Consider the following 57671-nt stretch of genomic DNA (forward strand, 5'->3'; position numbering starts at 1 on the left):
CATTTTCAATCAGGATTGGAGCATCATCACTGTTTGATATACCCAGTAGCCAAAAAGAGAATAGCCAAGGATTAAACCGATATAACTTAATATCTTAGGAATTTGATTTGTGCTTGAAGCCAAACAAATGTGGGCCAGTACAATCGTAAAGAAGGCTAAGGGGGCAATCACATAGCTCAGAGCTAAGATGAATAATGCCCCTAGGCTGATGATCCAATCAGCATTGCGATTGGTGGGTTTATCGATTTGGCAAAGCTGTAGTGGCAATAAAATCAGTCCAATACCGACACAGATAATGCCTAAGTTAAGGGCGAAATCACTCCAACCTCTATGATCATAAATGGCTAACGCAATGGCAATTAATGGCACTATTAGTGCGCTTAATACATGGCGTTTGGCAAAAGTGGCGCTACGATACTGACCCGCAAAAAAGAATAAGCCCTGTAGAAACAGATTGATTAAGGTAAAACCACCGAGGCCTAAAATGATAAATAGGCTCGCTGTGCCACCCGAAGGGTCGAACGCCATGGCGGGTAAGGGTAATAGGCTTAGCCCCAATAGTGCTTGAATTGATAACAGCCACTGAGATTGGGAGATTGAAGAATAAATACGCATTGGCTCAGAGGATTAACTAAAAGATTGAATTAAGATCCGCTAAAGTGAGCCAAAACTCAAGGATTAAGCTTTTTATGGGCGGACTTTCGCGCCAGAGTCTGATCTTATTCAAGATTTTTACGTTTATCTGCCATGATGTTATCGCTTTAAAAGATCATGTTGCACTTAAACAAAAGCCCGCAAAATGCGGGCTTTTCGTGTTATGAACAGTATCGATTAGAGTTTATAACTCATGCTCAGCATGATCATTTGCGCTGTGTAGTCATGGCTATTGCTGCCAAAGCCTACGACGTTCCAGATCCCATCGACGGCGATATCATTGGCGGCATCATTGTCTTTATAATTCTCAATTTTATAATCCAAGCGCAGCGCCATTTTCTCGGTGGCTTGATATTGAGCATATAAGTTAATGTTGTGCACTTTGGCAAAATAATCGCCATAGTCGCCTGTGATACCTTGTCTGACTTGAGTGTTACTGTCGGAGTTTGAATAAGTGTAATCCAATCCCATGCGTAACTTGTTCTCAAGCAAGTTGTTGTAGCTCAGGCCTGCTCCGACCACATCTACATTATCTTCAATGAATCCTGTCCACGTTGGGGTGCTGTAATTACTGCTTCCCGCTTGTTCAGACTCAATGATTTGGTAGTTGTAGAAGGCTGTCGCCAGTAAATCATCGGTGATCATGTAGCTGATGTTGGCATCATAACTGGTGTCTTTTGACTCAGTTAAGCCAATAACTGTGTCAGAGTAGTCATCTAATGCGTAACGGGCACCGAAATCTATGGTCAAGCTGTCGATTGGCGAGTGGGTGACTCGAGCTTCAATCTGGGTTCTGTCGCGGTTAGCCAGATTGTACTTACGTAACAGGCTGTTGGTTTCAGAAGATGTCCATTCAGAAGCTTGATATTGCGAGCCATCACGCTGACCGTAACTGCCCTTAACCCACATATCCCAAGTTTCAAAGCTGTTAACGCGCAAACGTGCCCAAACAGTATTTTCATCCGTGGTTTCACGGTCTTGATAATTACGGTCGTCACGTTTGAAGTCATAGCCGCCATCAAGCTTCAGTCCATGGGTAATACGATAATCCGCCGCCACTTTGAAGCGTTGGCTAGTGTTATCGTAAGGGGTGTTATAGGCCACCTTACCATTGACATTGTTGATGCTGACTTGGGTCCACTCTTCAATTTGAGTATTGTTATCACGGTCGCTATAGTCGTAGCTACCACTTAAGCGCAGTGAGTTAGTCACTTTACTGACGACTTTTAAGTTTAACCCTGTGAGGTCAACTTTGGCATCAACGGCCTCTGTCGGCACTTGATAGCCATAGCCTGAAGTGACTAATGCTTGGTCTTGACTCATTTGTCCCGCAAGCACACGACCTGTTAACACATTGGTATTGTCGTTGTATTGGCCCATGAGCGAGACTGTGTGTGACTGGTTGTCAGGGTCAAGGGCTAGTGTGCCAGAGGTTTGAGCACCAAAGGTCGGATTGAAGGCACTGTCGAAGTTTAACTGGTTGTACTCGTTCTTAAAAATTGAGCCATTGTAGTTAAGTGCAGTGAACCAACGATCGCCTTTTAGTTTAATGCCGGCTTCAATGGAGTCAGTGGTGTAATCAACTGGCTCAGCTAACATCATGGATTGGTTAAAGAATCCACCTGATGTTTTTTTCAAGCCGGTTTTTTCTTCACGCATGTAGCTCACATGCGTACTCCACAGCGATTCACCTTGATAGTCAAAACCTAACCCTGTGCGCTCACGTTTGAGCGACAGTTCTAAGGCATTTAGGCTATCCATCAGTAACGGCATCTGGCTGCTTGAACCCGCAGTTACCCAGTTGTCTGGCAAGGTTAAATTATCGCTGCCGACACCAGAGTAGGGCGTTAAGGCGCTATTACTGTTGTAAGTGGCGATTTGGCGATAGTTTACATTGACATTATACTGGCCTTGTTTGCCCGCATTGACATCTAAACGGCCACCATCCATGCCCAGTTGATAAGCTTCAACGCTGGCTTGATAGCCTTTCTCACCACGGAAGGTGACATCGGCATCAAATTTACCTGCAACTTCGTTTGAAGTCCCAAAGGCATTCGCCGAGCGAATATCCTCTTCGCTGTTGTAACCCACGCCAACACCCACAGTGCCAGACGTACCCGTTTCAACAACGCAGCCTTTACAGCTCCAAGCGGACATTTTGACTTTTTCTGTATTGGCATTGGCTAAGCCATACCCGTCGGCCGCTATTGCAAAACCTGTGTTTGCTAGTAACGCCAGAGTGATCAAATTGAGTTTAAATTTCATTTTCTCGTCTCCTTAGCGCTGTAATAGCTTGCCAGATGGATGGTTTGAACCATGGACCTGACTGTGGCAATTTAAACAGCTTCTTCCACCCGTAAAGGCATTGTCGCCGACGTTTGAACCTAAACCAGTGTTACCTAAGTAAGCATTGCTGGCGTGGCCATCGCTAGCGTGACATTGTTGACACAGCTGCGGTGCGCGGGTTTTCAACATGGCATCATTCACACTGCCGTGAGGATTGTGGCAAGTCACACAGTTCTCAGTGACGGGTGCATGTTCCCACAGTTTTGGGCCGCGTTTCTCGGCGTGGCAGGAGTAACAGGTTTCGTTAATGCTAGGCTTGTTTAGATCGGAATCTGTCATGCTCCCATGGGGATTATGACAATCGCTACAGGTCATTTGAGCCCATTTTAGTGGGTGACTCGAGCGTTTATTCATATCTGCTTTTTGCTTAGTGTGGCAGCTAGTACAGACTTCCATTTCGGTGTTTTTTGATAACACAGGATCTTTTGCGACATGCACTTGGTGACATGAGGCACAAGCGACATCGGCATTGTCATGGTGACTACCGTTCCAAGATACGCGTTTATCATCTTGGTGACAGCTCATACAGACACTGTTTTGTTTTTCTGCACTTAAGGTCGATTGCTTACCAAAAGTGATCATCGGCTCGTTGCCGCCTTTATTGTGTTGACCCATAGGACCATGACAGGCTTCACATTGCAGGCCAGCCATTGGGCTCTTTGATGAATCAATGGCGCCATGGACACCTTTGAAAAGGTCCATCACTTTTTCAGATTTTTTGTGGCACATCAAACAAGAATCGGCACCTTTAGGGGAGTAGCTGCCTTCGGCAAACTTCTTATCTAAGGTGGCTTCGACTTGTTCTGGAGTCATTTTGTCATCCCACTTTGAGGCGTGTGCACTCGGTGTGATGCATAAAGACATCACTGCAGACATTGCCATGGAGATGACAAGTGCCGGCAGTAGGTTTTTCATTTTTAGGCTGTTCTTCATAATAGGCTTCCCAATTTGTCCCAACAAAATTCAAGAAAGGGGGAGCGAACTCCCCCTGCTTGGGCAAATTACATCTTCACCTGAGTGTGATCTGTTGGTGTGGGTTTGTGACAGTAGAAACAGGTTTCTGACTGCGCCGCTTGATTGGCTTGAACATAATCACCGTTCACAATCGCGCCCATATTTTCTAAGCCGTGGCCAATAGATTCTGGCGCGTGGCATGAAGTACAAGTGGCAGTGATTGGTGTGGTGTATTTACCCGCAGTTGTTGCCAGAGCGCCTTTGACCTTGAATGCATCTAGGTTGAAGTCGTTATGACATTGGGTACATTCTTTGATGACACCTTGTTTACCATGAACAACGTGTAATTTCATCTCCAACGCACCTTTGTTAGCACCATTTGCATAGGTACCATCTGGGGTATGACAAGCGACACACGCATCCACACCGACGATTGGCTTACCGCTGGCATCTTTTGCATGTGATAGCTGTTCTGTCATCACAAAACCCGCATGGTGGCCTTTGTGAATTTCGAAGCTATCACCGTGACAACCTTGACAGGTACCAAACTCAACTGAGTTAACATGACGCATGCTCGGTGCTTTACCAGACTTAGTGCCAAAAGCTAGTTCGGCTTTCATGCTCGTTGTTGCGCTGTCTGCGGTACATGCGGTTAAGCTTGTACCAGTGCTACACACTTCTAAACCGATAATGGTAAAGGCGGTATCAGTATCGCCTGCACCGAAAGGTAGAGCGGGTGTTGTAAAGACCAATTTACCGTCAACTAAGGTTACACCTTCTTGCAGTGCACCATCTTTGACTAAGTCTTTCGCTATTTTCGCTTTACCGCTACCTGGACTTGGGTTGTAGCCCATGATCGGGAAGTTAGGGCCAACGTTGGTAACGGACTCTAAACGTTTAATCTTATCTTGAACGGTTGCCGCATCAATTGCGTTACCATCTTTGTCTAAGATAGACACGGTTAATACTGCTGTATCATCAGCTTGACCAGCAAGTACTGCTGACATACCTAACTGAGCGATAACGGCTTTTTTGTCTGCAGTCTTACCTGTGTGCAGTTCTGCAGTCCAATCGCTGTTATGACAGGCTATACAGTTGGAGTTATCTAGCTGTTGTGAGTGGCCTTTACCTGCAGCAAAGTCCACTGCGCTATGGCAGCTTCCACATGAGGCGGCAGTTGGGATACGTGACCAATTACTCCAATCAGGCGTAGCTTCATTTGCTGCGTGACAGCTTTGACAGCTTTCTAATGAGCCTAAGCTGAGGTCTTTGTGTTTAGCGTGAACGAGAACATTGAACTCTTTACCTACGCCAACTTTTCCGGCTGTGTGGCAAGTTGCACAGTAATTAACGTCAGAATACGCGCCGCCATGTTTAACATTGGCTAAATCTTGGTGACAAGTATTACAGCTTTCTGTGGCGACAATTTTGCGACTGTATGTTGGCAGTGCGCCAGTATCGGCAGTGAAGTCGACAAAGGCGTTACTGTTTGGTACTTGAGTACCATCGGGAAGCGGAGTGTTATAAGCGCGGATTAATACTCGTTGAGCTAACTGTTCGTTATAGGTGACTTTAGTGTTAGCGGTCAGGTTCATGCTAAAAGTATAACTGTAGTGACCGTTTTTCTTGTCAACGAAAGTCCCTGGGCATGTTGCAGCGACATCACAGGTTTCATCACCAAAGTATTGCCATTGTGACGCATTACCTGCACCAGTTGCGCCTTGTGGGATTAATTGTGCTGCGGCAAAACGCATTTTTTGTAGGCCAACAACGGGTAAATCATTTTCGTTAGTGACGGTAAACTCAACACTCGGAATACCGTTAGTGACGACAGATTTGTCAAAGGCGAAATTAAGTGTTTGAATCGCTGGAGCAGGTTCGCCACCAGGTTCACCGGGATTACCATCATTACCATCGCTGCCACCACAGCCAGCTAAGGCCATAGTGACTGCACTTGCTGCTAACAGCAGTGCGATTTTAGTTGTTTGTGCGTTCATCATTTTTTTCCCTGCATAGGTTTGGCATTGCTTAAACGCTATGTTCTAGAGCCAACAGATTCTATGTCTGTGTTTTTGGTCATTAGAAGCGACTTAAGTGGATGCTGGAAATAGAATTCCCCAAGGAAAGGCTAACCTAACATGACCTTAAAATCTCCAAGGCCTTTGCTAATGTGTGACTTGGATCTTTCTATTTCTAAAGAGGTATTTAAAGCGAGAGGTAAAAATGATTTTAGAACAAAAAAACAGCGGGGTTTTGAAAGGGAAGAATATAAAGAGAGAGGTAACAACCTCTCTCTTTAATAACGATAAAAACATTGCTCTGAATGAGAGCGTTAAATCTGTTTAGTTACCGTGGACTTCACTCAATTGAGCTGGAGTATGACAAGTTGCACAGCTTTCAGATGCACGAGTTTGTACATCTTTTGCGTCTTTACCGTCTAAGATACCACCATTAGTCTCAATGTGCGATTTAGCCGCATCAGAGAGATATTTCTGGTGACAGCTTAAACATGCGCCTGCATCAGAAGATACCCAAATATCGGCACCTTTATTGTTGATGTCACCAAAACGCCATGCACGTTCAGGTGCACGGCCTAAGGTAATACCTGTAATGACGTTTGATTTATCTACGGTATGGCATGTAGCACAATCGGTTTTAAGTACAGTGCCTGATTGTACGCCTGCATATTTTAGATAATGGCCTTCACGTTCGTGAGCTTTCCAAGCAAAGCTAGTTGGGATTTTGCCACCTGGATAGCTTGAATCGGTTTTAAGGGTTTTGTCAGATGTATGACAGGCTTGGCAGTTTACACCATTGTCATAATGATGGATTTGTTGATTGTGACAGCCTTGGCATTTAGCTGTGTCAATAATTCCACGACGCACACCTGGTTTGGTACTTTGATCTGCAGCTGTGCCGTTCCAAACAAAATTGAATGGCGCTTCTTTTATCATAATTTTGCGCACATTTTCTGTCGTACAATCTGTCATTACAACATCAGCAACGCCGTAACCACCATTGTTGAAACAAGCTTCAAGAGTTGACCATAGTTCGAAAGTTTTTCCTACTGCGTCTGCAGGAAATACCATTTTACTAGCAGTTAACGAATAAATTTTGCTAGCAGGATCAAATGTACCTTCCGACAATGCAACTCGACGAGAAGAGGCTGAAGCATATTCGGGGTAGTTCTTATCACTATCCCATGCAATAAGCACTCTACTGGACTGATTTATTAAGGTTTTATCTACAGCACTACCAGAGCCATCTAATATTTGAACTTTGAATGTTAGTTTGCCATTGATATCAGCAGTAATGTCAGTGAATTTCACGCTCATTGCTTCTGCGTCTTTATATGCTTTCAACACATCGCCATGACGTTTAGCCGCACTGCCTGTTCCACCGTAGGGTTGAGTTGCATTATGACAGGCAACACAGTCATTGCTGCTGTGGTGAGCAGATGGTTTTTCAGTGTGACAACCAATACAGGCTTGATTACTTAAATCAGCCTTAAATAGATCGGCATTAGCTGGCGCGCTCGTTCCTTCTACGTGACAGGCTGCACAATCTGCGGCAGGTTTTAATGGGAAACCAACCTTGCCATAGTCAATGACTTTACCGCCATAACCCACAATTTTATATGGTGCAGGAACTTCCGCTCCAGTTTCATCATAGGTATGACGTTCGCCACCTTTATGGATAGCATGAATCATGTAAGTAAATTCAATGCTATTGCCAGATTCAGGGTCACCAGATGTTGCCGTATGGCAAGATGCACAGTTCTCAATATCAACTCTGCGGCCGCCGTGTAACTCTAAACTTTCTGGTTGGTGACAGGTGTAACAGGCTGTTATTGAAACAACGTTCCGTGTTTGGATTCCTTCTGTTTTACCTGTTGAAGGTTGCCAGTCAAAATGTGCGTTTGCTGAAAGTTGTGGTAACTCAAGCTCTAAGGTTGCACGTTGAGTCGCTTCAGCGCTGTAAGTGATGGCTAAGGGCTCAGTGACATTGGCGATATTGGCTTGATAGGTATAACTGTAGTTGCCATCACCATGATCGACTAAACATGTATCACACTTGGCTGCAGCTTCAACGTTGGCTTGATATTGAGCGGATGGATTGAGGTTATCCACGCCAGAAGGCACTGTGCCAGGTTCTTTTTTCGTATTGATATAGGCTTGCCATTGGTAACCGCGGTCAGCGGGTTTTGCTGGATCTTCTTTTGCTACTGTTACGTGGCTAAGTTGCGCAATACCAAAGCGAATGTCGTGATCTTTATTTAAGCCAAGTACAGCCACACCATTCGCATTTTCTAATGTGAAATTAACAGTCACTTTACCTGCATCGACTGTGGCGTTAGTGAAACTTGCTTTCAGTGTAGGAGTTGAATCGATATTAACACCGACAACGCCAGGTTTTCCGTCTTCACCATCTTTACCGTCACTACCACCGCAACCGGCGAGTAGTAGAGAGAGTAAACCGGCACCCAACATCGCTTTTGTTGCGGTATTGAAATTGAACCGTTTCATCATGATATTTCCCTGCAATAGTTGTAATCATCATCAAACGCTTAGCAAATAAGAATAAATCTCATTACCCGCATAAGATGTGTGGAATTAGTTTTCCATCTGTAAGGCTAACTAAGTCACTGGTATTTATCAGTCACTTTAGGCGGGTAATGTGACTGAGATCTGACTATTTCTTTAGGAGTAGATGGCTGCATCGTATGAGTTCCTTTTATATCTGCAGTTGCTGGCCTTTTTAGGCCAGCATCATAGGGTTAGTCTATTGGATGCACTTTCAACACGTCCGCGACTCCGCCCTGCCCATGACAGAAAGCACAGGTTTCAGTTCCTGCGGTTGCATCGGATTTTGTACCTGCAAAAACAGCACCTTGCTGCGCCATGTGGTTATGAGTGCTGGTATCTGAATGGCAGTTGCTACACACAGCGGCAATTGGGCTGGTAAAAGTGCCGTTATTGAGGGCAAGGGGTTGCACCGCTGAATTTAAGGGGAGGGCGACGGTAGAAATTCCCGCAGTATCGTTAACATGGCATTGGGCACAGTTACCGATTTTTCCTGGGTAGTTTAGGCTTTCAAACCCTGTGAATTGACTGGTGTGAATACCGTGGATCAGCTGCTTAAAGTCAAATGACGTGATTGAAGGATTGGCTGCCGTCGCATCGGCCAGCATATTGGCGTTATGGCATAGCTGGCATTGACCATCGAGATCGTTACGTGAGCCGTGAATATTCAGTTTTTGATCACCATGGCAATTACCGCAGCTTGCATTACTCACAACGCTACGGCGACCTTCATTGCTCAATGCTGCCATATCAAAATAACTGTGGCTGGATTTAATCACTAACACTTCCGCCAGTTCAGTCGTGCAATCAACCAGTACTTTATCTTTGGCACAGACTCTGCCTTGAATCGCAAGTCCACCATGATCCGTTTCAGTGCCTGCTGGCACGGTAAGGCCCGCTATCGTATAGGTATAAATGCCATTAGAGCCTGATATGGGTGTGGATTCCGGCAGTTTAATCGAGCGAGCTGAACGGGTCGCATAATCAAAACTGGTTCCCCAGTTGGCATATATCCTTAAATCATTGATAAATTTTAGCTTATTGGCACTTTCGCTATACACAGTTCCTGTGGCTGGATTCATTAGTTTAACCGCAACAGTGACCGTGCCATTGGCATCCATACTGGCGCTGGTGATACTTGGGCTAAATTGCATCAATGCCGCGTTTTTAGCTTCATCACTGTGTACGCTTGCGGTCCAGTCGGCATTATGACACGCCACGCAGTTACTGTTATCTGTTTGCACTGGGTGTCCTTCGCCTGCGGGGAAATTGATCTGTGTATGACAGGCACCACAGGCTTGTATGGTCGGGATTCTGCGCCAGTTTTGCTGTTCGGTTAACTCAGCCTTATCGACGTGACAGGTTTGGCAGTCACTAATGGGTTGCGGGAAGCCGGTTAAATGTTTGCTGTGGATCATTTGTGGGAAAATATCCGCAGGGTTACTGACTTTTTTGCTGTTATGGCAGGTGACGCAGGTTTCGATTTGATTATATCTACTGCCATGGAAAGCTAGATTACTGTGGCAACCATTACAGGTCTCTATTGTGACTAAGTTGCGGGTGTAAGCGACATTACTACCTGAAGATTGCCAGTCATAATGCTGATTGGTTATAGGTAAGGGCGTGTTATCGGCAAGTTTATCGCCGCCAATTTTGACCACCATTCTTTGGGTCGCTTCGGGCATAAACGTCACTCCATTCATGCCATTAAATGCGGCGCTGAAGGTATAACTGTAGTGACCGTTTTTATGATCTGTGAGACTGCCTGGGCAAGTTGCCGCGCAGGTTTCAGCGGTAAAGTGCTGCCATTCACTGCTATTCCCCGCGCCTGTATAACCTTGGGGGAGAAGCTGCGCAGCAATAAATGTCGCCGATGGGATACCAATCACGGCTTCATCATCTTGATTGCTCACTTGAAAATCCACTTGAGCAATGCCATCTGTCATCGCGACTTTATCGACCATGATGTTAAGGTTAGTTATCGTTAATGCAGGCGGTTTCGCAGGCTCACCGGGATTACCATCTTGGCCGTTATCACCGCCACAGGCGCTTAATAGGGAGACTAAGGCCAGCATAAGACTGAATTGAGTGCGAATTTTTGCAAACTTGTTCATATTTCTATCCTTGGAATGCGCTGTCAGTGCCTAAGTTACATTTGGTAGCTTAAGGTCAAGCCTAAGTAGTGAGCGTTGTAGTCGTGGCCCATATCACCAAAACTGAGTACGTTGGGAATCGTGTCCCAGCTTGTGCCTTGGTTTTGCCAGTTAGCATCTTGATATTTTTCAAATAACCAATCGACGCGCAGAGACATACTGTCGGCAAACTTATATTTGGCGTAGGCATTAATATTGTGTTTGCGGGCGTAAAAATCGCCATAGGGACTGGTGATGCCGTAGGTCACTTCTGTATCACTCTGTCCATCGGAATAGCTGTAATCCAAACCAATATCGAGGTGATGATCGAACAGGTTTTGATAACTAAGCCCTGCACCAATCAAGGTCGATTTTTCCTCGGCAGTGCTGTACCAATCTGGTGTCGAGAAGGAATTACTGCCCGCTTGGTCTGAATCGCGCCAATCTTGGTTAACAAAGGCGGTTAAATTGAGGTCACTGTTCAGCGCATATTGGGCTGACAAGTCGTAACCGAGATAGGACACCTTTGTTAGACCTACTAGGGTATGATGATAGTCGTCATTAATGCTGTGTAAGCTGGCACCAAGAGATAGGCCAATATCGCTCTGATAATCCGTGTGTAAGGTGACTTTCTGTCTTTTTCTATCGGCAAGGTAGGATTTACGTAGCCAAGGATTACTTGAACTTTGAGTGGTTGCGACGGGATGATATTCACTGCCATCTCGCTCTAGTGCTTCTCCTTTCAACCAAGCTGACCATGCGGGCGAATAGCGATAACTTAGTTTAGCAAACACGCCGGACTCGTCGACGGATTGGCGGTCGAGTTCGGCATAATCGTTTTCATTATGACTGTAACCCGCTTCGGCATAAGCCGCTGAGGTAAAACGGTATTTGCTTTTAAGTTCGAGTTTTTTGGTGCGCTTATCATAAAGGCTATTTTGGGCTGTGCCTTGATTAATACTGTCGGTGATGATCTGCGGAAAGTCTAATTGAGCCGTTTTATTATCTCTGTCTTGATAGTTGTAACTTGCCTGCATACTTAAATCTTGGTTGATCCGTCCTGAATATTTAAGGTCCATCTCTACAATATCGACTTGGCCATTTAAGGTATCCGCAGGCAGGACGGGCGATGGGCCATTGATGGTGGCAGGAATAAAGGTGTCATCTTGGGTCATGCGGCTAAAGCCTGCGTGCATCAATACATTTTGACCATTTGCCCCCCCAGAGGCTTCTGCGGCAACTCGGTAGGCTTTATTGTCGGGGTCGACCGCATTCTGGCCTAAGTATGCTGCGCCAAAGGTGGGAGTGTAGGCAGATTGCCACAGCATGTCTTGGTGATCATTTTTATATTGGCTGATTTGGCTATTGATGCCAGCTTGCCAGCCTGAACCGTTAAAATAAACTCTCGCATCGACTTCATCAGTACTGTCATCAATCGGTTGGGCTAGCATAACGCTGTTGGTGAGTATATTGGCGCTGGTCTTTTTGGCGCCGCTGCGGTCTTCATGCTGATAGTTTAGCGAGGCTTTGTAGTGACTGTTATTGTCACCTTCAGGTGATATTTTGCCCGCGTAGTAACCACCGATACTAAAGCGATCACGTTGAATACTTAACTCTTGGCTAACAAGGCTGCTTTGTAACATAGGCATAGATTGCGTTGTGCCGCCTGTTATCCAGTTATCGGGCAATAACATTTTATCTTGCACTGAGGTATAGGGGCTTTTGAGTTGATTATGGTTATAGTTTGCTAAGCCTCTATAACCCAAGTTGATTTGATAGTTTCCCGGCCTTCCTGTTGTGAGCTTGGCTGAGCCAGCGTCAAAGCCTAACTTGTCCGCGACCAGCTCGGTTTGATAACCCGTCTGCGTTTTGTACACCATATCCGCACCGACGGCACCAACGAGACCATCATTATCTGTTCCAGTACTGTTACCGAAACGGCTGTCCTCACTATCGTTGTAAGCGAGGCTGGCACTGACATTGCCAATATGCCCTGTCTTAGGTTGGCATTGCTTACAGCTCCATGCCTCTGTCTTTATGCTACTTCGATTCGCTTCTTGCAGCTCATAACCTTCGGCGTGTGCTTGAGTCAAAACACCGCTTATCGCCCAAGCCAGCAAAGTGAGGGAGAAATAAGCGCTAGGGTGAGACATTTTAGCTGTTCGCATGATCATTCCCTTGTTATCTCTGTAGTAATTTGCCAGAAGGATGGTTAGAGCCATGCACTTGTCCATGACAATTCATACAGGAATTACCAGAAGTGAAGGCATTGGTTTGATTGCCAAAATAGGCATTACTGCTATGGCCATCCGAAGCGTGACACTGCTGACACAGTTGTGGCGGTTTGCTGATCAGCATGGCTTCGTTCACGCTGCCGTGGGGATTATGGCAATTAGCGCAGTTGTCGGTGACGGGGGCATGTTCCCACAGTTTAGGGCCGCGTTTTTCGGCATGACAGCTATAGCAATTTTCATTAACACTCATTTGCTTCAAGCTTGAATCGTTTAAACTGCCGTGGGGATTATGGCAGTCACTGCACACCATTTTTTGCCACTGTAATGGATGCGCCGAGCGCTTGTGCATATCGGCTTTTTGTTGGGTATGGCACTGGGTACAAATGGTGACTTCATTGGCTTTATCGCTGATAGGATCTTTTGCGGTATGCACTTGATGGCAGCTGCTACAGGCGACATCGGCGTTATAGTGGTGATTGCCTTTCCATGCGGTACGTGGACTGTCATTGTGGCAACTCATACAGACACTGTTTTGCTTTTGCGCGGGAACAGGGGAGTTTGCGCCAAAGGTGATCATCGGCTCTTTGCCACCTTTATTATGATTCCCTAACGGGCCGTGGCAGGCTTCGCACTGCAAATCGGCCATGGGTGAATCTTTCACATTGGGGTTGCCATGAACCCCCTCAAATATCGCCATCACCACGGCACTTTTTTTGTGGCACATCAGGCAAGTATCAGCGCCTTTAGCGGAATACTTACCTTCGGCGAATTTTTTGTCTAATGTCGCAACAACTTCTTCTGGTTTTTTGTCATCCCAAGGGGTCGCTGAGGCCGAAACGCTCGCGATTGATAACAAAATACATAGCATAGCCTTAGCTATGCTTCTGAACTTTAGCCCTATTTCCATGGTTATGTTTTCCCGAGTGCATTTATATTTGTTATTTTTACGCTTTCGACATTGCTAATTTAGCTTATTGAGCTCGGTTAATATTAGAACAAGTGTGTGACACGTGCTTAACATTGCGGGGTCTTTTCACTGTAAAGAGGGATGATTTTACAGGCGATATAGATTAAGCGTGATTTTGATCACACTTGCTTCGGGTGGGATTTGTTTACAGCGTTTTGACTTCTGTGCATCGCTTCATAGTCACTAATGCAAAGGTGCAGATTTTTATTTTCGGTTGGTCGTTTATTCATTGGAATTTTTATCACATAATACCCAACACAATTGAAAACTATTATCGTTACCAATCAAAAATCTTGATCTAGGTAAAGTTATTAGTGTCATCGCTCGGTTACAATGGGCGCAGTTTTTCGAGCTGAACCTGTTGCAAGGTGGAATACGTAATGAAGTTAAGCGAACTCAGTCCCGGCGATCGCGGTCTTATTTCTGAAGTGGGGCGTTTGGCGCTGCCACAAACCGTGAAGCGCAAGTTGTTGTCCATGGGGATCACGCCAAATACGCGTTTTTTATTGATCCGATACGCACCTATGGGTTCTGGTCTCGAACTGGATATTCGTGGTAGTAAACTTTGTATGCGCAGAGATTTGGCAGACATCATTGAGGTGGAAAAGACGAATGGCTAAGCAGTTTCATTGCGTCACAGTAGGAAACCCTAACGCGGGTAAATCTACACTCTTTAACGCGCTAACAGGCGCAAATCAACAAGTGGGTAACTGGTCTGGTGTTACGGTCGAAAAAAAGACTGGTCATTTCACCTTAAACGGTGCTGACGTCTATCTGACAGACTTACCGGGTATTTACGACCTTCTTCCTGCGGGTAATAGTTGCGATTGTTCACTTGATGAGCAAATTGCGCAGCAATACCTTGCCGAGCAACGTGTCGATGGCATTATCAATTTAGTCGATGCCACTAATATCGAACGTCACTTATATCTCACGGCCCAATTGCGTGAACTCGCTATCCCTATGGTAGTGGTGCTGAATAAAATTGATTCGGCTGTCAAACGTGGGATTAAAGTCGATTTAAAGAAAATGAGCCAAGAGCTGGGTTGCCCTGTGATTGGCGTGTGTTCGCGAGATCCTGCCGATGTCGCTAAAGTGCAGGCACAGGTACTCGATTTACTTCAAGGCCGAGTCTCAGAAGCCCCATTAGTGCTTCATTATGATGAACAAATTGAAGCGGGCGTGCAGTTACTCTGCAGCAAAGATGCCCAATTAAGTCGCGGCCGTGCTTTGGCTATGCTAGGTAATGGTTCAGGTTGTGGTAGCTGTAAAAATGCTGAACTGCAGGATGAAGTGAATTCCTGTACTCAGATTATCGCTCAGCAAGGCCATGATATTGAAGTGATGGTGGCGACCACGCGCTTTAATTTCGTTGAACAAGTTTTTCAAGGTTCAGTGAAAGAGTCAGGGTTCCTCACCCTCAGTGACAAATTAGATAAACTCGTTTTACATCCTGTGCTTGGCATTCCTGTGTTCTTGTTTGTGATGTATTTGATGTTTATGTTCAGCATTAATATTGGCAGTGCTTTTATTGATTTCTTTGATGTTTTTGCTGGCGCACTGTTTGTCGAACACTTCGGTTCATTCTTGACGAGCATGGGCTCTCCGGCTTGGTTGGTCACTATCTTAGCGGGCGGTGTCGGCCAAGGCATTCAAACCGTATCAACCTTTATTCCTGTTATTGCGGCGCTTTTCCTCGGTTTGTCGATCCTCGAAAGTTCTGGCTACATGGCGCGCGCTGCATTTGTGGTTGACGGTTTAATGCGTCGTATTGGCCTGCCTGGTAAAGCATTCGTTCCTATGATTGTCGGTTTTGGTTGTTCAGTGCCTGCAATTATGGCGACGCGAACCTTAGGCAGTGAGCGTGAGCGTATTGTGACAGGGATGATGGCACCATTTATGTCCTGTGGTGCACGTCTTCCTGTTTATGCACTATTTGCGGCGGCTTTCTTCCCTGATTCAGGTCAGAATTTAGTCTTCTTGCTGTATATTATTGGTATCTTTGCCGCTATCGGTACGGGTTTATTACTCAGAAGCACTTTATTACCCGGCAGCAGTAGCGCTGTGGTGATGGAGCTGCCAAGTTATGAACTACCTAAGCTGAAAGCTGTTATGGTTCGTACAGGTAAACGCACTAAGAGTTTTATCTTAGGCGCAGGTAAAACGATTGTTCTAGTCGTGACCTTATTGAACTTCATCAATGCTATTGGTGTTGATGGCACATTTGGCCATGAAGATAGCCAAGCATCTTTGCTGAGTGTCGCGAGTCAAAAAATCACGCCTATCTTCTCGCCTATGGGCATAGAGCAGGATAACTGGCCTGCAACCGTCGGTATTATCACGGGTATTTTCGCCAAAGAAGCGGTTGTTGGTACCTTAAACAGTCTATACAGCAGCGCGGCGCCGACAGATGAAGAACTTGCACCATTGAGTGAAAGCTTTAATGCGGCTCTGGCAACGATTCCAGCTAACTTGTTTGGTTTAGATCTTGAAGATCCGCTTAAACTGTCGGTCGGTGATTTAACCAATAAAGAAACCGTTGCTGAAGAACAAGGTGTTGCGACATCGACTTTCGGTGCTTTACAAGCAGGTTTTAGTGGTAAAGTTGCGGCTTTCTCCTATTTGCTGTTTATCTTACTTTATACTCCTTGTGTTGCGGCAATGGGCGCCTTAGTGCATGAGTTTGGTTCTCGGTGGGCGACGTTCGCGGCAACGTGGACTTTCTCACTGGCTTATGGTTCTGCAACGGTAGTTTATCAAGCCGCTACCTTTACGCAGCACCCAGTTCAATCAAGTCTGTGGATTGGTTTCTTCTTGTTTGCATTAGCCGCTTTTTATCTGTGGTTGAAACGTAAGGGTAAAAGAAGCCAGCAGATTATTCCTGGGATCCGCATTATCACCGAGTAAGATTTACTGAGTCAGCATGACTGAATAATAAATGTCAGCTTAGTTAGGTCAAAGATAAAAGCAGCTTTCATGGCTGCTTTTATTGTTTTACTATCGCGGTTATAACCCTAAACAGTCAAAAACCAGAGTTTTTAACCCTAGGCATTGTAACTAGTGGTGATCTGTAGGATCATGCTGGTTTTCTTAAAATTGCCATTGTTCGCAAAGAGGAATTCCATGAGTCATGTGGACACTGAAGTACGTCCGAGTAACTTTATTCGTAATATCATAGATGAAGATTTACAAAGCGGTAAGCACACGAGTGTACAGACTCGTTTCCCGCCGGAACCGAATGGCTATCTTCATATTGGTCATGCTAAATCTATCTGCTTAAATTTTGGGATAGCGCGAGACTATAACGGTCTGTGTAATTTACGTTTTGACGATACTAATCCTGAAAAAGAAGACATTGATTATGTTAATTCTATTCAGGCGGATGTGCGTTGGCTTGGATTCCAGTGGGATGGCGATGTTCGCTATTCATCAAACTATTTTGATCAGTTACATCAATATGCGGTTGAACTGATTAATAAAGGTTTGGCTTATGTGTGTTTTTTGAATGCAGATGAAACCCGTGAATACCGTGGTACGTTAAAAGAGCCAGGTAAAAACAGTCCTTTCCGCGACACATCAGTCGAAGAAAACCTCGCCTTATTCGCTAAGATGCGCGACGGTGGTTTTAAAGAAGGCGAGTGCGCATTGCGTGCCAAAATTGATATGGCATCGCCATTCATGTGTATGCGCGATCCTATCATCTACCGTATTCGTTTTGCCCATCATCATCAAACAGGTGACAAGTGGTGCATTTACCCAATGTACGACTTCACGCACTGTATTTCTGATGCGTTAGAACATATTACCCACTCTTTATGTACATTAGAGTTCCAAGACAACCGTCGTTTATACGATTGGGTGTTGGATAATTTGAACGATTTTCAAGCGCCGAATCGTACTCGTCAATACGAGTTTTCTCGCTTAAATCTCGAATATACCTTGATGTCTAAACGTAAGCTGAACGACCTTGTGACCCGTAAACTCGTGTCAGGTTGGGATGACCCTCGTATGCCAACGATTGCAGGCTTACGTCGCCGTGGTTATACACCAGCGTCAATTCGCGAGTTCTGTCAACGTATCGGCGTGACTAAGCAAGAGAATATGATTGAAGTCGGCATGTTAGATGCGTGTATTCGTGAAGAATTGAACGAACATGCACCGCGTGCGATGGCCGTATTGCGTCCATTGAAAGTTATCATTGAAAACTATGCTGAAGGTGAACTTGAGTACATTCAAGCGGCCGCTCATCCAAATGATGAGAGCATGGGGACGCGTGAATTAGCCTTTGGCCGAGAAATATTGATTGATGTGGCTGACTTTAAAGAAGAAGCCAACAAACAATACAAACGCTTAGTTACAGGTAAAGAAGTGCGTTTACGTAATGCTTATGTGATTAAAGCTGAACGTTGTGACAAAGACAGCGAAGGTAATATCATGACGGTTTACTGTACTTATGATCCTGAAACTTTAGGTAAAAACCCTGCTGATGGCCGTAAAGTTAAAGGCGTGATCCATTGGGTTGAGGCATCTACTGCTAAACCTGCTGAATTCCGTCTCTATCAGCGTTTATTTACCGATCCTAATCCTGCTGCGGCAGAGACTGTGGATGAGGTGTTGAACCCTGAATCATTGATCGTTGTACAAGGTTTTGCAGAAGCAAGCTTAGTGAATGCACCTGCGGAACAAGCCTATCAGTTTGAGCGTGAAGGCTATTTCTGCGCTGACAGTAAAGATTCATCGCCGGATAATTTAGTGTTTAACTTAACCGTAGCGCTGCGTGATTCTTTCGAGTGATTTTGCTTAAGTGGAGCAGTTTGACTGAATGAGTCAAACTGATCTGCTAACTCGCTCAAATCGTTAATTCAACTCAAAAAAGAAGGCCTTTGCGGCCTTCTTTTTTATTTTCTGCTACAAATCACAATTGTGACGCAGAGCTTGAGTTGCTGTTGATTAAATTTGTGATGAATTAAAATGGTTATTGGTACATAGGACCAAAGCCTAAGCTCCATAAAATGACACTAGTTGCCATTAGCCCCACCAAGAGTACTAAGCCTGCTGTCACCATAGAGCTGGCGTAGATAAAACCTTTCTCTTCAGGGATATTCATAATGATAGGCACCCCCGCGTACAGTAAATACACTGAGTAGGCTAAACCAATCAACCCTACTATCATGATAAACCATAGCACTGGATATAATGCGGCTAAACCGACCATAAACAACGGGGTTGCAGTGTAGGATGCGAGCTCTAATGCTTGGGTGTAAGTTGGGTTAGCATCGAAGGTTTTTGCCATCCAATAGGCTAAATAGGCAAGGGCAAATACGCCTGCAATTAGGCCTAAATACATGCCTGCGGACATAAACAGGGCACTTTGTGGTGTAAGGTAAATAGGATCGCCAGCGCCAGGATTCCAGCCAATGTAAGCCGTAGCTATATAGCTGCACACCGCCGGGATTAAGGCGATAAGTACTACATGACTTAAGCTACTTTTCAGTGCCTCATGGTTTTTTTCAATTGTTTGCCACTCTTGTTTTGGATGAGTGTATAGCCCCATTAAGTGATTCAGTATCATTATAATTATCCTTGTTCAGCATTGATGAATGGCTCGCCAAACGTCAGACGAGCTGATAACAGCTCTACAATCGAGGTTAAAATAGTGTCCTGTCTCTTTATCCATCGATTGGTTACACATAGAGAAGTGAGAGGCTGTGTGATCAGGATCTCAGTTCTTTAGAGTGTAGATTATTTATTGAACAAAAAGTTCAGCGCGTCAAGTTTACTTAAGCCTAATGCTATAGCTTATGAGTAAATATGCGTAAAATAGCGCGATATTCAGAATGATATTGAGTGAGTCCATGCTGCAACTTCTTGCCCCCATCCACGCATTTCTTCACTGTGAAACACCGCAAACTTGGATTGATGTTGCGATAAAATCAGATTCCTTGGATGAGTTGCTGATCGACCATTGTAACTGTGAGTTAAAAGCCGCTCAGACAGCGATTTTTTTGCTACGAAAATATGCGTTAGATAAAGACAGTGGTCGAACCCTGTTGGCGTGGGCTAAACCCTATGAAGAGTTTATTTATTCGCAAGAACATGATGTGGAAAGTTTTTTAGCCCGTGATGTGAAAAAGAATGAGTTGGTAACTGACCTTATACCTAAGCCCAACTTTAAGTTTGCTGCGAATTTAGTTTCACCTTTAATCCGCTTGATTAAAGAAGAGTTTCATCATTTTGAACAAGTATTGGATTTAATGCACAAGCGCAGTATTGATTACCGCAATATTCGCGCGGGTCGTTATGCCAAGGGGATGATGAGTCATGTGACAACCCATGAGAAAGATATTTTGCGGGATAAGTTGATTGTAGGGGCATATATTGAGGCTCGCTCGTGCGAGCGCTTCGCTAAACTCGCGCCTTATTTAGACGGTGAGTTGAGTAAGTTTTATGTGTCACTGCTGCGTTCTGAAGCTCGACATTATCAAGATTATCTTGCGTTAGCTCAGTTGGTTTCACCTGAGGATATTAGCGAGCGAGTGAAGTACTTTGGCGAGTTAGAAGCTGAGTTGATTTTGGCGCAGGATGATGAGTTTCGTTTCCACAGTGGGTCGCCTCTATTAAATTAATTTGAACGGCTTTGCTTCCCCAAACGAGTAGAGTTAAGTCCATATAGCAGAAACGATTAACGGTTCGAAAAAACCGTTAATCACAGTATTTTCAAGCTATTAAAGCTAAAAATTTAAGGCATTTAAGCTTAAGTAACGCTAAATGAGGCCTACTTAAGCCAATGCCTTTAGGTCATCGTCGGGTCGAAGGGTAAGGACTGTAAATTAATCCCCTCAGCGCTCACACTGAGCACACTGCCCTGTTCATACCAATCGCCAACCACTATACGCTTACAGCCATTAGCAAGTTGATGAATGGCCGGTCTGTGGGTATGTCCGTGGATCATATGCTTAGTGTGTGTCTTGGCAAATAACACATCGACCGCATTGGGCTCTACATCCATGATAGTGTAGCTTTTTTGCTTATTGCTGTTCTTGCTCTTGCTGCGAATTTTATCAGCAATGCCCTGACGGGTTTTCTTGGATAAACAACCATACAGCCAACGAGACAGCGATAAACTGCGCAGTTTTCGAAAGCGTTGGTAGGCCTTATCTAAAGTACATAAGCTGTCGCCGTGCAAAATTACAGTGTCGACACCGTATAAATTGAGGCGAGTGACTTCGGGTAAAATTTGCATGCCTGCGGCGCGCGCAAATTGTTTGCCTAGCATGAAGTCACGGTTGCCATGGATAAAATACACGGGTAACTTTTGTGATACTTGCTTGAGTTTTTCGGCGATGTCTAGGGCAAAAGGCAAGGCAATATCATCACCAACCCAGACTTCAAACAAATCGCCTAGGATATAAAGGGCGTCAGCATCATCGAGTTCAGTGTCGAGAAAGCGAGTGAACGCTTGGGTGATATCAAGGCGATCTGCACTCAGGTGCAGATCGCCTATAAATAGAGTTCGCATTCGCCGTATTATGCCGCGACGCTGACTTTTTCAATCACAATGGCTTCTAATGGCACATCTTGATGCATACCACGGTTGCCAGTGCTAACGGCCTTGATTTTTTCGATAATGTCCATGCCTTCAACGATTTCGCCGAATACGCAGTAGCCCCAGCCCTGTGAGGTTTCTGATTTAAAATCGAGGAAAGTGTTGTCGTTCACGTTAATGAAGAACTGCGCAGTAGCTGAATGTGGATCTGAAGTACGCGCCATAGCGACAGTACCAGTACGGTTTGATAAACCGTTATTGGCTTCGTTCTTCACTGGCTCGTTACAACGCTTTTGGCTCATGTCTTCGTTGAAGCCACCACCTTGGATCATGAAACCGTCTATCACACGGTGGAAGATAGTGCCGTCGAAGAAACCTTCGTCAACATATTTCATGAAGTTTGCTACTGTTAACGGCGCTTTCTCAGCGTTCAGTTGCAGTTTAATGTCGCCCAAATTAGTGTGTAATGTGATCATGTTTTCATACTCAGTGTAAATAGTGGCGCGATTCTAACTTATCTCGGATTGCGCGCAAAGTGCAGTATTCAAAACCTGTCAGGCCGTGATAGACTGACTCCTTGATTTTACACCTGAATGTATCATTGAAGAGAATATCGATGTTGAAGATTTACAACAGTATTACCCGCCAAAAACAGGAATTTAAGCCAATTAATCCCGGGAAAATTGGGATGTACGTGTGTGGTGTGACCATATACGATCTCTGTCATATTGGTCATGGCCGTACTTTTGTTTCCTTCGACATGATAGTGCGCTACCTGCGTTACGCGGGTTATGAAGTGAATTTTCAGCGCAATATTACTGATGTTGATGACAAAATCATCAAGCGCGCTAACGAGAATAACGAAAGCTGTGAAGCCTTAACCGAGCGTCTTATTGGTGAAATGCACCAAGACTTCGATGCCTTAAATATGTTGCGCCCCGATTTTGAACCGCGCGCTACCCTGCATATTGCCGAAATCATCGACATGGTTGAGTTATTACTCGCCCGTGGCCATGCCTATGTTGCTAGCGATGGTGATGTGCTTTTCAGCGTGGCTTCCTATCCTGATTACGGCCGTTTATCGGGTCAGAATTTAGATCAACTGCAAGCCGGTGCTCGGGTTGAAGTGGACGAAACCAAACAAAATCCAATGGATTTTGTGTTGTGGAAAATGTCTAAACCTGGCGAACCGACATGGGAATCGCCATGGGGACCGGGTCGTCCTGGCTGGCATATCGAATGTTCGGCCATGAACAGTAAGCATTTAGGTCTACATTTTGATATTCATGGCGGCGGCTCTGACTTACAGTTCCCGCACCATGAGAACGAAATCGCCCAGTCTTGCTGTGCCCATGACACCCCATACGTTAACTATTGGATGCACACTGGCATGGTGATGGTTGACCGTGAAAAAATGTCTAAGTCGTTAGGCAATTTCTTTACCATTCGCGATGTACTTGGTCACTATGATGCTGAAACTGTGCGTTATTTCCTGTTATCTGGCCATTATCGTAGCCAACTAAACTATTCAGAAGATAACTTGAAACAAGCTCGTTCAGCTTTAGAGCGTTTGTATACGGCTATTAAAGATGTCGACTTGACTGTCGCTGCGGCGCCAGCAGAAGAGTTTGTCGCGAAATTTAAAGCGGCGATGGATGATGACTTTAATACACCTGAAGCCTACTCAGTCCTGTTTGACATGGTGCGTGAGATCAATCGTTTAAAACTGACCGATATGGCACAGGCATCGGCATTAGCAGTCACCTTGAAGCAATTAGCGGATGTTTTAGGCTTATTAAGCCAAGAGCCTGAAGCTTTCTTCCAAGGCGGCGGTAGTGATGATGAAGTGGCTGAAATCGAAGCTTTAATCGTTGAACGTAACCGTGCTCGTACTGAAAAGGACTGGGCTGCTGCGGATGTGGCGCGTAACCGTTTGAATGAGTTAGGCGTTGAGCTCGAAGATGGCCCGAGTGGCACCACTTGGCGCAAGAAATAAGCTTATTCGCTATATTTTTAATTCAAGAAAATCTTCAGCAAATAAAAAACCTGCATCATGCAGGTTTTTTTATGCTTGCTAGAACCTAGAACCTAGAACCTAGAACCTAGAACCTAGAACCTAGAACCTAGTCATGATACTGCTCGGCGGCATATAAGGTGTTTTCTAATAGGCTTGCAATCGTCATCGGGCCGACACCGCCGGGGACTGGAGTGATAAAGCTGGCATTTTGCGCAGCAATGTCATATTGCACATCGCCGACTAAGGTGCCGTTATCTAAACGGTTAATACCCACATCTATTACAATCGCGCCAGGCTTGATCCACTCGCCAGGAATAAAGCCGGGTTTACCCACTGCAACGACCACGAGATCTGCCTGACGGATTTTTTGTTCGAGATTCTTAGTGAAGCGGTGGCAAGTAGTGGTGGTGCAGCCAGCAAGCAGCAACTCTAAGGTCATTGGGCGGCCGACAATATTCGATGCGCCAACCACAACAGCATCTAAACCATAGGTATCAACGCCGGTGGATTTGATGAGTGTCATTATGCCCATTGGGGTACAAGAGCGCAGCACCGGAATACGCTGGGCTAAACGGCCGACGTTGTACGGGTGAAATCCATCGACGTCTTTATCTGGGCGGATACGCTCGATGACTTTTGAGTCTTCGATATGTGCGGGTAATGGCAGTTGCACTAAGATGCCATCAATTGTCGGATCATCATTAAGACTATCAATCAGGTTGAGTAATTCATCTTCAGTGCAGTTTGTTTCTAAATCGTATGAACGAGAAAGAAATCCAACTTCTTCACAAGCCTTACGTTTACTGCCAACATAAACTTGTGATGCCGGATCGGCTCCCACTAATATTACGGCTAAACCCGGTACGCGTTGTCCAGCCTCTTTGCGGGCGGTGACTTTTTCGCTGAGCTTAGTGCGGATGGATTGAGCAATCGCCTTGCCGTCGATTATTTGGGCTGTCATGGGTGTAGGATATCCTTTATATGGGCGATGGTGAAAACAGTAGTTAACACAGAGATTGGCAATCGTGGCTATTTTAACAGGGCACAGCTACTGTGTCATGGTTAAAGCCGTTGCCAAGTGGATAAAAAAAACCAGATTAGCCTGATAATTCAGCACCTAGAGTCGAACGATAAAAAAATCGTTGACGGGTGTAAAGTGAGGGGATAAGATGCGCTCCGTTCTCAGGCAGATGTGTTCATCTTGCGCTGAAACTGTCATGTAAGACCTTAGGTAATTAGCGCAGTCCGGTAGTGCATCCAGATTTTGGATGAGAGTGGACCAGAGGAAACCCTCTGAGTTGATATCAAGTAAAATGTAAGACCTTCGGTGATTAGCACAGTCCGATAGCGCATCCAGATTTTGGATGAGAGCGGACCAGAGGGAACCCTCTGAGTTGATACCAAGTAAAATGTAAGACCTTCGGTGATTAGCGCAGTCCGGTAGCGCATCTGGTTTGGGACCAGAGGGTCAGAGGTTCGAATCCTCTATCACCGACCACTTTGTTATCGTTTGCTTCAATGAATTCAAAGATAATTTGGACTCAAATAGGCGAGTGATAGGGTTAGCATAAATGCTTTCCAAATCGGTTAGGATACAGAAAATTCTGTAAACCATGCGCCCGTAGCTCAGTTGGATAGAGCACCCGCCTTCTAAGCGGGTGGTCGCAGGTTCGAATCCTGCCGGGCGTACCAGTTTCAGTGGTGATTGTAGCTCAGTTGGTAGAGTCCCGGATTGTGATTCCGGTTGTCGTGGGTTCGAGCCCCATCAGTCACCCCATTTTTAGTACTTTGAGTACAAATTAAAAAAAGCGACCTTGTGTCGCTTTTTTTATACCCCAGATTCGGCTGTTGAGGCTCGACTCTGCAGAAAACGGTGGCTATAATGTCGCGTCTTGATAGATATCAACTATGAGCGACCTGTGCCTAAAGCCAGTTGTGGTGGGCATTGTAGTCAAATTTAATGATCAAGAAACGAATACCTGAATAGTTGATGAATCGGCTATTACAAAGGACGTTAGACAAATTTCGAGGTAAAACAATGCAAGTTTCTGTTGAAGCAACCCAAGGCCTAGAGCGTCGCCTGACCATTTCTGTTCCTGCTGAACAAATTGAAAAGCTGGTTAAAGACAGTTTACAACGTGAAGCTAAGCGTGCTCGTATCCCAGGTTTCCGTCCTGGTAAAGTGCCTGTTACTGTTATAAACAAACGTTACGGCGCAGCGATTCGTCAAGACATCATGGGTGAAGTGATGCAACGTAACTTCATCGAAGCAATTATTGCTGAGAAGTTAAACCCAGCGGGTGCACCGACTTTTGTTCCTGGTTCTACTGATGGCGAAAAATTCGAATTTATCGCTACCTTTGAAATCTATCCAGAAGTTGAGCTGAAAGGCTTAGATGCAATCGAAGTAGAACAACCAAAAGCTGAAGTGACTGACGCTGACGTTGACACTATGATTGAAACCTTACGTAAACAACACGCGACTTTCGCTGCTGTTGAGCGTGAAGCTGCTGATGGCGACAAAGTGAAAATGAACTTTGTTGGCTCAGTTGACGGTGAAGAATTTGAAGGCGGCAAAGCTGATGATTTTGAACTGCAATTAGGTAGCGGCCGTATGATCCCAGGTTTTGAAGCGGGTATCTTAGGTCACAAAGCGGGCGAAGAATTTGTTATCGACGTGAACTTCCCTGAAGAATATCACGCTGAAAACCTGAAAGGTAAAGCGGCTAAGTTCGCGATTACACTGACTGAAGTGCAAGCGGCTAACCTGCCAGAAGTAAACGATGAGTTTGCTGCTCTGTTTGGTATCAGCGAAGGTGGCTTAGAAGCCCTTAAAACTGAAATCCGTAAAAATATGAACCGTGAACTTGAGCAAGCGTTAAAAGCTAACGTGAAAGAGCAAGTGATCAATGGTCTGTTAGCTAACAACGATATCACTTTGCCAAAAGCATTGATCGATGGCGAAGTTAACGTTCTGCGTCAACAAGCCATGCAACGTTTTGGCGGCCAATCGGCTAACATGCCAGAACTGCCAGCTGAATTGTTCACTGAACAAGCTGCACGTCGTGTTAAAATCGGTCTGCTATTAGGCGAAGTCATCAAGACTAACGAACTGAAAGCGGAAGATGAACGCGTACAAGGCTTGATCGCTTCTATGGCTTCTGCCTACGAAGATCCAAGTGAAGTTGTTGCTTATTACAACAGCAACAAAGAGCTGATGCAAAACATGCGCAACGTTGCTTTAGAAGAGCAAGCGGTTGAAGCACTGTTGAAATCTGCCAAAGTGACCGAAAAACAAGTCGCTTTTGAAGAATTTATGAACAAGGCTACCGGTCGCGCATAAGCTAAGCTTGACTTGATTAGCTGTTCGCCATTTATAATGGCTCGTATGAGGCTCCTCATGCGAGCCATTTTTATTTAGGGAAGTGAATAATGCATATTGCGTCAGACATACAAAGTGCTTTAGTGCCTATGGTGATCGAACAGACTGCTAAGGGTGAACGCTCATACGATATTTATTCTCGTTTGTTGAAAGAGCGGATTATCTTTTTGGTAGGTCAAGTTGAAGAACACATGGCAAACCTTATCGTGGCGCAATTATTATTCTTAGAATCAGAAAGCCCAGATAAAGATATCTTTTTATACATTAACTCCCCTGGTGGTTCTGTCACCGCAGGCATGGCGATTTATGATACCATGCAGTTTATTAAACCGAATGTTAGCACTGTCTGTATCGGCCAAGCCGCCAGTATGGGCGCTTTCTTGTTAGCTGGTGGTGAGAAGGGTAAGCGTCACTGTCTACCAAACTCTCGCGTGATGATCCATCAACCGCTGGGTGGTTTCCAAGGTCAAGCATCAGATATTGCTATTCATGCCAAAGAAATCTTAGGCATTAAAAATAAGCTTAACCTAATGCTCGCTGAACACACAGGTCAACCGCTCGAAGTGATTGAACGCGATACCGATCGTGACAACTTTATGAGTGCAACTCAAGCCGTCGAATATGGCTTAGTTGACTCTGTGATGACGAAACGCGGCTGATTTTTGCTTTTGACTGAGCTATGCTTTGTAAAAGTTAAGCAAATTTAAGACAGGCAGTAGAGCAGACTGCAAATGAGGTAATTAATGGGCGACAACAAAAATAATGGTGACAGCGGTAAATTGCTGTACTGCTCTTTTTGCGGAAAGAGCCAGCATGAAGTCAGAAAACTCATTGCTGGCCCATCAGTGTATGTATGCGACGAATGTGTTGAGTTATGTAACGACATCATTCGTGAAGAGATTAAAGAAATCTCTCCAAAGCGTGATAGCGATAAATTACCGACACCACATGAGTTGCGTGCACATTTAGACGATTATGTTATTGGTCAAGACAGAGCGAAAAAAGTGCTTTCTGTGGCAGTGTATAACCACTATAAGCGTTTAAAAAATGCATCGCCTAAAGATGGTATCGAGCTGGGCAAGAGTAATATTTTGCTTATCGGTCCAACGGGTAGCGGTAAAACTCTACTGGCTGAAACCCTTGCGCGCTCACTTAATGTGCCTTTCACTATGGCAGATGCTACTACGCTGACTGAAGCGGGTTATGTGGGTGAAGACGTTGAAAACATCATTCAAAAGTTGCTGCAAAAGTGCGACTACGATGTTGAGAAGGCGCAGCGTGGTATCGTTTATATCGATGAAATCGATAAAATTAGCCGTAAGTCAGACAATCCATCAATCACCCGTGACGTATCGGGTGAGGGTGTACAGCAAGCACTGCTTAAGCTGATTGAAGGTACTGTTGCCGCGGTTCCACCACAAGGTGGCCGTAAGCATCCACAGCAAGAATTCTTACAAGTCGATACTTCTAAGATCCTGTTTATCTGTGGTGGTGCGTTTGCAGGGCTTGAGAAAGTGATTGAGCAACGTGCGCACGTTGGCTCGGGTATTGGTTTTGGTGCACAGGTGAAAGGCGAGAAAGAGAAAGCGACGATCTCTGAAACGTTATCACAAGTAGAACCTGGCGATTTAGTCAAATACGGTTTAATCCCTGAGTTTATTGGTCGTCTGCCAGTGGTTGCGACTCTGACTGAGCTGGATGAAGAAGCTTTAGTACAAATTCTATCTCAACCTAAAAATGCCCTAACTAAGCAATACAGTGCGTTATTTGAGATGGAAGGGGTTGAGCTTGAGTTCCGCGAAGATGCGCTTAAAGCGATTGCTCACAAAGCCATGTCTCGCAAGACTGGTGCCCGTGGCCTACGCTCCATCGTTGAAAGTATTCTGCTGGATACTATGTACGATATCCCATCCGTTGACGGTGTGGTGAAGGCCGTTGTGGATGAATCAGTCGTGAAAGGGGAATCAGCCCCAATCTTGATTTACGAGCACAATGAGGCCCAAGTGGCATCAGGCGAACAATAATTGTACTGATCGCTAATAAACTGAAAAACAAGGAGTCCAATGGACTCCTTTTTTCGTATTAGCCATTGAAACTCCATAAAGCGTCCCAATATACTCCAGTATTAATCCATTTCACCAAAACGGAATCGAACTATGACCCAAGAGCGTGAAGCGCATATCGAACTCCCCGTGCTGCCACTGCGAGATGTGGTGGTCTATCCCCATATGGTAATTCCGTTATTTGTCGGACGAGAAAAATCTATTCGATGTCTCGAGACGGCAATGGCGCAGGATAAGCAAATTATTTTAGTGGCGCAGCGTGATGCCGAGCTCGATGAACCATCAAAAGATGACATCTTCGAAGTGGGTACGGTTGCCTCTATTTTACAGTTACTTAAGCTGCCAGACGGTACAGTCAAAGTGCTGGTTGAAGGCGGTCGTCGCGCCCGTATTACCCGTTATACCCAAGAAACAGAATTTTTTGTGGCTAAGGCTGAGTATCTGGAATCAGAACCGCTGGAAGACAAAGAAGAAGAAGTGTTAGTGCGCAGTGCTATTGGTCAGTTTGAAGGTTATATCAAGCTGAACAAAAAGATCCCGCCAGAAGTCTTGACCTCTTTATCGGGTATCGATGAAGCGGCGCGTCTGGCCGATACTATGGCCGCACACATGCCACTTAAGCTTGAAGATAAGCAATCTGTGCTTGAGATGGTCAACGTCGGCGAACGTCTGGAATATTTAATGGCGATGATGGAATCGGAGATCGACCTATTACAGGTTGAAAAACGTATCCGGACTCGCGTTAAAAAACAGATGGAAAAGAGTCAGCGTGAGTACTATCTGAACGAACAGATGAAAGCCATCCAGAAAGAACTGGGTGACTTAGATGAAGGCCATGACGAATTTGAAGCCTTAAATCGTAAGATTGAAGAGGCTAATATGCCCGCTGAGGCGAAAGAGAAAGCCCTCGCCGAGCTTAACAAGTTACGCATGATGTCACCAATGTCGGCTGAAGCGACGGTGGTTCGCAGTTATGTCGATTGGATGACGGCTGTGCCTTGGAGCCAACGTTCTAAAATCAAACGTGATTTAGCCAAAGCCCAAGAAGTACTCGACACCGATCATTTTGGTCTTGAAAAAGTCAAAGAACGTATCTTGGAATATTTGGCAGTTCAAAGCCGAGTGCGTCAGCTTAAAGGGCCAATCCTGTGTTTAGTGGGGCCACCAGGTGTGGGTAAAACCTCGCTAGGTCAATCGATCGCTAAGGCGACCGGTCGTAAGTATGTGCGTGTTGCCCTCGGTGGTGTGCGTGATGAAGCGGAAATCCGTGGTCATCGCCGTACTTACATTGGGTCTATGCCGGGTAAAGTCATTCAAAAGATGGCTAAAGTCGGCGTGAAAAACCCGTTATTCTTGCTCGATGAAATCGACAAGATGAGTTCTGATATGCGCGGAGATCCGGCTTCTGCTTTATTAGAAGTGTTAGATCCTGAGCAAAATGCGACCTTTAACGATCATTACCTCGAAGTCGATTACGACCTATCCGATGTGATGTTTGTTGCAACGTCAAACTCTATGGATATTCCTGGGCCACTACTTGATCGTATGGAAGTCATTCGTTTATCGGGTTACACCGAAGATGAGAAGCTGAATATTGCTAAGCAACATTTGCTGAATAAGCAAATCGAGCGCAATGGTTTAAAAGCCACTGAAATTAAAGTCGATGATAGTGCTATCGTTGGCATTATTCGTTATTACACCCGTGAAGCGGGTGTGCGTTCACTCGAGCGTGAATTGTCTAAGATTTGCCGTAAAGTCGTGAAAATGATTTTGCTCGATAAGTCAGTTAAGTCAGTGACTGTCAACCAAGAGAATCTTAAGTCTTTCCTTGGCGTGCAGCGCTTTGATTACGGCAAAGCCGAGTCTAAGAACCAAATCGGTCAAGTGACTGGCTTAGCTTGGACTCAAGTGGGCGGTGACTTACTGACGATTGAAGCAACCTCAGTGCCAGGTAAAGGGAAGTTAACCTATACCGGTTCCCTTGGCGACGTGATGCAAGAGTCGATTCAAGCAGCGATGACAGTTGTTCGCGCCCGTGCGGAACAATTAGGTATCAATGCTGATTTCTACGAGAAGCGTGATATCCACGTGCATGTGCCAGAAGGTGCGACACCCAAAGATGGTCCATCTGCTGGTGCGGCTATGTGTACCGCGTTAGTATCAAGCTTAACGGGTAACCCCGTGCGTGCTGATGTGGCTATGACAGGTGAAATAACCTTACGTGGTGAAGTGTTACCTATCGGTGGTTTGAAAGAAAAACTGCTGGCAGCACACCGCGGCGGCATAAAATTGGTGCTTATTCCAAAAGAAAACGAGCGTGATTTGGAAGAAATTCCTGCCAATGTGATTGCCGATTTAGAAATTCGTCCCGTGCGTTGGGTCGATGAAGTGTTAAAACTGGCCCTAGAAAGACCAGTGGAAGGCTTCGAAGTGGTTAAAAACTTGGCATAACGCAAGAAATTGCGCTATCGCGTTAAAAAAAATGAAAAAAGGGGCTTAACAAAGCGCAGACCTGTGGTAGCCTAGGTCTGTGGAGAGCCAGCTGCTCCAAGCCCTTGGCGCAACTGGCTTTGAGCTGTATCCAGTTTTAATTCTTTGGTTTTCGAACTCAGCTTGAACTTTGAATTCAAGCTTGTTATAAAAGCCTCCGCAGACCGCTCTAGAGACGGATTTGGTTGCGGCGCAAAAAAAATTACATTCAAGGGGATGACATGAACAAATCTGAACTAATCGAGAAAATCGCATCTGGTGCTGACATTTCTAAAGCCGCTGCTGGCCGAGCACTGGATTCTTTTATCGCTGCTGTGACCGAAGGTCTGAAAGAAGGTGATAAAATTTCTCTTGTTGGTTTTGGTACTTTTGAAGTGCGTGAACGCGCTGAGCGTACTGGTCGCAACCCACAAACGGGTGAAGAAATCAAAATCGCAGCAGCTAAAATTCCTGCATTCAAAGCTGGTAAAGCACTGAAAGACGCTGTTAATTAATCATTAATATCGTAGCCTTTGTAAGGCGTTCGTAATGACAAGCACTGTTTATCAGTGCTTTTTACGAATTGAAAGTAATGGAATATGAAGCTTAATTTCTACCATTACTCGGGGTTTTAGAATTTACCAGTGGTAGCGTCTGAATATTCCCCATAAATTACAGAAAGGCGCATCTCAACCTGATGCGCCTTTTTATTTTGTTAATCGCAACAAGCGAGAAATCTGATGTTAGAAAAGATCCGCGATGGTTCGCAAGGCGTGATTGCTAAAGGCATTCTCGTACTTGTGATTTTATCTTTTGCATTTGCAGGAGTCAGTAGTTACTTAGGTTCAACAACTGATGTGCCTGCGGCAGAAGTGAACGGTGACAAGATCACTAAAGCCGAGCTAGAGCAGGCGTACCAGAGCGAGCGCTCTCGCATGGAGCAACAGCTAGGTGAAATGTTTGCTGCGTTATCTGCTGACGAAAAATACTTACAAAGCATTAAGCAGAGCGTATTAGAACGCTTAGTGGCTGACAAGTTGATAGATCAAGCTGCTAAGGCTATGGGTCTACGTGTATCTGACGAGCAAATTGTTGCTGCAATGAGAGCTGAACCGGCATTTCAAACTGATGGCAAATTTGATAACGATCGTTATCAGGCGATTCTGCGTCAGTTAGGTTATCAGCCACAGACTTTCAGAGACATGATGCGTGTCGATATGACCCGTCGTCAGTTAACTGCAGCCCTTGTGGGTACTGAATTCGTGTTACCTGGCGAAGCTAAGCAATTGGCTGAGTTACAAGGCCAAACCCGTGATGTGCGCTATGTTGTTGTCGATTCTGCACCATTCTTAGCGACAGCGGTTGTGACTGACGAGCAAGTGAAAAACTATTACGACGCAAACCAAGGGCAGTTTATGAGCCCTGAGATGGTGAGCTTAGAATATGTTGAACTGAATGCTGCTGATTTTGCTAAAAATAATCCAGTTTCTGATGAAGAAGCACAAACGTATTACGAAGAACATAAAGCACAATATGTTTCTAACGAGAAGCGTCTTGCCGCGCATATTTTGGTTATGCCAGGTAGCGATGAAGCGGCAGCAAAAGCCAAGGCTGAAGATCTCGCTAAGCAATTAGATAGCGGTGCCGATTTTGCTGATCTGGCTAAAGCGAACTCTGATGATACTTTGAGTGCAGAGCAGGGCGGTAAACTGGATTGGTTTGAACCTGGTGTTATGGACCCTGCATTTGATGCCGCTTTATTTGCATTAAATAAAGGCCAACATTCTGCGGTGGTTAAAACAGACTTTGGTTTCCACATTATCAAGCTATTAGATGTGCAATCTGGCGCGACTGTACCGTTTGCTGATGTGAAAGCTAAGATAGTGGCTCAATTGCAAGATAAGAAAGCGGTTGACCAGTTCTATAGCTTACAAAGTAAATTAGCGGATACCAGCTATGAAGTGCCAGATACACTATCTGAAACCGCAAAAGCTGTTGGCGTTGATGTTAAGACTACAGCACTGTTTTCTCGCGATAACGCACCTGCTGAGCTAAACAAGCCTGACTTAGTTAAAGCAGCGTTCTCTGAAACTGTGATGCTGAAAGGTTTAAACAGTGAAGTGATTGAGCTTGAACCTAACCATGTGGTTGTCATCCGAGTGAAAGAACATCACGATGCGGGTACTTTGGCCTTAGCTGAAGTGAAAGCCAACATCACTGAGCGCTTGAAGCAAGATCAAGCAAACGAAGCCGCCCGTGCAAAAGCACAGGAACTGATGGCACAAGTTAAAGCGGGTGCAACTGATCTTGGTTTAGTGTCTAAAGCGAAACTAGGCCGTGGCGCGCAGGACGTTGATGCTGCGATTGTAGGCAAAGCGTTCCAAATGCCAACACCAAGTACAACTCCTGTTGTCGATACCGTTGGTTTAGCAAACGGTTATGCTGTGGTTGCACTGGATAAAGTCAACGCTGCAGAAGGTGTGAGTGATGAGCTAGTTAATGCACTTAAACAACGTCTGAACGCACAATACAGTGAAGCAGACTACCGTGGCTTGATCGATTCGCTTAAAGCCAATGCTAAGGTGCTTTATCCTGTAGAAGAATAATTTCAGTGAGGATAGCGAGTTAAATTTACTATCCGACTGATTAAATAGAAAAGGCCAAGTGAGTTCACTTGGCCTTTTTGTTTTTTTAATTCGATAAAGTTTACCAATGAAGTTAGAAGGATATCCGCTATAGCAACACTGTCAGACTCCATATTCCATTACTTCAATCGCCACGTTACTGAGTTGAATGGTTAATCATCAACGCCAATCATTACGCTGCTGGCTTTGATGAGGGCATAAGCCGAATCACCCACTTTGAGCCCTAGGCGCTCACAGGAAGCTTTAGTCACCACAGAGGTCAGTACGACACCGGGTGCAAGTTCTATTGTCACTTCATTGTTTACAGCGCCCATTTCTATGGATTTGATTGTACCGCTGAGGGTGTTTCTTGCGCTAATTTTCATTGATTTTCCTTATTGAGGGATTATTAGGGGTCAACTGCAGCTAGTGTAACGCATCTTAATCTGGGAGTTATAAATAAAAACGCCACTAAAAAGTGGCGTTTAACGTTTGTGATAAGCAGTGATTCGCTATCGAGTTGATTAGAGTTCGATAACGTCAAATTCAACGTATGGGTTAACGTCGGCATCGTAATCAATGCCTTCGATACCAAAACCAAATAACTTAATAAATTCAGCTTTGTATTCACGGTAATCAGTCAATTCTGATAAGTTTTCTGTGGTCACTTGTGGCCACAAATTACGGCAGTGTTGCTGAATATCTTCACGCAGTTCCCAGTCATCTAAACGTAAGCGATTATCACTGTCTGTCTCAGGTTTTGCACCATCGGCACGGAATAGGCGCTCACTGAATAAGCGATAGATTTGCTCCATACAACCTTCATGGAGACCTTCCTGACGCATTTTCTTGAATACCATAGCGATATATAAAGGCATGACAGGAATAGCCGAACTCGCTTGAGTCACAACGCTCTTTAGCACTGCAACATTTGCGCTGCCGCCAGTGGCTGACAGTTGTTCATTTAACGCTTTTGCAGCGCGGTCCAGATCCATCTTGGCCTTGCCAAGGGCGCCGTGCCAGTAAATTGGCCACGTCAGTTCTGTACCTATATAGCTATAGGCTACGGTTTTGCAGTTATCGGCTAATACACCGGCTTCAGATAAGGCTTTAATCCACAGTTCCCAATCTTCGCCGCCCATAACAGTGACAGTATCGGCAATTTCTTGCTCAGTTGCTGGCTCAACGGTGGCTTCAATGATGCAGTCTTTATTGGTATCAACGGCAGTCGCTGTGTAAGTTTCGCCAATGGGTTTTAAAGCTGATCGGATAAGCTCACCTGAATCAGGGAGTTTGCGCACTGGTGATGCCAGTGAGTAAACAACCATGTCAATTTCACCAAGATCTTGCTTGATAAGCTCGATGACTTTTTGTTTAGCTTCATGGCTAAAGGCATCGCCGTTAATGCTTTTAGAATATAAACCTTCCGCTTTAGCAAATTTGTCGAAAGCGGCAGAGTTGTACCAACCTGCAGTACCCGGTTTCGCTTCAGTACCTGGCTTTTCGAAGAACACGCCAATCGTTGCAGCATCGCTACCAAAAGCGGCTGCGATACGTGAAGATAGACCATAACCACTTGATGAACCGACTACTAATACCTTTTTCGGGCCGTTAGCGATCTTGCCTTTTGCTTTAGTTAAGGTGATTTGTTCTTGAACGTTTACTTCACAACCGACAGGGTGTGTAGTGGTACAAATGAATCCACGAATTTTTGGTTTGATAATCATGTTTAAGCTTCTTCTATCAAAATGACCAATAGGATAAATATTTCGGCGGGTAAATGGCACCTATTTTTAGCCAATTCACCAGATTATTTAAGTGGTTGGAGCAGTTTAGCGTTTGTGAACAAACAGACTCTGCTCTTGGACCAACCTCTGGGTGTATTCATGTTTTGGTGAATTAAATATTTGTTCTGTATCAGCTTTTTCAACCATTACACCTTTGTGCAGTACCATAATTTTATCGCTGACATGGCGAATAATATTGAGATTATGGGACACGAAGATATAAGACAAGCCGAGATCTTTTTGCAGTTTTAACAGCAAATTAAGAATTTGCGAACGCACCGAAAGGTCCAGAGCGGTTAAGGCTTCATCGGCAATGATAATTTTAGGATTGAGCATTAAGGCTCGTGCTACTGCGACTCGTTGTTTTTGCCCTTCGGAAATCATGTGCGGATAAAACTCCGCATGCTCAGGTAATAAACCTACTTTTCGTAAGGTATCGACCACTTGGGTGTGTCGCGATTGCGCTGACATTTGGGTGTTGAAACGTAGCGGCTCATCGAGTAATTGACCAATCGTTAGGCGCGGGTTCAGTGAAGTATTCGGATCTTGGAAAATCATCCGAATTAAGCGGCATCTTTGCTTCACATTGCGGCTGTCTAAGGCTTCACCTTCGAAAAAAATCTCACCACCGCTGCGGGGCTCTGCACCGACTAAAATGCGGGCGAGGGTACTTTTACCTGAACCCGCCTCACCCACTATCGCTAAGGTTTCACCGCGTTCGAGCTCAAAGGATACGGGCGCTAATGCATCGTTATATTGGCGGGAAAAGCCCTTATAACCAGTATCATATCTTTTATAAAGGTCATTAACTTTAAGCAGTGGGGTCGTCATTATGGGTTTCGCCATGATAAGGGAAATGACAGGCAAAATAGCGGTCTTTGATATGACTCAAATTTGGCTGATTAACGCATTTTTTTTGTGCTTCAGGGCAGCGTGGCCCTAAACGACAACCAATTGGCAAATGCTGTAAGGCGGGCGCAGAACCCGGTAGGGTAGGCATAATCGCCTTGTGACCACCTGAGCCTGAATAGTCGGGCATATTTTCGAGTAACGCCTTAGTGTAAGGATGATAAGGCTGTTTAATCACTTCGTCCGTCGGCCCAGATTCCATGACTTGACCGCAATAGAGCACGGATAAGTGATCGCACCATTGGGCTAAGGTTTCCAGCTCGTGGCTGATCAATAGAATCGATACGTTTTGTAATTGATTTAATTGGGATAATAATCTGAAAATTTGCGCCTGAGTGCTGAGCTCCATCGAGCTTGTGGGTTCGTCTGCAATCAAGAGGCGAGGCTGGTTAGCAACCGCCATCGCAATCATCACCTTTTGGCACTCGCCTTCGGATAATTCCCACGCGTAGCTAGACATCACCTGCCGCGGATTCTTGATCCCGACTTTATGCAGCCATTTCTGTGCTGTAAGCCGTGCATGCCTGCGCCGTTGCCAAAAATAGGCGTTGGGATTTTTAGGCATAGCTTGCATCAACTGACTGCCGACGGTTTGTGCTGGATCTAAGCTGCCAGACGGATCTTGGAAGATCATCGCCATGTCTGACCCCATCAGATTACGGCGCTCTTTTGAGCTCATGGCCATCAAGTTATTGCCATCCCACATCATGCGGTCTGCAGTAATAGTCCAGTTGGGTCCGGGGATGCCTAAAATCGCTCTGGCTAACAAACTTCGTCCTGAGCCAGATTCACCGACTAGCCCATGAATTTCGCCCGCATTGAGCGTTAAGCTGACTTTTTCTAGCGCCCGCACTCTACCGTGGGGCGTATCGAGTTCAATCGTTAGATTTCGTACGTCGAGTAAGGGCATAAGTTAGTTTCTGATGGGCGCAAGCGCCGACCGTAGGCCATCGCCAACCAAGTTAATGGAAAGCACACTGAAAAGAATCGCTAAGCCTGGGATAGTTACGGCCCAAGGTGCAGTTAGTAAATTATCCATCCCTTGGGCGACCATTGCGCCCCATTCTGGACTCGGCGCCTGTGCGCCCAAGCTTAAAAAACCCAGGGCAGCGATATCTAAAATAGCAGCTGAAATGGCAAGTGTGGTTTGAATAATCACCACTTCCCACACGTTTGGCATAATGACATACCAAAAAATTTGCATCGAGTTAGCGCCGTCTAAACGCGCGGCTGTGACATATTCTTTTTGTAATTCTTCATGCACTGACTGGTGTATGGAGCGCACAAATTGTGGGGTTAAGGCAATCCCGACGGCCCAGAACACGTTTTCAAGCCCTGGTCCCATTACAGCTACCACTAAAATGGCCATTAATAATGAAGGAATCGATAACAGCGCATCGAGCAAATGACCGAGAATACTGGACTTTAAGCCCCGCATCATGCCCGACAACGACCCTATGATAAAGCCTGTGAATAATGCGGTAACGACGATCAGCAGCGCCATGCCAAAGGTCAAGTGCGCGCCGTGTAATAATCGGCTAAAAATATCGCGGCCGAGATCGTCAGTCCCTAAAAAGTGCGCCACTGTCCCTGAAGGGTCCCAAGAGGGTGGTAACAGCAAGGCTCTTGGATCTTGTGCCTCTGGTGGGAAGGGCGCAATCATAGGGCCAAACAGGGTTAGCAAGAGCAGAAATGCAATCGTCCACAGACCCGCTAAGGCGAAAGGATTAGCCGAAAAGTTAATCCAAACCCGCATAGTCGGAGAGGCAATTTGATCTTCTTGATAAATTTTAACTGGTGGCATAAAGGTCTTTTCTGCTCAGTGGATTAAAGGCTGTGTGCAGCACTTCAATCAAGATACTTAGGAAGATAATCAATAGGGCCACGGCCAAAATCCCACCTTGGATAACAGTATAGTCCCGTTGGTAAATCCCTGAAACCAGCCAAGATCCTACACCAGGCCAAGAGAAAATCATTTCAACCACTATGGCATAACTGGCAAATGAGCCAAGCATTAGCCCTAAATGTTTAAGTACGGGGATCAGCGCATTGGGCAGGGCGTGGCGTAGTATAATCGTGCCAGTATGCATGCCTCTGGCTTCGGCGGCGCGGATAAAGGTTTGATTCATCACATTCACCATTGCCGAACGGGTGCTACGAACCACTACAGTAAAAGGTAACACGGCCAGTGTTGTGGCAGGCAAAATGATATGCAGCAGGGCATCTTTAAATGCCGACATGCCGTATTCAGACTCTGACAACAAGGTATCCACTAGCATAAAGCCAGTGACGGGCTTGATTTCATAGAGCAAATTGATTTGTCCCGAAATTGGTAACCAACCAAGATCGACGCCAAACCAAAGCGAAAGATAAAGGCCTAACCAGAATACGGGTACAGAGTAGCCCGTTAGGGTAATCGCCATAATGGTATTTTGGGTGAGCTTATGTTGACTCTGGGAGGCGAGCACGCCTAAGGGCACGCCCAAGCAAATTGCGATAATGCCCGCCATCACAGCAAGTTCGAAGGAGGCGGGCAGGACGGCACTGAGTTCTTCGGCGACTTCTTGATGTGACGTGACTGAAATCCCTAAATTACCGCTAAGCCTTTGTTGTAGGTAAGCGATAAATTGCCACGCTTGGTTTTTATCTAATTTGTAGTCTTGTTCTATTTGAACCAGTTGGGTCGCCGTCGGTGTATGTATGCCAGTGAGTGCATAGGTGCGCTCAACTGGAAACAAGCCTGTAGCGTAAAATAAGACACCCACCATGACTAACGAAGTAGCAAGAAATAAATTGAGGCGACGCAGTAGGTATGTAAACATTAATTCGCCTCCTGTGGTGCTTGGCTAGTATGGGTGAAGGAAATCCCACCAAAAGGCGTAAGCTGCATATCCTTGATATCACTGCGAGTTAACGCTACACGTTTGGCATGTGCCAGACTCAGCATAGGTACTTGTTCAGCTAAAAAGGCTTCTGCTTGTTGATAAATCACTTTACGTTCCGCTTGATCTGATACTTCCCTTGCGCTGTTTAAGATGGCATCAAACTCTGGGTTACACCAGCGAGAACGATTGTTGTTCGATTGCATTGCTGCGCAGCTCAGCAGCGGATTAAAAAAGTTATCGGGATCGCTGTTATCAGCATTCCAGCCAATCAGCACAGAATCATAGTCGTCGCGGCTCAGTCTCTGATTAAATACGCTCCAATCGTAACTGACGATATTCACTTTTACGCCGATGTTTGCTAGATCGGATTGAATTAATTCGGCCGTTTTCAACGAATTGGGGTTATAAGTGCGGGCAACCGGTATGGCCCAAATATTGATGCTGAGATTTTTTATACCGGCTTCTTTCAATAAGTCGCGTGCTTTTTGCGGATTGTAATCGACAAGTCCTTTGTTATTGGCATATGCCCATGATGCCGGAGGTAGAACGCCCGTGGCTTCAATGGCAGTATTTTGATAAACCGCTCGCAGGATATTTTGTTTATCAACAGCATAGGCCAGTGCACGACGTACGCGAACATCATCTAACGGTGGCTTCTGCGTATTAAAGGCCCAAAATGCCACGTTAAGACCTGGTTGTGATTCGATGTTTAATTCTTGATGCTGTTTGATAACAGGCAGTTCACCTGCTTTGGGCAGCGCAGAAACGCTGCAATCTCCTGCGATAAGCTTAGCGAGCCTAACTGTACTTTTGGGTGTGATATCAAATACCAACATATCAATTTTTGCTGGCTCTCCCCAAAAATCGGGATTACGGCGATAGCGGATATATTCGTTTTTAGCGTATTGCACTAAGGTGAACGGTCCTGTACCAATGGCAAAGTGGTCGACGTTTTCAGGATGACCTAAAGCTAACTGCTGCTGCGCATATTCGTTGGATAAGATCACCGCAAAGTCGGTGGCTAAATTCGACAGAAAAGAAGCGTCTTTGCGGGTTAAGTAAAAGACCACTTCATGATCGTTTATCTTCTCTATCCCTTTAACTTGCTGAGAAAAGCCAATACTTTGAAAGAAGGGATAACCCGTGCGGGAGACAAAATGATAAGGATGCTGGGTATCGATAATACGATTAAAGGAGAACAACACATCGTCGGCATTAAAGGGGCGAGTTGGGTAAAAACGCTTTGAATGCTGGAACTGCACGTTTTCCCTGAGAGTGAAGCGATAGCTTAAGCCATCATCAGACATGGCCCAACTCGTCGCCAAGGCAGGGACAAGCTTGCCTGACTGGGTGTCATAATCCACTAAGCGACTATAAATTTGATGCGAGGTGGCATCGATTGTTGTGCCAGATGTCACCAATTGTGGATTAAAAGACTCAGGGTTCCCTTCGGAGCAATACACCAAACCAGAAGGGAGTCGTTGGGGGCCACACGCGACCAACAACCAACTCATGCAAGAAACTGCAGTTGTTAGGCACAGGCGTCTAATTAGCACACTCATTTATAAATCATTATTTTATCGACTATGAACGGCTATTTTAGCAGTGCATCTCCCCCGTGGGCAATCTGCTTATGCTTTATCAAGTAAATTGTACTTTTTAAGGATGCCACGCAGTTGGTGGTAGCTTAATCCGAGCATGTCGGCGGTTTTCTTTTGGTTATATTGGCTGTTTGAGAGTGCTTGCTGGATCAGATCCATTTCGTACTGCTCCGTTTGCTCTTTAAAATCTAACGGAAAATTAAAGCAATTTGTTGAATACTCAGTATTGACTTGTACTTCAGCCTCAAATATCGGCACAGATTGTGGCGTACTGGCAACAGTTGTTGGCGCAACTGAGGTGATTTGACGCTCGCGGGTTTTGATCCGCGTTTTGGGCCGATACGGTGAAGCAAAGGGATCGAGGGTAATATGATCGATGGGTCTATTTTCACCACCATTACGGTAAACGCTGCGCTCGACCACGTTTTTAAGTTCACGGATATTACCCGGCCAGTCGTGGGTCATTAATTGCTCGACCGCATGGGCGCTGAAACCGCTGAACAGTTGCAGCTTTAATTGGCGCGCCATACCAACGGCGAAATATTCCGCCAGCGTCATAATGTCTTCAGGTCGGCAACGCAGCGGTGGCAGCGTAATCACATCGAAGGCGAGTCTATCGAGCAAGTCGGCACGAAATTCGCCTGCGTCAGCAAGTGATGGTAAATCTTCGTTGGCAGCGCAGATTAAACGGACATCGGCCTGCACGGTTTTACTGCCGCCGACCCGTTCAAATTCGCCGTATTCAATGACACGCAGGAGCTTTTCTTGGATAAGTCCTGAGGTGTTGGCTAATTCGTCGAGGAATAAGGTGCCGCCGTCGGCGCGCTCAAAGCGGCCTTCGTGTTTGCCTTTGGCGCCAGTAAAGGCACCTGATTCATGGCCAAATAATTCACTCTCGAGTAAATTTTCACTCAAAGATGAACAGTTTAGCTTAATAAAACTTTGATCCCAGCGCTTAGACAGATAATGTAAGCGTTCGGCAATAAGCTCTTTACCTGTACCACGTTCACCAATAATCAGTACGGGTTTAGACAGAGGCGCTATTTGCGACACATGTTCTAACACTTCGAGTAGGGCGTTGGATTGACCGATAAGGTTGTCTTGCTGAAATTTATTATCCACGATATTTTTTAGTCTTTCGCGCTAAAATTTGGTGAAAATGATAATAAGTGGCTTGAAGCGTAAAAGGAAGTAAAAGTTAAAATTTTGTTTAAGATGCTGTATTTAAATAAGAAGTAAAAGTTGGCACGGTTAGTGTATTACCTTGTACGAGACCAACATCAATTTGAGGATAGGATTATGGGAATTTTCTCTCGTTTCGCCGATATCATTAACTCTAATATCAGCGCATTGCTGGATAAAGCCGAAGACCCAGAAAAAATGGTTCGACTGATTATCCAAGAAATGGAAGACACACTCGTTGAAGTGCGTTCTACCTCAGCTAAAGTGTTAGCTGAAAAGAAAGAGCTGCAACGTCGTATCAACCGCGTGTTAGAGCAAGTGCAAGATTGGCAAGATAAGGCTGAACTGGCACTGTCCAAAGACCGTGAAGACTTAGCGAAAGCCGCTTTAGTTGAAAAACAAAAAGCGACCGGTTTAGCCGATACGCTGAATCAAGAGTTAGCCGTCATCGATGAACATATCGCACGCTTGAAAGATGAAGTGGGCATGTTGCAAGAAAAGCTGCTCGATGCAAAAGCGCGTCAAAAGACCATTATTTTGCGCACTCAAACAGCGTCATCACGCTTAGAAGTGAAAAAGCAGTTAGATTCAAGCAAGATCGACAATGCTATGCTCAAGTTTGAGCAATATGAGCGCCGTGTCGAAGGCTTAGAAGCCCAAGTTGAATCTTACGATCTTGGCAGCAAGAAGACCTTAGCCGATGAGTTTGCGGCGCTAGAAGCGGAAGATTCTGTGAATGCAGAACTGGCAGCGCTCAAAGCCAAGGTAAAAGGTAAAGCGCCAACTAAGTCAAAAGAATAACAATTCAGAGGTGAGTTATGGATATGGACGTGCTAATGGCGCCGATTATTATTTTCATGGTGATAGTCGCGCCAATATGGTTAGTTCTTCATTATCGCAGTAAGCGACAAGTGAGCCAGGGACTCACTGAGGAAGAGTTTTCACAACTCAATGATTTGATATCCAAGGCCGATAAAATGGCGGCGCGTATCGAGACATTAGAGGCCATTCTGGATACAGAATCGCCCGAATGGAGGGGGAAACATGAGAGGATCTAATGGCCGTACTTTGTACCGCATTCCCCAGTCAGGCAAAATAGCGGGTGTATGTGCAGGGATTGCCGAGTACTTTGCGATTGAAACTTGGTTAGTGCGAGTGCTGACTGTGTCTATCTTCTTACTCGGCGGCTCAGGTGTGGTATTTATCATCTATGTCGCTTTGTGGGTGATTTTAGACATCAAGCCGCAAAAGCATTACGATAGAGATGATATCGAGGTGAAGAAGAAGCCGTGGCAGTCGGGAGAACCCGCAAAGCAAGCGCTAAGCGACGTGAGTCGTCAATTTCGAAGTCTAGAAGTTAGGCTACAAAATTTAGAACGCCATGTCACCTCTGACAACTTTGATTTAAAAAGACAAATCAATAGTTTGTAACCCTTCTAAAGGGCGGCCATGTCCGCCCTTGTTGCTTAATCTCTGCTCCATTCCAGTGTATAGTCAACATCACTTGACATAAGTTAACATCATTCGACATAAGGGAAGTCTCTATGGGAATGCTTGATGCCTCGCTCCATAAATTAACCCAAAAGGGCCAATCCCTGTTACATCGCACCGCGGACCGGCATTTACGTTTGGCCGTGACTGGGCTTTCTGGTGCAGGAAAAACGGCGTTTATCACGGGGTTAGTCAATCAGTTACTCAATTCTGGACCTGTCTCAACGTTACCTCACGCCCGCAACAACAGCGCTTTGCCACTGTGGCAGGTGAGCCGCGATCAGCGTTTACTCGGTGTTAAGCGTGCCATGCAGCCGGATCTTGAAATCGCTAGTTTTGATTATCAAGGCGCCATGTTAGCGCTCACTTCCGAACCTGCGACTTGGCCAGCCTCTACCCGTACTATTTCTGAATTACGACTGGCGATTAAATACCGACCGAAAAAGGGCTTACTGGCCAAGTTTTCTGATACCGCCACTCTGTATTTGGACATAGTTGATTATCCTGGCGAATGGCTACTCGATTTACCTATGCTGCGCCAAGACTTTGTAACCTGGTGCCGTGCTCAACAAGTTCGCATCGAGAATCTTAAAAGCTCACCCTTGTATGCTGAGTTTGAACAATCATTGATGTCATTGGATTTAGCCTCCAGCGCCGATGAGCAGCAATTAAAGCGGATTGCCGATCAATATCAGTTATTACTCAATGATTTAGTGCACGTGCAAGGTTATTACCAAGCGCAGCCTGGACGCATGTTATTGCCGGGTGAATGGCAGGGGGCTCCCTTATTGGCTTTTTTCCCCCTGTTATTGGTTAATGATGAAAAGTTTGCTGAGCTTTCGCAAAGCGATAAACACAGTGGATTCCATGTACTTGAAAAACGTTATCAAGAATATGTGGCTAAAGTGGTTAAGCCTTTCTATAAAAACCACTTTGCCGGTTTTGATCGGCAGTTAGTACTTGTTGACTGTTTTAGTGCGTTGAATCGCGGTAAAAAGCAATTTGAGGATATGGGCGCGGCGCTCAATGCCATTATGGAAAGCTTTCAGTTTGGCCAATCGAGTTATTTACGACGTTTATTTGCCCCCCGCATCGACCGTTTGTTGTTTGCCGCGAGCAAGGTTGACCATGTGACTCGCGATCAGCAGAGCCATGTTTTGTCCCTGCTAACCGATATGTTGAAACACAGCCAGCATTTTGCCAGTTTCGATGGTTGTAAAGTGGAGACTATGGCGATTAGCGCCATTAAAGCGACTCGCCATGGCATGGTAACGACCCAAGAGGGCGAGGTGGAAGTCGTGCAGGGGATGGGACTCAACGGTAAAGCCCTGACCTTGTTTCCAGGCGAAGTGCCCACTCGCTTACCTGAGCCCGATTTTTGGCGTGAACAAGGGTTTAACTTTGTCGGCTTTGCACCGCCGAGCAATGCCAATATTGACCCATCTCAAGTGCACTTTGACCATATTCGTCTCGATCATTTGCTGCAGTACTTACTGGGAGATAAGTTGGAATGACGCTAAAGCTATCGGATAACGCTAACGAGCAGGCTTCTAATTCTTCTGCGAACTCATTTGCACACTCAGTTGAACATAAGCCGCTGAAAAAGCAGCAGCTGTTTGACCCAGAAGTCGTGGAGCTCAAACCCAGCAAAGAGGAGCTCAAAGGGGCGAAAGCCTTTGATCCGCATACGCCAGTGCAAGAAGTGGCTGCTGATATTGAGGAATTGATGGATGAAACGTTGTCATCCCATCCAAAAATGATCGATGCTAAATCGGTATCGCCTCAACTCGTCAAGTCACGCCGTTGGTCTTGGCTCGCCCGTCTAGCAGCTGTGAGTTTATTGCTGCTTGTAGTCGTTCAAACAGGATTAGGACTGAGGGATGCTTGGCTTGAGAGCCCTTGGTTGTTCAGTTTTTATGGTGTGGTGCTTGGGGTTGTCAGTGCGTGGGCATTGGCGAGCGCAGTCAGTGAATACCGTAAGCTCAAGCGACTCAAACAGGTCGCCGATACTCAAGAAACAGGTGCAAGGCTAGCGCAGAGCATGCAAATGGGTGAAGCAGACAGCTTTATCGATAATATCGTTTGCCACTATGAAGACAGCCAAGGTTTGCAGCAACTTCGCAGCTCATTAAAAGATGAACATAATGATGCCGAGAAAGTCTTGTTATTCGAGGACTTAGTCCTAACGGAGCGAGATGAACTGGCCAAAAAAGTCGTGCGACGCTATGCGGCTGAGTCGGCAGTGTTACTGGCGGCGAGTCCGTTAGCTGTGCTCGATATGGCGATTATCCTCTGGCGTAATCAACGTATGCTGCGCGATGTCGCCCGCTGTTATGGCATTGAACTTGGTTACTGGAGCCGAATTAAACTTATCCGCAGTATCATCATCAATATTATTTATGCGGGCACCAGTGAGTTAGTCACAGATTTAGGAACACAGCTGTTATCGGTTGAAATGACAGGTAAATTGTCTGCTCGCTTGGCCCAAGGCTTAGGGGGCGGCATGTTAACTGCGCGTCTTGGATATCAAGCCATGGCACTGTGTCGGCCGATTGTGTTTAGGGAAGAGCAAAGGCCTAAATTGTCTAAAGTGCATCAGGAATTGTTGATCGAACTGAAGCAGTTTTCAGGCAAGCTGTTTACCAAAGAAGGTCGCGACGCATTAAAAGGCCAATTCGCCGATGTTGATGACAAAGTCTCTCGGCCAGCTAAAGATAAGTCTAAAGAGTAGATGCTATTTAATATCAAATAATTAACCGATTGAAATGGCCGAAAGTAGATGCGCTAATGGACTTGTTCCTTGGCGCATTTTTTATGATTTTCTTTGCAGGTACCGAGTATGACTAAGTGCGACGTAAAAGTGCTATGTAACAAGTTAATTACACTTTTGAGCGCTGCTATTTTTGCCATGCTACTGGCTTAAGTGCTTGGCCGCGTTATGGTAGGGCTTATTCGATAGGGCTAATGTTTCATTAACTTATCTATTAGATTATCCATAATGCGGGCATTGAGCGCTCCACACCAACAATCAATCAAGAACGGGAACTGCTCAATGCCAATGACAAGGAGCTAGGTATGCAAGATGTGTCAGGCAAGATGTGGAAGGCGGCAACACAGGTTATTCATGGCGGCCATGAGCGAGAGGCCTTTGGTGCCTTAGTCACGCCGCTTTACCAAAGTGCGACTTTTGTGTTTGAGTCTGCACTGCAAGGTGGTGAGCGATTTGCGGGTAATGAGCCGGGGTATATTTACACGCGCTTAGGGAATCCGACAACCGCTGAGCTTGAACGTAAAATGGCGATTTTAGAAGGGGCTGAGGCCGCAGCAGCAACTGCTTCTGGTATGGGCGCAGTATCCGCCGCATTGCTGGCTAATTTGCAGATGGGCGATCACTTAGTGGCGTCGAATGCCGTATACGGTTGTACTTTTGCGCTAATGACGTCTCAGTTCGCCCGCTTTGGTATTGAAGTGTCCCTAGTGGACTTTTCATCGGTAACAGAAATAGAAGCGGCGATCAAATCCAATACTAAGGTCATTTTCTGTGAAACCCCTGTCAATCCGCATTTGCAGGTATTTGATTTAGCTGCAATTGCGAATATTGCCAAACGTCATCAGTTGGTCAGTATTGTCGACAATACCTTCATGACGCCATTACTGCAGAGACCGCTGGATTTTGGCATTGATTTGGTGGTCCACAGTGCGACTAAATATCTGAATGGCCATGGCGATGTGATTGCGGGGATAGTGTGTGGCAGTGAAGAACAGCTCCATAAAGTGAAGTATGAAATTTTAAAGGATATTGGCGCTGTGATATCGCCACATGATGCTTGGCTGATCTTACGCGGCCTTAAAACCTTAGATGTGCGTTTGCAGCGCCATTGCGATAGTGCCCAGCGCGTGGCAGAGTTTTTGGCGGAACATCCAAGCATTACACGTGTGTATTATCCCGGGCTTAAATCTCATCAAGGGCATAAATTCATTGGCCAGCAGATGAAACGTGCTGGTGGTGTTATCGCGTTTGAACTGGCGGCAAATTTAGAAGAAGCTATGGCCTTTGTCGGATATCTAAAGTTGTTCTCAATTGCGGTGAGTCTAGGTGACGCTGAATCCCTTATCCAACATCCTGCATCGATGACGCATTCACCTTATACGCCAGAGGCAAGAACGGCGGCTGGGATTGGTGATAATTTGCTGCGGATCTCTATTGGTTTAGAAGATTGTGACGACATCATCGCCGACTTGAACCAAGCGCTAGCTCGATTAGCTTAATGAATGTTGTTATTTTAAAGACCGTTAGCTATTTGAATGATAAAAGGATGCTTTTTGCATCTTTTTATCATAGTCAAGCACTGGCTCATTGAGCTGAAGACAGAAGTTTAGCGATAGTGAATATTTATGACGCCGATTTGGTATTTCGGGACAGCTTAGACTATTTTTGATTTGAGGCCACGGAAGTAGGACGAAAGGCCGCAAATCATGGAATAGAGGAATTGTTATGAAAACCACAAATCGTATACCAGCTTTTATGAGTGCCATAGCATTAACGGCTTTTTTGGCAAGCCCAGCAATCGCAACAGAAACCCCAACCAAGGCCGCCGTGAAAGTACAGGCTAAAACTGAAGCGGGTGAAATGGCATCGGATGTGAAGAAAGCTATGCCAGATGCCGCTCAAGTCAACATTAATACCGCTTCAGCCGAGCAGTTACTCGTACTCAAAGGGATTGGTGCCGCAAAGGCTCAAGCGATTGTCGACTATCGCACTAAAAATGGTAAGTTCAATGCTATAGATGACTTAGCCAATGTCTCTGGTGTTGGGGCTAAGATAATTGAGCAAAATCGCCATTTGATCAAGTTGTAACCACCTTTGGCGATGATTGCGGTGTAGCCTGCTGATTTTTATGATAAGAGATTCAGTAAAACATATATAAAAGTCTGCATTTGCAGGCTTTTATCATTTCAATCACTCCATTTGCTTATAGATTGTGCAGTTAGGTGGGATATTAAGAGATCTTATCGATTAGCGCTTGATCCCATAGGGTCCATGGGGGATAATCCTCCGCGTTCAAGCAATGCTTTGGTTTATGTCATTCAAAGTAATGTTCGAAGTTATGGTGACCCTAGGGTCCCCCCGCAATGATAACTTGTGAACTCGGCCAGGCCCGGAAGGGAGCAACCGCAGCAAGCGACTCGTGTGCCGGGGTGTCGGCTCTAGGGGAACCTCCAATTCAACAGTCCCTCTGTTTATTTCCGTTGTACTTCTATATATCTACTCAATTTATATTATTCAATATTTTAGCTTACAGACTATTTCCGTTTTCTGTCGTTAATCATTTATAGCATTAATATTTCTGCACAATGAGATAATCCATTACCGGCCTCAGTTCTTGCCACTGCAACGGCTAAAAATGCTCTCAATAGTAACTCTTAGCAAGATTAGCGATTTGCTTCGGCTTCTTCCTGTAATCTTTTTTGCAGATTTTGTTTAAGAAAAGCGCGGGACTTTTCGAGTGCGGTTTGGATCTCACGCTTTAATTCCTGCAGCTCGTTATAGTCTTCAAAGAAGTAAGTATCGACGAGGTGGCGTATGTAGCGCACAGGCAGTTGATTTAAGGTCACGCAACATAAGTCGGCGAGATAGTCCTCAGGAAGTTCGTCCATAAGTCCTTCATCTGACAATATTTCCATTAAAAGAACTTCGTAGTAATTACGGATTTCGAGTTGCATTGTTATGCTCCATGACGGTTTTCATTGAGTTTGCTACCACAAATGATTTGCCGCAATAAAAAGTTGGCAGTGTCTTTGGCTTAATTGTAGTGCGTCTCTGCTGTAGCCGCCGCCTATCACGGCTGCAATTGGAATATTTTCCGATTTTGCCATTGATAACACAGTTAAATCCCGTCTGAACAGTCCTTCTTGGCTGATATTGAGCAAGCCAAGATCGTCATTTTGATGAATATCGGCCCCAGCATCATAAAGAATCAGATCTGGTTGATGGATTCGGATAAGGAGGGCGAGTGTCTGCTCCACAGTTTCAAGATACGCACTATCGTCCGCTCCTTTAGTTAGTTCAATATCATGGTGGGAATGCTGCTTACGACTCGGGAAATTCTCTTTGCAGTGAATCGAGCAACTGATGATCCCTTGATGTTGGTGGCTGAGGGTTGCACTGCCGTCACCTTGATGCACATCGCAATCAAAAATCAGTACCTTGTGTACTTGCTGGCTCGCGATGGCATTTCTGGCCGCGAGGATAAGGTCGTTGAAAATACAATAGCCGCTGCCAAAATTGTAATGGGCGTGATGGTAGCCCCCCGTGAGATGCAGGGCAATACCCTGATTTATGGCTAATGAAGCTGTGAGTGTGGTGCCAGCCACAGAATGCAAGGTACGCTCAACTAAGGCTTCACTCCATGGGAAACCAATCCGTCTAAGCGCCGCTGTTGGCAAGGTACCCGCGATAAATTGCTCTACATATTCGCGTTGATGCACTTGCATTACATCTTCTGCAGTCATGGCCGTTGGCGTGTGGAACTGTGCAGTCGTGGCAATGTGGTTATCGAGTAAGTACTGCCGTAAATGTGCGTATTTAGTGGTGGGAAATCTGTGATGGGGAGGAAGCGCCAGCTTGGAATAGCTGGCGTGATAAACCAGTGGGATCAGAGTCAATATTGACTAAACCTCGTTATCGCAAGTTGTTATAGCTGCGAAATTGCCCAGCTCATAAATTCTTTACGGGTTTTTTCATCCGCTTGTAGCCACCAGTATTGCAACATTTGTTGTGGGTTGGCTCCTGCTGCTTTAGAGGTGTCTACGGGGGCGGTGAGTGATGTTGCGTTAACGGTCGCCGATGTTGTCACGGGTGCTGGTGCAACGGCTACTACTGCACCTGCGGCACCGGTTGCTGCTGCGGCAGTACCGGATACGTCAACGGCTTGATTACCACTGAAAAGGCGAGAGACGAAGCTTTCTTCTTCTAAATTGGTATTCTCCACTTGGTAATTGACGTTGCCTTTGTCACTACGGGTTAATTTGATTTGTGGGTTTTGCGCGTAAACTTTAGGCTTTTTAACGACTTCACCTTCAGCCGCTTGCAGGTAATATTGATGGTCGCCATCAACATCTAAAGTAACGATGAAAGGAGCTGATTTAACAAAGGTTTGGCTGTCACTAAAATCATCCTCTACCATTTCATGGTAACGAATGGCGATTTTGTGAGTGCCGGGGGCCAATTCTAAGCTGCTTTTATGGTTGAATACGCTCGACTCGACTTTTTTACCATCAAGAGCAAGGTACTCAAATGACATAGGAATGTTCAGATCTGCAGCGAAGGCTGAGGCAGATCCGAGTAATACTAGCAGGCTGCTAATTGGCAAAAGTGATTTCATTGTTACTCCTTAACGGTTATTACTCTGATACGGGCGTTCGAATATTTGAATGCGATCTTCTATATAACTAATAGCTTGCCTGCATTTTCCTAGACGACGATGCATCAAAAGGATGTCATTTTGCAATTTTATTTTGTCAGCACTATGACAGTTTTCAAGTTTTGATTCCATTTCTTCAATTTTTTGTTCAAATTTTTTCGCCCAATTAAGATGTTTGTTCAATTCTTCGTAGATCTCATGACTATTTTGCATCACGTTATTGGCGATCCAATCGAAACCACTGGCTTGGTGAGACTGATTCTGGCGCTGTGCAAAACGGGCACGGCTACTGGCACGCTGCTGAGTTTTAGACTTAATGTCAATAGAAGTGGTCAGCAAGGCTCGTTTGACTGCGGTAAATCTATCTTGGATCCGCTCACAGCTCAGGGCAATGGTCTGGGGGGCGAGTTTAAGCTTAATTTGTTTTTCGAGCTGCATAATACTGCTACGAATTTGTTCAATACAGGGGCCGAGTTGGGCGCCGTGTTGGACAAACAGCGAGTGATTAAAACGCTCCGTTTCTTGCAGAAGTTTACGCTGCGGCGGGGCGAGTCGATTATCGTGTTGCAGCACTTCTTGTTCTAAGGCTTTAAGCTGATTCTTCAGCATCACCATTAATTGTTGGGTGTTCACAACCATGCGCTCCATGCCAAATTCGCTGCAATCATTAGCACGATCAAAATAAACAGTGGACGAATAAAGGGCATGCCAAATTTAATCGCGCAGCGGGCGCCGATAAATGAGCCTAACATCATGCACAATCCCATCCACAAACCTATTTGCCACTCTACCTGCCCAAGCCAACCAAAGATAGTCAGTGCGGTCAAGTTGCTGGTAAAAGTCATTGCACGGGCAAGGCCACAACTGTGCAGTAAAGGCAGTTTATACAAAGAGCCAGATGTGACGGTCCAAAATGCGCCAATGCCTGGGCCTGCAAAACCATCATAAGTGCCTAAAGCCAGTCCCTGTAGCCATTGTTGCTTGGCTGGCGGCTTGCTGGTTGGTACTTGGCAGTTAACGTCTGACATCGCATTGGGGCTGACTAAACTGTAAATGGCGATGCCAATGATCAGCAGCGGCAGGACTTTTTCGAGCCATTGAGTATCGACTAAATAGACTAAGAAACTGCCCAATACTGCGCCGATAAAGGTGGCGATAAAAGCCATGTACCAAAACGAGGGTTTAAAGAGGTGCTTGCGATAATAGGTCCAAGCCGCCATAAAAGAGCCAAAGCTTGCGGCTAACTTATTGGTGCCTAATACGGTATGCGGCGCAATGCCTAAGGTTAACAGTGCGGGGATCGACAATAGGCCACCGCCACCCACGACGGCATCAATGAATCCAGCGATAAGACCTATAACTGCCAACAGGGCCCAATGACTGGGCTCGAGTAACAACTCCAAATTTTAATCCTACTCTATAACACGTCTAAAGGGCGGTAAGGCGTCCAGTAAGGACTTGCCATAGCGTTTAGTAACTAACCGCCTATCTAAAATGGTCACTCGGCCATAATCTTGCTCTTTACGCAGTAATCTACCACAACTTTGAATAAGCTTACGTGAAGCATCTGGGATTGTCAGTTGTAAGAAGGGATTACCGCCTTTGACTTTGACATATTCTGCATGCGCTTGCTCAACGGGCGAAGTTGGCACGGCAAAGGGCAGTTTAGTGACGATCAAGTTAGTCAGATAATCGCCGGGTAAGTCGAGACCTTCAGAGAAACTGCCTGTGCCGAACAAGATACTTGGTTCGCCCTTATCGCATTTAGCTTTATGATTCTCTAACAATTGTTGCCGTGGCGCATTGCCTTGGATAAGTAGCTCAGTGGTGAGTTTACCTTCAAGTAATTCAACCACTTTTTCCATCTGCCAGTAGGAGGCGAATAGCACTAAGGTTGCCATTTCGCCTTCAATAAGGGTGATGATTTGTTCGGCAAGTTCAGCCGTATAGGCATCATCCGTCGGCTCAGTGCGCATTTTGGGTAAATAAAGTGTCGCATTATTGGGGTAATCGAAGGGCGATTGTAAGGCTAAATAACGACTGCCATCGTTGAGTGACAAACCTACTTGATGCACGAAATGGTCAAAGTTATTGAGTGCGCGCAGCGTGGCGCTACATAAGACTACGCCTGCGGCCTTTTGCCACAGCATGGATTCCAGCATAAAGCCGACTTCGATAGGTGAGGCGCTAAACAGATAATCCACTTGTTTACCTGTGATGAACTCAACCCAGCGCGCCATAGGTGCACCTTTATGTTTATCTTCCTTGGCCATCATCTTCCACAATTTTTGTAGATTCTCGAGCCTTTGCAGCATAAATCCAGTTTCGGCCAATAGCGCTTCGGATTGATGTTTAGGAATGTCGCCATCTTTAATCGCTTCGGCCAGCAGTGACAGCATTTTATTAAACTGTTTGAGGGCTAGATTAGAGGTAACAGCGAGGTTTTCGGCGAGAATGAGTAATGAGTCCGGCAGTTTGCCGTGCTCAAAACGCAGACGGTTTTCAGGATTGGCAAAGTGCTTTGTCTGGGTATCGCAGTAGTGGGCCACTTGATTGAGCTGGGCGATAAGATCGCCTAAATGATCTTGCATCGCCTGCGCGGGGGCAATGATATTGTTGCTCTTTATTTGGTTTTGTAACTTTGCGCAGGTTTTACCAATTTTTTCGAGCCAGTCGCAGGCACCCCTCAGCGTGGCCTGCGCACTGGAGAAATCCCTCGCCACAATCGGTAAGTGATGTGCCTCGTCGATAACATAAAACACGTCTTCGGGATCGGGCAAAATCACGCCGCCACCTAATTCTAAATCGGCAAATAACAAGCTGTGGTTGGCGATGAGCACGTCCCAGGTATCAACATCTTCGCGGGCTTTATGGAACGGGCAATTTCTGTGGCTGGCGACTTGACGATGACAGCTGTGTTTGTCGCAGGCGATTTGTTGCCACAGGTGATCGGGCAGCGGCACGGCTAAGGTATCGATTTCGCCGTTCCAGCGACCTTCGTTATAGTCTTTTAACAGGCCATGCATCATAGCCACTTGGCTATTGTCAGGTTTAGTTTGCCACATGGCCATTTGTGTACTGTTGTCGTCACCGATGAGCATCGCCAGTTTCGATAGACATACATAACGTTGTCGACCTTTAACTAAGCCAAAACGGAAATTTAAGCCGGATTGCTCAAGAAAAAAGGGTAAATCTTTATGCAGTAATTGTTCTTGCAAGGCGACGGTTGCGGTAGCGATGCAGACCTTTTTCTTGCTCGCTAATGCCAGTGGAATGGTACCGAGGATGTAAGACAATGATTTACCGATCCCAGTGCCTGCTTCGACCACAATGATGCGCCTATCTTTATCATAGTCGCCGGCGAGGGTCTTAGAGATTTCCGCCACCATATAGTTTTGTTCGCGGCGCGGCCTAAAATTAGGCAAGGCGGTAGCGATATCCTTATAGATGGCGCGGATCTGGGTTTTTACATTGTCAGGTAACATGCGTCACTACTTTATCGAATTAATGCTGTACATAATAACAGTGATTGCATAGCCTAAGAAACTTTTCTGCCATTTGGCGGCATTTAAATTGAGGAACCATCTAAATTGACTAGCTATGCGATTTGGGAACCCATGTGATGAAGTCAGAGGCTACCGCGGCCGTTAGTGTACAAGGTCGAGTCTTAACACGCCATGCGATTCATCGTCATGGGAGTTTAGTGTTGCAGTATTATCTGGCTACCGCCCAAGGCCCTGTGCTGGTGGAAGTGCAAGGCACTGAACACATTTGTTTTTGTCATCAAACTGATGTCACGGCTTTGCAGTTGCAAACGCCGGGTCAAGCATTGCGGTTTGTACCGTTAGCACTCAAAAGCTTTAAAGGCGGCGCGGTTAGTGGTGTTTATGCTAAATCTAGCAATAGTTTACGTACCTTACAGCGCATCGCTAAAGATGCCGACATCCCTTTATTTGAAGCCGACATTCGCCCTGAACAGCGTTATTTAATCGAGCGGTTTGTGGCACTTGATGTGGCGTTTTTAGGGCATTTCTCTGCGCCGACTAGCGACAGTCTTGAGGCTAACTCGCTGCCCGTGTTTATCGCCGAGCGGGCTAAGAGTATTGCCCCTTTAACGGCTGTACATTTGCGCTGTATTTCACTGGATTTTGAATGTAGTTTTGAAGGTTTACTCTATTCAGTTGCACTATATGGTCAATACAGTGGCCGAGACGAAGAGCAAGACAGTCTCAAGCAGACTTATGAAAAAGTGATTATGGTGGGTGAGGCTGAATCAAACTCTCCCGAATATATTGAATGGGTGGCCGATGAGGCTGCACTCATTCATCGATTAATCGCGTGGTTCCATGAGTTTGATCCTGACTTTATTATCGGTTGGTCAGTGGTGAGTTTCGATCTCGCGCTATTGTCACGCCGTGCATTATTACATCGTATTCCGCTCACCATTGGCCGCGGCGGGGCAAAGCTTGAGTGGAAAGTCGATAATAAATTTCGGCCAGAAACCTTAGTTTTACCGGGCCGTGTGGTACTCGATGGTATCGATTGGCTTAAAGCCGCTTTCTATCATTTTGAGCGGTTTTCGTTGGAATTTGTTTCGCGGAAATTATTAGGTGAAGGCAAGGCCATTCATAACGTGGATAATCGCGTTGAAGAAATTGATCAGCTGTTTAAGGCCCACAAACAAGCATTAGCGCATTACAATCTTACTGACAGCCGTCTGGTGTGGGATATTTTTAGTCATACTCAATTATGGGAGTTCGCCCTCGCGCGAGCTGAACTAACAGGTTTAGAGTTGGGGCGGGTTGGGGCTTCGGTGGCGGCATTTAATCATTTGTATTTACCGCATCTACATCGAGCAGGTTACGTCGCTCCCGATGCTCCTGCGAGTGATGGGATCGAAAGCCCCGGTGGCTATGTGATGGATTCTGTACCGGGACTTTATAAGCATATTTTAGTGTTCGATTTTAAAAGTCTATATCCCTCCATTATTCGTACTTTTTTGATTGACCCTAAGGGATTAATTGAAGGTTTGCAATTGCCCGAGTCTGACTGTGTTGCGGGGTTTCTCGGTGGCCGTTTCAGTCGGCAACAGCCCATTTTACCTAAGCTTATCCAAACATTATCTGAGCAGCGCGAAAAGGCCAAAAGTGAGCACAATGCGCCTTTATCCCAAGCGATAAAAATTATCATGAACTCGTTGTATGGGGTTTTAGGTTCTCAAGGTTGTGTTTTCCACGATGCAAAGTTAGCAAGTTCGATCACTATGCGTGGCCATCAAATCATGAAACAAACCCGCGCATGGATAGAAGAGATGGGCTATCAAGTGATTTACGGCGATACGGATTCGACCTTTGTCTGGCTTGGCAGCGAGCCTGATCTCTCAGACATTAACGCCTTAGGTAACACTCTGGCGCGGGAAATTAATGCTAAGTGGCAGGCTAAGATCGCTGAAGATCATCAAGTTGAGAGTTTTCTCGAGTTACAGTTTGAACGCCACTATGAGCAGTTTTTTATGCCGACCTTAAGAGGGTCGTTAGAAGGCAGTAAAAAACGTTATGTTGGCGCGTGGCGTAATGCGAGCGATGAACTTGAGCTTACTTTTAAAGGTATGGAGCAAGTGCGCAGTGATTGGAGCCCTTTAGCGCGCAAAGTTCAAGAGTCACTCTATGAACGGATGTTTAACCAAAGGGATATCAGTGTTTATTTGGCCAGTGTGTTTGAAAAGCTGCTTGATGGTGAGTTGGATGATGATTTGGTATTTCGCAAACGTATGCGACGCAATATTGAAGATTACACGGCTAAATCTTCTCCCCATGTTAAAGTCGCTCAACAATTATGCGACTTAACAGGAGATGCCTCTTTTGGCAAGCGTGGGGCGCAGATTGATTATCTGATTACTGTAAATGGACCGGAATCCTTACTGTACAGAACGTCACCAATTGATTACCAATACTACATTGATAAGCAAATTGGCCCTATTGCCGAGCCTGTTTTTTCGATAATGAAACTAAACTACATGGATATTGCGTCAAAGCAGTTGCTGTTAATATAGTGTTTTTAATGTTCTTTATGTGTTGCGCAGGGTGGCGAATGTAGCGTTTTAACCTGTTTTGTAGAGGTTAACTGGTTTGTTTTTGTGATGTTAATCGACATATTCTTTAGGTTTAGCTTTGAGGGAATATTGAAAGTTTGCTACCCTTTAAGAGGAAATTGTAAGGAAATATAACAACGGAATGACGTTGACAGAACATAAACAAAAAAGGTTAAGCACCAAATGAACAAGACGTTAGTAGCAACTGCGCTTGCAGCAATTTTTTTAGTTCCATCAGTCTCAGCTATCGAGATCTATAAAGATAATAAAAATGCCGTAGAAATCGGTGGTTTTATTGATGCACGCGTGATCAACACTCAAGGGGAAACA

At 45.5% G+C, this 57671-nt stretch carries 47 protein-coding genes, 3 tRNA genes and 1 other RNA gene (1 of these 51 only partly in view); 25 read left to right on the forward strand and 26 right to left on the reverse strand.

All coding sequences use genetic code 11. The annotated features are described in order from the left end of the window. Positions 1-9: 9 nt before the first annotated feature. The 4 genes from GWI56_RS03770 to GWI56_RS03785 all read right to left on the reverse strand — a co-directional run bounded on the left by GWI56_RS03770 (position 10) and on the right by GWI56_RS03785 (position 5954). On the reverse strand, positions 10-615 hold the full coding sequence (locus GWI56_RS03770) for a hypothetical protein (protein ID WP_198572182.1): 606 nt from the start codon (positions 613-615) through the stop codon (positions 10-12). A 216-nt stretch (positions 616-831) separates the two neighbouring features. After that, a complete protein-coding gene (locus GWI56_RS03775; protein WP_198572183.1) occupies positions 832-2919 on the reverse strand; it encodes an MtrB/PioB family decaheme-associated outer membrane protein in 2088 nt (695 codons plus the stop codon). Positions 2920-2931: 12 nt separating this feature from the next. Beyond that, positions 2932-3933: a decaheme c-type cytochrome MtrA gene (gene mtrA, locus GWI56_RS03780; RefSeq protein WP_028760483.1), complete on the reverse strand. Its 1002-nt coding sequence runs from the start codon at positions 3931-3933 to the stop codon at positions 2932-2934. Positions 3934-4001: 68 nt separating this feature from the next. Next, positions 4002-5954, reverse strand: coding sequence for an OmcA/MtrC family decaheme c-type cytochrome (locus GWI56_RS03785; RefSeq protein WP_198572184.1), 1953 nt, complete (start codon positions 5952-5954; stop codon positions 4002-4004). Positions 5955-6092: 138 nt separating this feature from the next. On the opposite strand from GWI56_RS03785, the gene GWI56_RS03790 reads away from it, so the two are divergent. Further along, positions 6093-6254 (forward strand): hypothetical protein, encoded by a 162-nt coding sequence (locus tag GWI56_RS03790; RefSeq protein WP_198572185.1) that lies wholly within the window; start codon positions 6093-6095, stop codon positions 6252-6254. A 42-nt stretch (positions 6255-6296) separates the two neighbouring features. On the opposite strand, the gene GWI56_RS03795 is transcribed toward GWI56_RS03790, so the two are convergent. The 4 genes from GWI56_RS03795 to GWI56_RS03810 all read right to left on the reverse strand — a co-directional run bounded on the left by GWI56_RS03795 (position 6297) and on the right by GWI56_RS03810 (position 13810). After that, complete coding sequence (locus GWI56_RS03795; protein ID WP_198572186.1) at positions 6297-8483, reverse strand: OmcA/MtrC family decaheme c-type cytochrome; 2187 nt, start codon at positions 8481-8483, stop codon at positions 6297-6299. 248 nt (positions 8484-8731) lie between these two features. Beyond that, positions 8732-10651 carry an OmcA/MtrC family decaheme c-type cytochrome gene (locus GWI56_RS03800; protein WP_198572187.1) on the reverse strand — a complete coding sequence of 640 codons (1920 nt, stop codon included), beginning with the start codon at positions 10649-10651 and terminating at the stop codon, positions 8732-8734. A gap of 35 nt (positions 10652-10686) precedes the next feature. Continuing rightward, entirely contained in the window at positions 10687-12837 is a 2151-nt protein-coding gene (locus GWI56_RS03805; protein WP_198572188.1) for an MtrB/PioB family decaheme-associated outer membrane protein, read from the reverse strand. Positions 12838-12850: 13 nt separating this feature from the next. Further along, the gene (locus tag GWI56_RS03810; protein WP_198572189.1) at positions 12851-13810 is read right to left on the reverse strand and encodes a DmsE family decaheme c-type cytochrome; all 960 of its coding nucleotides are present in this window, start codon (positions 13808-13810) and stop codon (positions 12851-12853) included. Between the two features lie 440 nt (positions 13811-14250). Between GWI56_RS03810 and GWI56_RS03815 the strand changes: the two genes are divergently transcribed. From GWI56_RS03815 to glnS, 3 genes are all read left to right on the forward strand, one after another. Then, positions 14251-14490, forward strand: a complete 240-nt coding sequence (locus tag GWI56_RS03815; RefSeq protein ID WP_028760477.1) for a FeoA family protein — start codon at positions 14251-14253, stop codon at positions 14488-14490. Then, positions 14483-16777 carry a Fe(2+) transporter permease subunit FeoB gene (feoB, locus tag GWI56_RS03820; protein ID WP_198572190.1) on the forward strand — a complete coding sequence of 765 codons (2295 nt, stop codon included), beginning with the start codon at positions 14483-14485 and terminating at the stop codon, positions 16775-16777. The genes GWI56_RS03815 and feoB overlap by 8 nt, the downstream gene beginning before the upstream one ends. Positions 16778-16993: 216 nt before the next feature. Further along, entirely contained in the window at positions 16994-18664 is a 1671-nt protein-coding gene (glnS, locus tag GWI56_RS03825; protein ID WP_105252941.1) for a glutamine--tRNA ligase, read from the forward strand. 181 nt (positions 18665-18845) lie between these two features. On the opposite strand, the gene GWI56_RS03830 is transcribed toward glnS, so the two are convergent. Beyond that, positions 18846-19442 (reverse strand): Yip1 family protein, encoded by a 597-nt coding sequence (locus GWI56_RS03830; RefSeq protein WP_105252940.1) that lies wholly within the window; start codon positions 19440-19442, stop codon positions 18846-18848. Positions 19443-19725: 283 nt separating this feature from the next. Between GWI56_RS03830 and miaE the strand changes: the two genes are divergently transcribed. Then, positions 19726-20496, forward strand: a complete 771-nt coding sequence (miaE, locus tag GWI56_RS03835; protein WP_113938855.1) for a tRNA isopentenyl-2-thiomethyl-A-37 hydroxylase MiaE — start codon at positions 19726-19728, stop codon at positions 20494-20496. A 167-nt stretch (positions 20497-20663) separates the two neighbouring features. On the opposite strand, the gene GWI56_RS03840 is transcribed toward miaE, so the two are convergent. Further along, positions 20664-21389 (reverse strand): UDP-2,3-diacylglucosamine diphosphatase, encoded by a 726-nt coding sequence (locus GWI56_RS03840; RefSeq protein WP_198572191.1) that lies wholly within the window; start codon positions 21387-21389, stop codon positions 20664-20666. Positions 21390-21397: 8 nt separating this feature from the next. Beyond that, entirely contained in the window at positions 21398-21892 is a 495-nt protein-coding gene (locus GWI56_RS03845; RefSeq protein ID WP_198572192.1) for a peptidylprolyl isomerase, read from the reverse strand. 140 nt (positions 21893-22032) lie between these two features. Here GWI56_RS03845 and cysS point away from each other — a divergent pair, with 140 nt between their 5' ends. Then, entirely contained in the window at positions 22033-23412 is a 1380-nt protein-coding gene (gene cysS, locus GWI56_RS03850; RefSeq protein WP_198572193.1) for a cysteine--tRNA ligase, read from the forward strand. A gap of 127 nt (positions 23413-23539) precedes the next feature. Here the strand turns inward: cysS and folD are convergent, their stop codons facing one another. Beyond that, complete coding sequence (gene folD, locus GWI56_RS03855; RefSeq protein WP_198572194.1) at positions 23540-24394, reverse strand: bifunctional methylenetetrahydrofolate dehydrogenase/methenyltetrahydrofolate cyclohydrolase FolD; 855 nt, start codon at positions 24392-24394, stop codon at positions 23540-23542. Positions 24395-24854: 460 nt separating this feature from the next. Here folD and GWI56_RS03860 point away from each other — a divergent pair. From GWI56_RS03860 to GWI56_RS03900, 9 genes are all read left to right on the forward strand, one after another. Beyond that, positions 24855-24931: transfer RNA gene (locus GWI56_RS03860), tRNA-Pro, on the forward strand. A 117-nt stretch (positions 24932-25048) separates the two neighbouring features. Then, positions 25049-25125, forward strand: a tRNA-Arg gene (locus GWI56_RS03865). Positions 25126-25134: 9 nt separating this feature from the next. Further along, positions 25135-25210, forward strand: a tRNA-His gene (locus GWI56_RS03870). 261 nt (positions 25211-25471) lie between these two features. Further along, a complete protein-coding gene (tig, locus tag GWI56_RS03875) occupies positions 25472-26776 on the forward strand; it encodes a trigger factor (RefSeq protein ID WP_028760469.1) in 1305 nt (434 codons plus the stop codon). Between the two features lie 89 nt (positions 26777-26865). After that, positions 26866-27474, forward strand: coding sequence for an ATP-dependent Clp endopeptidase proteolytic subunit ClpP (gene clpP, locus GWI56_RS03880; RefSeq protein ID WP_198572195.1), 609 nt, complete (start codon positions 26866-26868; stop codon positions 27472-27474). Between the two features lie 84 nt (positions 27475-27558). Further along, positions 27559-28839, forward strand: coding sequence for an ATP-dependent protease ATP-binding subunit ClpX (gene clpX / locus GWI56_RS03885; protein ID WP_028760467.1), 1281 nt, complete (start codon positions 27559-27561; stop codon positions 28837-28839). A 132-nt stretch (positions 28840-28971) separates the two neighbouring features. Continuing rightward, the gene (gene lon / locus GWI56_RS03890; protein WP_105252934.1) at positions 28972-31329 is read left to right on the forward strand and encodes an endopeptidase La; all 2358 of its coding nucleotides are present in this window, start codon (positions 28972-28974) and stop codon (positions 31327-31329) included. A gap of 260 nt (positions 31330-31589) precedes the next feature. Further along, positions 31590-31862, forward strand: coding sequence for a nucleoid-associated protein HU-beta (gene hupB / locus GWI56_RS03895; RefSeq protein WP_006081127.1), 273 nt, complete (start codon positions 31590-31592; stop codon positions 31860-31862). A 225-nt stretch (positions 31863-32087) separates the two neighbouring features. Then, on the forward strand, positions 32088-33953 hold the full coding sequence (locus GWI56_RS03900; protein WP_198572196.1) for a SurA N-terminal domain-containing protein: 1866 nt from the start codon (positions 32088-32090) through the stop codon (positions 33951-33953). A 191-nt stretch (positions 33954-34144) separates the two neighbouring features. On the opposite strand, the gene GWI56_RS03905 is transcribed toward GWI56_RS03900, so the two are convergent. The 8 genes from GWI56_RS03905 to pspF all read right to left on the reverse strand — a co-directional run bounded on the left by GWI56_RS03905 (position 34145) and on the right by pspF (position 42275). Next, positions 34145-34357: a molybdopterin-binding protein gene (locus tag GWI56_RS03905; protein WP_006085368.1), complete on the reverse strand. Its 213-nt coding sequence runs from the start codon at positions 34355-34357 to the stop codon at positions 34145-34147. A 138-nt stretch (positions 34358-34495) separates the two neighbouring features. Beyond that, the gene (fabV, locus tag GWI56_RS03910; protein WP_105252933.1) at positions 34496-35698 is read right to left on the reverse strand and encodes an enoyl-ACP reductase FabV; all 1203 of its coding nucleotides are present in this window, start codon (positions 35696-35698) and stop codon (positions 34496-34498) included. Between the two features lie 105 nt (positions 35699-35803). Continuing rightward, positions 35804-36589, reverse strand: a complete 786-nt coding sequence (locus GWI56_RS03915) for an ATP-binding cassette domain-containing protein (RefSeq protein WP_105252932.1) — start codon at positions 36587-36589, stop codon at positions 35804-35806. Beyond that, a complete protein-coding gene (locus tag GWI56_RS03920; RefSeq protein ID WP_113938851.1) occupies positions 36570-37577 on the reverse strand; it encodes an oligopeptide/dipeptide ABC transporter ATP-binding protein in 1008 nt (335 codons plus the stop codon). Before GWI56_RS03920 ends, GWI56_RS03915 begins: the two co-directional genes overlap by 20 nt. A 3-nt stretch (positions 37578-37580) precedes the next feature. Further along, positions 37581-38471, reverse strand: coding sequence for an ABC transporter permease subunit (locus GWI56_RS03925; protein WP_105252931.1), 891 nt, complete (start codon positions 38469-38471; stop codon positions 37581-37583). Beyond that, the gene (locus GWI56_RS03930; RefSeq protein ID WP_028760461.1) at positions 38458-39489 is read right to left on the reverse strand and encodes an ABC transporter permease; all 1032 of its coding nucleotides are present in this window, start codon (positions 39487-39489) and stop codon (positions 38458-38460) included. The genes GWI56_RS03925 and GWI56_RS03930 overlap by 14 nt, the downstream gene beginning before the upstream one ends. Continuing rightward, positions 39489-41114 carry an ABC transporter substrate-binding protein gene (locus GWI56_RS03935; protein WP_198572197.1) on the reverse strand — a complete coding sequence of 542 codons (1626 nt, stop codon included), beginning with the start codon at positions 41112-41114 and terminating at the stop codon, positions 39489-39491. The genes GWI56_RS03930 and GWI56_RS03935 overlap by 1 nt, the downstream gene beginning before the upstream one ends. A 69-nt stretch (positions 41115-41183) precedes the next feature. Beyond that, positions 41184-42275, reverse strand: coding sequence for a phage shock protein operon transcriptional activator (pspF, locus tag GWI56_RS03940; protein ID WP_198572198.1), 1092 nt, complete (start codon positions 42273-42275; stop codon positions 41184-41186). A 177-nt stretch (positions 42276-42452) separates the two neighbouring features. Between pspF and pspA the strand changes: the two genes are divergently transcribed. The 8 genes from pspA (at position 42453) to ffs (ending at position 49041) form a co-directional block, all read left to right on the forward strand. Beyond that, the gene (gene pspA / locus GWI56_RS03945; RefSeq protein WP_006081137.1) at positions 42453-43136 is read left to right on the forward strand and encodes a phage shock protein PspA; all 684 of its coding nucleotides are present in this window, start codon (positions 42453-42455) and stop codon (positions 43134-43136) included. Positions 43137-43153: 17 nt separating this feature from the next. Beyond that, positions 43154-43393 (forward strand): envelope stress response membrane protein PspB, encoded by a 240-nt coding sequence (gene pspB / locus GWI56_RS03950; protein ID WP_006081138.1) that lies wholly within the window; start codon positions 43154-43156, stop codon positions 43391-43393. Beyond that, positions 43380-43766: an envelope stress response membrane protein PspC gene (gene pspC / locus GWI56_RS03955; protein ID WP_028760457.1), complete on the forward strand. Its 387-nt coding sequence runs from the start codon at positions 43380-43382 to the stop codon at positions 43764-43766. The genes pspB and pspC overlap by 14 nt, the downstream gene beginning before the upstream one ends. Before the next feature lie 113 nt (positions 43767-43879). Beyond that, positions 43880-45340, forward strand: coding sequence for a YcjX family protein (locus GWI56_RS03960; protein WP_198572199.1), 1461 nt, complete (start codon positions 43880-43882; stop codon positions 45338-45340). Continuing rightward, positions 45337-46557 (forward strand): TIGR01620 family protein, encoded by a 1221-nt coding sequence (locus GWI56_RS03965; protein ID WP_198572200.1) that lies wholly within the window; start codon positions 45337-45339, stop codon positions 46555-46557. The genes GWI56_RS03960 and GWI56_RS03965 overlap by 4 nt, the downstream gene beginning before the upstream one ends. Before the next feature lie 344 nt (positions 46558-46901). Then, positions 46902-48095, forward strand: coding sequence for a methionine gamma-lyase (megL, locus tag GWI56_RS03970; protein WP_198572201.1), 1194 nt, complete (start codon positions 46902-46904; stop codon positions 48093-48095). 226 nt (positions 48096-48321) lie between these two features. Beyond that, a complete protein-coding gene (locus tag GWI56_RS03975) occupies positions 48322-48684 on the forward strand; it encodes a ComEA family DNA-binding protein (protein ID WP_173496509.1) in 363 nt (120 codons plus the stop codon). Positions 48685-48943: 259 nt separating this feature from the next. Beyond that, positions 48944-49041, forward strand: an RNA gene (ffs, locus tag GWI56_RS03980) — signal recognition particle sRNA small type. A 218-nt stretch (positions 49042-49259) separates the two neighbouring features. Here the strand turns inward: ffs and GWI56_RS03985 are convergent. From GWI56_RS03985 to dinG, 6 genes are read right to left on the reverse strand one after another with little or no spacing between them, the layout of a single operon-like run. Continuing rightward, a complete protein-coding gene (locus GWI56_RS03985) occupies positions 49260-49550 on the reverse strand; it encodes a late competence development ComFB family protein (RefSeq protein ID WP_028760452.1) in 291 nt (96 codons plus the stop codon). Positions 49551-49583: 33 nt separating this feature from the next. After that, positions 49584-50492, reverse strand: a complete 909-nt coding sequence (locus tag GWI56_RS03990) for a histone deacetylase (protein ID WP_198572202.1) — start codon at positions 50490-50492, stop codon at positions 49584-49586. A gap of 29 nt (positions 50493-50521) precedes the next feature. Continuing rightward, positions 50522-51211 (reverse strand): DUF2057 domain-containing protein, encoded by a 690-nt coding sequence (locus tag GWI56_RS03995; protein WP_198572203.1) that lies wholly within the window; start codon positions 51209-51211, stop codon positions 50522-50524. Between the two features lie 9 nt (positions 51212-51220). Continuing rightward, complete coding sequence (locus GWI56_RS04000) at positions 51221-51883, reverse strand: primosomal replication protein (RefSeq protein WP_105253146.1); 663 nt, start codon at positions 51881-51883, stop codon at positions 51221-51223. Continuing rightward, positions 51880-52653, reverse strand: a complete 774-nt coding sequence (locus GWI56_RS04005; RefSeq protein WP_198572204.1) for a TSUP family transporter — start codon at positions 52651-52653, stop codon at positions 51880-51882. The genes GWI56_RS04000 and GWI56_RS04005 overlap by 4 nt, the downstream gene beginning before the upstream one ends. Positions 52654-52662: 9 nt before the next feature. Continuing rightward, positions 52663-54735, reverse strand: coding sequence for an ATP-dependent DNA helicase DinG (gene dinG, locus GWI56_RS04010; protein WP_198572205.1), 2073 nt, complete (start codon positions 54733-54735; stop codon positions 52663-52665). A 137-nt stretch (positions 54736-54872) separates the two neighbouring features. Here dinG and GWI56_RS04015 point away from each other — a divergent pair, with 137 nt between their 5' ends. Together GWI56_RS04015 and GWI56_RS04020 are read left to right on the forward strand one after the other, a co-directional pair. After that, a complete protein-coding gene (locus GWI56_RS04015; RefSeq protein WP_198572206.1) occupies positions 54873-57302 on the forward strand; it encodes a DNA polymerase II in 2430 nt (809 codons plus the stop codon). Positions 57303-57524: 222 nt separating this feature from the next. Continuing rightward, positions 57525-57671, forward strand: the start of a protein-coding gene (locus GWI56_RS04020) for a porin (RefSeq protein ID WP_028760445.1). 1065 nt of this gene lie beyond the right edge of the window; only the first 147 of its 1212 coding nucleotides appear in the window; the start codon lies at positions 57525-57527; its stop codon lies beyond the right edge, outside the window.

Origin of the sequence: Shewanella sp. DW31, assembly GCF_015767295.1 — a bacterium.
Classification (GTDB): Bacteria; Pseudomonadota; Gammaproteobacteria; order Enterobacterales; family Shewanellaceae; genus Shewanella; species Shewanella oncorhynchi.

Excerpts from the sequence above, each read along its gene's own strand:
- GWI56_RS03770 (WP_198572182.1), bottom strand. The coding sequence starts at position 615 with ATGCGTATTTATTCTTCAATCTCCCAATCTCAGTGGCTGTTATCAATT.
- GWI56_RS03775 (WP_198572183.1), bottom strand. The coding sequence starts at position 2,919 with ATGAAATTTAAACTCAATTTGATCACTCTGGCGTTACTAGCAAACACA.
- mtrA (WP_028760483.1), bottom strand. The coding sequence starts at position 3,933 with ATGAAGAACAGCCTAAAAATGAAAAACCTACTGCCGGCACTTGTCATC.
- GWI56_RS03785 (WP_198572184.1), bottom strand. The coding sequence starts at position 5,954 with ATGATGAACGCACAAACAACTAAAATCGCACTGCTGTTAGCAGCAAGT.
- GWI56_RS03790 (WP_198572185.1), top strand. The coding sequence starts at position 6,093 with ATGACCTTAAAATCTCCAAGGCCTTTGCTAATGTGTGACTTGGATCTT.
- GWI56_RS03795 (WP_198572186.1), bottom strand. The coding sequence starts at position 8,483 with ATGATGAAACGGTTCAATTTCAATACCGCAACAAAAGCGATGTTGGGT.
- GWI56_RS03800 (WP_198572187.1), bottom strand. The coding sequence starts at position 10,651 with ATGAACAAGTTTGCAAAAATTCGCACTCAATTCAGTCTTATGCTGGCC.
- GWI56_RS03805 (WP_198572188.1), bottom strand. The coding sequence starts at position 12,837 with ATGCGAACAGCTAAAATGTCTCACCCTAGCGCTTATTTCTCCCTCACT.
- GWI56_RS03810 (WP_198572189.1), bottom strand. The coding sequence starts at position 13,810 with ATGGAAATAGGGCTAAAGTTCAGAAGCATAGCTAAGGCTATGCTATGT.
- GWI56_RS03815 (WP_028760477.1), top strand. The coding sequence starts at position 14,251 with ATGAAGTTAAGCGAACTCAGTCCCGGCGATCGCGGTCTTATTTCTGAA.
- feoB (WP_198572190.1), top strand. The coding sequence starts at position 14,483 with ATGGCTAAGCAGTTTCATTGCGTCACAGTAGGAAACCCTAACGCGGGT.
- glnS (WP_105252941.1), top strand. The coding sequence starts at position 16,994 with ATGAGTCATGTGGACACTGAAGTACGTCCGAGTAACTTTATTCGTAAT.
- GWI56_RS03830 (WP_105252940.1), bottom strand. The coding sequence starts at position 19,442 with ATGATACTGAATCACTTAATGGGGCTATACACTCATCCAAAACAAGAG.
- miaE (WP_113938855.1), top strand. The coding sequence starts at position 19,726 with ATGCTGCAACTTCTTGCCCCCATCCACGCATTTCTTCACTGTGAAACA.
- GWI56_RS03840 (WP_198572191.1), bottom strand. The coding sequence starts at position 21,389 with ATGCGAACTCTATTTATAGGCGATCTGCACCTGAGTGCAGATCGCCTT.
- GWI56_RS03845 (WP_198572192.1), bottom strand. The coding sequence starts at position 21,892 with ATGATCACATTACACACTAATTTGGGCGACATTAAACTGCAACTGAAC.
- cysS (WP_198572193.1), top strand. The coding sequence starts at position 22,033 with ATGTTGAAGATTTACAACAGTATTACCCGCCAAAAACAGGAATTTAAG.
- folD (WP_198572194.1), bottom strand. The coding sequence starts at position 24,394 with ATGACAGCCCAAATAATCGACGGCAAGGCGATTGCTCAATCCATCCGC.
- tig (WP_028760469.1), top strand. The coding sequence starts at position 25,472 with ATGCAAGTTTCTGTTGAAGCAACCCAAGGCCTAGAGCGTCGCCTGACC.
- clpP (WP_198572195.1), top strand. The coding sequence starts at position 26,866 with ATGCATATTGCGTCAGACATACAAAGTGCTTTAGTGCCTATGGTGATC.
- clpX (WP_028760467.1), top strand. The coding sequence starts at position 27,559 with ATGGGCGACAACAAAAATAATGGTGACAGCGGTAAATTGCTGTACTGC.
- lon (WP_105252934.1), top strand. The coding sequence starts at position 28,972 with ATGACCCAAGAGCGTGAAGCGCATATCGAACTCCCCGTGCTGCCACTG.
- hupB (WP_006081127.1), top strand. The coding sequence starts at position 31,590 with ATGAACAAATCTGAACTAATCGAGAAAATCGCATCTGGTGCTGACATT.
- GWI56_RS03900 (WP_198572196.1), top strand. The coding sequence starts at position 32,088 with ATGTTAGAAAAGATCCGCGATGGTTCGCAAGGCGTGATTGCTAAAGGC.
- GWI56_RS03905 (WP_006085368.1), bottom strand. The coding sequence starts at position 34,357 with ATGAAAATTAGCGCAAGAAACACCCTCAGCGGTACAATCAAATCCATA.
- fabV (WP_105252933.1), bottom strand. The coding sequence starts at position 35,698 with ATGATTATCAAACCAAAAATTCGTGGATTCATTTGTACCACTACACAC.
- GWI56_RS03915 (WP_105252932.1), bottom strand. The coding sequence starts at position 36,589 with ATGACGACCCCACTGCTTAAAGTTAATGACCTTTATAAAAGATATGAT.
- GWI56_RS03920 (WP_113938851.1), bottom strand. The coding sequence starts at position 37,577 with ATGCCCTTACTCGACGTACGAAATCTAACGATTGAACTCGATACGCCC.
- GWI56_RS03925 (WP_105252931.1), bottom strand. The coding sequence starts at position 38,471 with ATGCCACCAGTTAAAATTTATCAAGAAGATCAAATTGCCTCTCCGACT.
- GWI56_RS03930 (WP_028760461.1), bottom strand. The coding sequence starts at position 39,489 with ATGTTTACATACCTACTGCGTCGCCTCAATTTATTTCTTGCTACTTCG.
- GWI56_RS03935 (WP_198572197.1), bottom strand. The coding sequence starts at position 41,114 with ATGAGTGTGCTAATTAGACGCCTGTGCCTAACAACTGCAGTTTCTTGC.
- pspA (WP_006081137.1), top strand. The coding sequence starts at position 42,453 with ATGGGAATTTTCTCTCGTTTCGCCGATATCATTAACTCTAATATCAGC.
- pspB (WP_006081138.1), top strand. The coding sequence starts at position 43,154 with ATGGATATGGACGTGCTAATGGCGCCGATTATTATTTTCATGGTGATA.
- pspC (WP_028760457.1), top strand. The coding sequence starts at position 43,380 with ATGAGAGGATCTAATGGCCGTACTTTGTACCGCATTCCCCAGTCAGGC.
- GWI56_RS03960 (WP_198572199.1), top strand. The coding sequence starts at position 43,880 with ATGGGAATGCTTGATGCCTCGCTCCATAAATTAACCCAAAAGGGCCAA.
- GWI56_RS03965 (WP_198572200.1), top strand. The coding sequence starts at position 45,337 with ATGACGCTAAAGCTATCGGATAACGCTAACGAGCAGGCTTCTAATTCT.
- megL (WP_198572201.1), top strand. The coding sequence starts at position 46,902 with ATGCAAGATGTGTCAGGCAAGATGTGGAAGGCGGCAACACAGGTTATT.
- GWI56_RS03975 (WP_173496509.1), top strand. The coding sequence starts at position 48,322 with ATGAAAACCACAAATCGTATACCAGCTTTTATGAGTGCCATAGCATTA.
- GWI56_RS03985 (WP_028760452.1), bottom strand. The coding sequence starts at position 49,550 with ATGCAACTCGAAATCCGTAATTACTACGAAGTTCTTTTAATGGAAATA.
- GWI56_RS03995 (WP_198572203.1), bottom strand. The coding sequence starts at position 51,211 with ATGAAATCACTTTTGCCAATTAGCAGCCTGCTAGTATTACTCGGATCT.
- dinG (WP_198572205.1), bottom strand. The coding sequence starts at position 54,735 with ATGTTACCTGACAATGTAAAAACCCAGATCCGCGCCATCTATAAGGAT.
- GWI56_RS04015 (WP_198572206.1), top strand. The coding sequence starts at position 54,873 with ATGAAGTCAGAGGCTACCGCGGCCGTTAGTGTACAAGGTCGAGTCTTA.